Here is a 57,010-nt window from a genome sequence, read left to right as displayed (position 1 = left end):
GCTGCAACAAAACACCACCGGCGCGATGAACAATGCATTTCGGGATGCCGGTCGTGCCGGAGGAAAACAGAATGTAGATCGGGTGATCGAAAGGCAGACGCGTGAATTCGACAGGCTTGGCCGTAACCGCGTTCAGCACGTCATCGAGCGCAATGCCCTTCTCGGCTTTCTGCGCAACGGCTTCCGCCTCGCCCAGATAAGACACGATCACCGACCGTTGCAGCTCCGGCAGTCTTGCCGTCACTTCCGCCACCTTGTCGGTCACCTCGATGCGCTTGCCATTGTACCAGTAGCCGTCGCAGGCGAAGAAAAGCTTCGGCTCGATCTGGCCGAAACGATCCAGCACGCCCTGCACACCGAAATCCGGCGAGCACGACGACCAGACGGCACCGATGGACGAAGCGGCCAGCATCAGGGCTACGGCCTCCGGCATGTTGGGCATCATGCCCGCCACGCGGTCGCCAGGCTGAACGCCTTCCGCCAGCATGAATTGCTGGAGTTTTGAGACCAGCGCGTGGAGATCGTCCCAGGTCAGACGGCGCTCGACCTTGTCTTCGCCACGAAAGACGATGGCTTCCTCGTCGCCGTGGTAGCGCAACAGGTTCTCGGCAAAATTGAGCCGCGCTTCGGGGAAGAACTTTGCCTCGCGCATATGCCCCTTGTCGACAAGGGCCGTGTTGCCACGCTCTCCGATGACCGCGCAGAAATCCCATACGAGTTGCCAGAACCCGGCGCGATCCTCGACAGACCAGCGATGCAGCGCGGCATAGTCCGGCAGGCTCTGGCCTGTGCGTTGTTCTGCACGAATGCGGAATTGCTCCAGATTGCTGGCCGCGATGCGCCCCGCATCCGGTTGCCACAGCGGACGGTCATGCGAAAACTGCGTGGGGACTGCGTTGGTGCTCATCATTCCTCCCGGTAACGGCCAGTAACGGTGTGAAGCCCGCCCCTCTCCCGATGGGCTTCGTCACGAGTTTCTACAGCATCGGCCCAAAAATCGGAATCGATTTTTGGAAAGTACAATGCGTAGATTCAATCATTTAGAGCGACCTTTGTGTCCAAATGGACGCACGGCACTCTAAGAGCATAATCCGACGAGATGAAATGATGATCGACAGGATTGTCGTTTCAGCAGGAAATTTTTGGATGACGTTCTATTTATCAATTTCAAGGCATTGTTGAGCGCAATGTAGGCGTGGAAGGTGCCTGATACGAGAATTTCGATGCACGCGTCAGTCCGCGGCAGCGAAATGCTCCATCTGGTCGGTAAAGGCTTTCTGGAATGCGGGCCGTGTCGTGGCGCGCTCGACATAGGCACGGCAAACAGGATGCTGCGCCAGTCCGTCGAAGTGATCGACCAAACGCAACACGTCAGCCATCAGAATATCGGCAACCGAGAAACTGTCCGTCAGCCATTCACGGCCTGACAGTGCCTGTTCCATATGCCCCAGCCGACCGGCCAGGAAACTATCCATGAGCTGACGTCCCGGTGTCTGCTCTTCATCACCGGTGAATTTATAGAGGGCGAGTGGCAAGACGGCCATTTCGACCGAATTCAATGCAGCAAACAGCCATTGTATGACCTCGTTTCGTGCCCTCGCATCGCCCGGCAGGAGCGCGTCGCTCTTCTCGGCGATATGAAGCAGGATAGCGCCGCTTTCGAAGACCGACATATCGCCATCGATCAGCCATGGCACCTGCCCGAAGGGCTGATGGGTGAAATGTTCGGGCCCCCGATTCTTGAACGGAACGCCTTCGACGCGATAGGGCAGCCCGGCTTCCTCCAGCGCCCAACGCACCCGGAGATCACGCACAAAGCCGCGCGGCATTTTGGGAACCCAGTCAAACGTCGCCAAGATCATCTCTGTCATGGGAAACGACATAGCGCTCCAGCCGGTTTTGTCCAATGACAGTCATCGGCCTGGCGGAGCATGCAAGGAAAACGCAAAATATCGCTGACTTTCAGCGACAATCCTTAGAACTTTTTGGGAAGGAAATTTGGTGGAGCCAAGCGGGATCGAACCGCTGACCTCCTGCATGCCATGCAGGCGCTCTCCCAGCTGAGCTATGGCCCCATCAGACCTCTTTCGAGGCGCATCGGGCAGGACTTGCTGCCCGGTGTGGCGGCTTATTAAATGGCGTTCGTCAGAAGATCAAGAGCTAAATCGCAACTCTTTTCACATCTGCCAAAAATAATTCACAGATCGAGCTGAAGCACCATGCGGATGCGCTTCAAACGAAACGAGGCGCCCCGAAGGCCGCCTCGCAAAAAGCATCAGATCTTGATCCGCAGACGGATCAACCCTCTTCGTCGTCGCCGCCGACACCACCGCCGAGAATGCCCGACATGTCGTCGTCCTCGTCTTCCTCTTCTTCGAGGAAGGTGTCTTCATCGTCGTCGCCGAGATCAACATCGTCGTCGTCGTCGCCCAGATCCGGCAAATCGTCGCCGCTGCCTTTGGCTTCGTCGTCGGCATCCTCGAGCGAAACGAATTCCGGCTTTTCGAGTGCCGTATCGACTTCTTCCTCTTCGGTTTCCTCTTCGACAATGCGGCTTTCAAGCGTGGAGTCGAAGTACGAACGCGGATAGGAAATGCCGGTATAGGGCGAAACGATCGGATCGCGATTGAGATCGTAAAATTTCTTGCCCGTTTCCGGGTCGATACGCTTGGTACCTAGTTCAGCTTTTGTCACGTCTAGCCTCGTTAATTTGCACGGGGACACAAATTCATAAAATCGCGCCGAGATGATTGCCTTGAAGCATGTTGCCTAACACCATGCTGTTCACTCAAACATATGGCAAGAGGCAAGTCTTAAGCGCATTTATATTGTTGTCCGGTGCATAAACGCAATTTGGCGCGTTTGTCAAAGCCAAACGCAACGGGACATGCAGACTCTTGAAACACCGTGTCGCCTGCGCCGCGTATTCGCGGATGACCCCGGCTTTATCCTATGCTAGGGAAGCCCCGCTTATCTCTCAATCCCGGCGCGTGTCTGCGCCAAAAATGCGACAGTGAAAAATCCATGTCCCATTCCGCATCCCCCAAACCAGCAATCGCCCGCCGCTCGGAGGCTTTAAAGGGCGAAATCCGCATTCCGGGCGACAAGTCCATCTCGCATCGTTCCTTTATGTTTGGTGGCCTTGCATCGGGTGAAACCCGCATCACCGGCCTCTTGGAAGGTGAAGACGTCATCAATACGGGTCGCGCCATGCAGGCCATGGGCGCAAAAATCCGCAAGGATGGTGATGTCTGGATCATCAACGGCGTCGGCAATGGCTGCCTGTTGCAGCCCGAAGCTGCGCTCGATTTCGGTAATGCCGGAACCGGTGCGCGCCTCACCATGGGCCTTGTCGGCACTTATGATATGAAAACAGTCTTTATCGGCGACGCTTCGTTAACCTCGCGCCCTATGGGCCGCGTGCTGAATCCCTTGCGTGAAATGGGCGTTCAGGTGGAAGCAGCCGAAGGCGACCGCATGCCACTGACGCTGATCGGCCCCAGGACGGCCAATCCGATCACCTATCGCGTGCCAATGGCATCCGCGCAGGTGAAGTCCGCCGTGCTGCTCGCCGGTCTCAACGCGCCGGGCGTTACCACCGTGATCGAGCCGGTCATGACCCGCGACCATACCGAAAAGATGCTGCAGGGGTTTGGCGCCGATCTGTCGGTTGAAACCGACAAGGACGGCGTGCGCCATATCCGCATCACCGGACAGGGCAAGCTTACCGGCCAGACCATCGACGTGCCAGGCGACCCATCCTCGACGGCCTTCCCGCTCGTTGCCGCCCTTCTGGTCGAAGGTTCGGACGTTACCATCCGCAACGTGCTGATGAACCCGACCCGCACCGGCCTGATCCTGACGCTACAGGAAATGGGCGCCGATATCGAAGTGCTCAATGCCCGTCTTGCTGGCGGCGAGGACGTTGCCGATCTGCGCGTCAAGGCCTCGAAGCTCAAGGGCGTTGTCGTTCCGCCGGAACGTGCGCCGTCGATGATCGACGAATATCCGGTCCTGGCGATTGCCGCCTCTTTCGCGGAAGGCGAAACCGTCATGGACGGGCTCGATGAACTGCGCGTCAAGGAATCCGATCGTCTCGCAGCCGTTGCGCGCGGCCTTGAAGCCAATGGCGTCGATTGCACCGAGGGCGAGATGTCGCTGACGGTTCGCGGTCGTCCCGACGGCAAGGGGCTGGGCGGCGGCACGGTCGCAACCCATCTCGATCACCGCATCGCGATGAGCTTCCTCGTGATGGGTCTGGCATCGGAAAAGCCGGTGACGGTCGACGACAGCACCATGATCGCCACGTCCTTCCCCGAATTCATGGACATGATGCCGGGACTGGGCGCGAAGATCGAGCTGAGCGACGCGCAATGACGCCATTTGTCGTCGCCCCGTTCATCGTCGCCATTGACGGACCGGCTGCCTCGGGCAAGGGAACGCTTGCCCGGCGTATCGCCATTCACTACGGCATGCCGCATCTCGACACGGGACTGACCTATCGCGCCGTCGCCAAGGCGCTCATCGACAAGGGCCTTCCCCTCGACGATGAGGCGGTGGCGGCGGACGCCGCGCTGAACCTCGATCTGCGCGAGATGGACAAGGCGGTGCTTTCGGCTCACACGATCGGCGAAGCGGCATCGAAGGTTGCAATCATGCCCGCGGTCAGACGTGCGCTTGTCGAAGCGCAGCGCAATTTTGCCAATGCCCTGCCTTCAAGCGTGCTTGACGGACGCGATATCGGCACCGTCGTCTGTCCCGATGCAGCCATAAAGCTCTTTGTCACGGCTTCGCCGGAAGTACGCGCTGAGCGTCGCTATGAAGAGATTGTGGCGCGGGGCGAACAGGCGGATTTCGCGGAAATCCTCGCTGACCTCAAGAAGCGCGACGAACGCGACACGAACCGCATCGATTCTCCATTGAAGCCTGCAGAAGACGCGCACTTGCTTGATACGAGCGAAATGAGTATAGAAGCGGCATTTCTGGCCGCAAAAAAGCTGATCGATCATGCTTTGGCGCAGCATCGGGGATGATCCGGCAGGTTTAAGCTTCAGGTTTTAAGCTTTCCGGGCTTCATTGTGCCCTGAAAAGCTGGACAATCTTGAGTTCGGACCTATATAGGCTGCACTCATACTGAAAAGCCTGACTTCGCGTTCCACGCGCCGGTTGTCTGCAAAGACGGGGCCGAGGTCGGGCATAACGCAACACTAACCCCCGGCGCTGCATCCGATGAATTTTCCGGATGCACCAGGAGTATTCATGTCAGAATTCAATCCATCCCTCGCAGACTTCGAATCGCTGCTGGCGGAATCCTTTGCAACGAACGACCTTGCTGAAGGTTATGTCGTCAAGGGCCGCATCGTAGCCATTGAAAAGGACATGGCGATCATCGACGCCGGTCTGAAGGTCGAAGGCCGCGTGCCGCTGAAGGAATTCGGCGCAAAGGGCAAAGACGGCACGCTGAAGCCGGGCGACGAAGTGGAAGTTTACGTCGAGCGCATCGAAAACGCTCTGGGCGAAGCTGTCCTGTCGCGCGAAAAAGCACGCCGCGAAGAAAGCTGGGTCAAGCTCGAGCAGAAGTTCGCCAATGGCGAGCGCGTCGATGGCGTCATCTTCAATCAGGTCAAGGGTGGTTTCACCGTCGACCTCGACGGCGCTGTTGCCTTCCTGCCGCGTTCGCAGGTCGACATCCGCCCGATCCGCGACGTCACCCCGCTCATGCACGTCCCGCAGCCGTTCGAAATCCTCAAGATGGACAAGCGTCGCGGCAACATCGTTGTCTCGCGTCGTACCGTTCTCGAAGAGAGCCGTGCGGAACAGCGTTCGGAAATCGTCCAGAACCTTGAAGAAGGTCAGGTCGTTGAAGGCGTCGTCAAGAACATCACCGATTACGGTGCGTTCGTTGACCTCGGCGGCATCGATGGTCTCCTGCACGTGACCGACATGGCATGGCGCCGCGTCAACCATCCGTCGGAAATCCTCACCATCGGCCAGACGGTCAAGGTGCAGATCATCCGCATCAACCAGGAAACCCATCGTATCTCGCTCGGCATGAAGCAGCTCGAGAGCGATCCTTGGGATGGCATCGGCGCGAAGTACCCGATCGGCAAAAAGATCACCGGCACCGTCACGAACATCACCGACTACGGTGCGTTCGTCGAAATCGAGCCGGGCATCGAAGGCCTCATCCACGTTTCCGAAATGTCGTGGACCAAGAAGAATGTCCATCCGGGCAAGATTCTTTCCACCACGCAGGAAGTCGAAGTCGTTGTGCTCGAAGTTGATCCGGTCAAGCGCCGTATCTCTCTCGGCCTCAAGCAGACCCTCGACAATCCGTGGACGACCTTTGCCCAGAAGTACCCTGTCGGCACCGTTGTTGAAGGCGAAGTCAAGAACAAGACAGAATTCGGCCTGTTCATCGGCCTCGACGGCGACGTTGACGGCATGGTTCACCTCTCCGACCTCGACTGGAACCGTCCAGGCGAACAGGTCATCGAGGAGTACAACAAGGGTGAAGTCGTTAAGGCTGTCGTTCTCGATGTTGACATCGACAAGGAACGCATCTCGCTCGGCATCAAGCAGCTTTCCGGCGACAAGGTCGGCGAAGCAGCAGCTTCGGGTGAACTGCGCAAGAACGCCGTTGTAACCTGCGAAGTGACTGCCGTTACCGACGGTGGCCTCGAAGTCCGTCTCGTCGACCACGATCTCGACAGCTTCATCCGCCGCTCGGATCTTTCGCGTGATCGCGATGAACAGCGTCCGGAACGCTTCACGGTCGGTCAGAAGGTTGACGCTCGCGTCATCGCTTTCGACAAGAAGACCCGCAAGCTGCAGGTCTCGATCAAGGCGCTCGAAATCGCTGAAGAAAAAGAAGCAGTTGCTCAGTACGGTTCGTCCGACTCCGGCGCTTCGCTCGGCGACATTCTTGCTGCAGCCATGAAGAAGTCGGAAAAGAACTAATCTTTTCTTCTTCGATAGAACTTGGAAAAGCCCGCCTCTCGGCGGGCTTTTTCTTTATTAAATAAATTTTAGGTGTTTCGTTTGCCACGAAATGGTCACGAACCGGGTGAATTTTATGTATCGATTAGAGCATAATCCGACCGGAGTGAAACGCGATCCAATACCATTCCGATATCTATTTCTTTGATTTCATTTAAATATACAATAACTTTTAACTGCATAAATATTGGAGGAAAAAAGCGTCTATAAAGAATATTGACCTCAAATATATATAGATAATTATTTTGAAGGGATTGATACTATGATTTCCAAAACCACTTCTTTGACTACAATGTTGCTTTCAACCGCCCTGCTGAGCGCTTCTCTTGCAGCGCCCAGCTTCGCCGACGATGCGGCAAAGCCGAAGGCTGCTGCAGCACAGAGCACGAAAGCCGCACAGCAGGACGCCATCAAGAAGCTGGATGCGATTTCCGGTGACGGCCTTGCAGCGGTGCGCGGCGTCACACTGGCGCGACTGGCCATTTTTCAGGGAACGCCGGACCAGGCAAAGGTCATCCTGACGACCGTCAAGGACGATCTGGATAAGGCGCTGAAAGATACCCCTTCACTGCTCGACAAGATGAAAACGGCTGGCGCTTCGGCCGATGAAATCGCCGAGGTTCAATCAGGCACACTGCCGGTCGATATGGAAGTCGGCGTGGTCGACGATTACAAGCTGACGCCGGAAAAGGCAGCGCATCTCAAAAAGGCCAACGAGCATATCCAGCATGGCCGCAAGAAAGAGGCGCAGGAAGAACTGAAGCTCGCGGATATCGATCTGGTGATAACCGAAACGACGGCTAATCTGCCCGCCATCGACAAGGACGTCGATCTGGCTTTGGAGCAACTCGGCGACGCTAAATATTATGACGCCAACCTGACCCTCATCAAGGCGGAACATATGGTGACGATCCGCTCCAATATGTCGATGGACGACAATAAGGACGCTGGCAAAACGGCCAACGCGCCAGCGAACGCAAAGCCCGCTGACGGCGCAAAGCCTGCTGATACTGCCAAGAAAAGCTGAGAGTAACTTGCAGGATGAATGGCCGGGATGTGAACCATCCCGGCTTTTTATGCAACACTGAGCATATGGATCAGACCAAGGCTGATGGTGCAAAGGGCCACGAGCGAAAGTACGGCGGTCAACGTGACCCGACCGCCTGCCGATGCGACCGAACGGATGTCCACACCGAGGCCGAGAGCTGCCATCGAAATGATCGTGAGAAGGGTCGAGGCATATTGAATACCGGGCAGGATCGTTTCCGGGATCAGATGCAACGAATGCAGCGCCATCATGCCGAGAAAGCCGAGGATGAACCACGGCACCAGTTGGAAGAAACCTGGCTTGACCTCCGCATTCTTGTTACCGGCGAGAAGCGCCAGCGCGAGAATGACCGGCCCAAGCATCAGCACGCGCACAAGCTTCACCAATGTACCAAGCTGCACACTGATCGTCGCGACCGGAGCGGTCGCGGCCAGAACCTGTGGCACTGCGTAGACAGTCAGGCCCGCCAGCACGCCGTATTGCGTGTGCGACAGCCCCAGAAGCGGTACCAGCAGCGGCAGGAGCAGCACGACGACCACGCCGAGAATCGCGGTGAAGGCGATGGAGGCCGCCACGTCCTCGCTTCCAGCACCAATGACCGGTGCGGTAGCGGCAATGGCGGAATTGCCGCAAATGGAATTGCCGCATGCGACCAGAACAGCCATACGATGGGGAAGTTTCAGCAAGCGTCCGATCCCGTAGCTAAGCGTGATAGCGACCACCACGACGCCTGCAATGCCGAAGATGAGCCCGGAACCTGCAGCCACGACCGCGCTGGCGCTGATTGATGCACCGAGCATCACCACGGCAATTTCCAGAAGAAGCTTGGCGGAAAAGCCGATGCCCTTGTTGAATTGCTTGCCCGGACGCATGAACGTCCGCACGAGCGTACCAAGGAGAATGGCAATCACCAGCGCTTCAAGCCAGGCGCGCCCTGCATAATGTTCCTCGACTTTCTCAAGCCCGATCGCCGCTATTGCAACGGCGACGCTCAAGCCAAGTCCTGGGAGGATGTTCTGGATTTTGGAGTATGTCATTTTCGGCATTTCAAATCTGACTGGTTGCATTTTCCGCATTGTCCCACGCAAAACCGCGTCGCACTTTTGCTGGAAATGCTCGTATGAGAATTATTTTCTGATTAGATGCCTGATTTTCCCTGTTCATTCCATTTCATTATATGGCATATTTCATTCGATTAAATCGAACGGTTGCCGCTATGACGCTGGAACAGCTACGAATTTTCATTGAAGTTGCCGAGCGTGAGCACCTCACACGTGCTTCCGAAGCCTTGAATCTGACCCCTTCGGCGGTCAGTTCGGCGATCCGCACCATGGAGGACCGCTATGGCGCGACACTCTTCAACCGCATCGGGCGGCGGATAGAACTGACCGGTGACGGGCGCATGTTTCTGGATGAGGCGCGCGCCACACTTTCACGCGCCCACTCCGCCGAGCGCATGTTGTCGGAACTTGGCGGCGGCAAACGCGGCATTCTTGCCATCCATGCCAGCCAGACCATCGCCAGCTATTGGCTGCCGCCCTTTCTGGCACAGTTTCACGCGGCCTTTCCCAGGATCGATGTGCGGCTGACGCTCGGCAATACTGAAAGTGTCACCGAGGCGACTGAGGAAGGTGCCGCCGATATTGGCCTCGTGGAAGGCGCGGTGCAGGCGCCGTCGCTTTCTATCACCAGGGTCGCGACCGACCAGCTTATTCTGGTGGCACGCCCCGATCACGACTGGGCGAGGAGCGGCAAGCTCACCTGGGACCGGCTTTTCGAGGGAAAGTGGATTTTGCGCGAGCAGGGATCGGGAACACGCAGCGTTTTCGAGGATGCCATGCGCGCCTCCGGCTACAATCCCGCCCGACTGCATGTGGCCCTGGAGCTCCCCTCGAACGAAGCCATCTGTTCGGCGGTTCGCTCCGGTGACTATGTGACGGCCATATCGGAACTTGTCGCCGCCCCACATCTTGCAGCAGGAACACTGGTGAAGGCGGACTTTGCTCTCCCGCAACGCCAGTTTCTCATGCTCCAGCACAACGACCGCTACAGGACGAAAGCCCTGCAGGCTTTTGCCAGCCTGCTAAACGGCAGGGATCAGCGAATCTGACGCAACAATTCGGGCTGCGGGAAGCAGGTCGACGGTAAGCCGTTCTTGGCCTGCCACAGGCCGATCGAGCGGCGCGTCTTGAAGCCGGGCAGACCGTCGGGCTTGCCGACATCATAACCCAGCGCCTGCATGCGTTTCTGCATTGCGCCGATATCGGAGCGATACATGGAACCGACATCGCCCCATGCGCGACTGAACTCGCCCGCACCATAGGCGATGCGATCACCGACATGGCCGATAAAGAGCGCATAGAGATCGCTCATATTATAGTCTTTGAGCACGTAAAAATTCGGGCTCACGACGAAGGCCGGGCCATAGCGACCAGCGGGCATGAGCAAAAAGCCCTCGCCTTTCATTTCATTGGCCGGAAATGGCTTACCATTCACCCGCGTAATGCCGAGCTTGGCCCATTCGGCAATCGTCTTGCCCTGATCCGGCCCTTCCAGCGAGCAGGACACGTTCTGCGGAACATTCACTTCAAAGCCCCAGTCGCGCCCCTTCTGCCAGCCGTGAAGCTTCAGATAGTTGGCGATGGAGGCCAGTGTATCGGGCACCGAATTCCAGATATCGCGCTTGCCATCACCGTCGAAATCGACGGCGTGCTTCAGATAGGAAGTCGGCATGAATTGCGGCTGGCCGAGCGCGCCCGCCCACGAGCTTTTCATCCCGCTTTCATCGATGTAACCCTTCGAAGCAATTTCGAGCGCGGCGATCAGTTCCTTGCGGAACATGTCCTTGCGGGTCGCCAGATAAGCCTTGGTGCCGAGAACCTCATAGGCATTGTAGGGAATCTTCACCGTGCCGAAGCCGGATTCACGGCCCCATACGGCAAGCAGGACAGGCCCCGGAACACCGTATTTCTGTTCGATGCGCTTCAAGAGGTTGGCATATTGGCCATAGCGCGCCTTGCCGCCGCTCGTGAGCGACGCAATAGTCTTTGCGTTGAAATATTTGCCGGGTGCGCCGAATTCAGCTTGTTTCTGCTCTTTCGGAGTTGAAGGCTTTTCGCCGGGAATGACAAGGTCTGGCAGCTTCCAGTTGATCGAGACACCGGCAAAAGCCTGATCGAATACGGCGCGGGACACGCCGGCTGCCTTCGCTTCCGGCCAGAGATCCTTTTCGAGCCAGGTGCGATACTGGCTTTCAATCTGCGCCTTGGACGGTGCGGCAATGGCGGGAGAAATGGCAAGGCCGGCTACCAGTCCGAGAGCAATCTTCAGGCTACGCTTCCCATATCCCGCTGCCATGCATGTCTCCAAACCTAAAGGGTTGTTCTTGCCCGTAACGCAGCAGCAAGCGTGCCTTCATCCAGATAGTCGAGTTCGCCGCCGACCGGAACTCCATGGGCGAGCCGCGTGACGCGTATGTCGAAGCTCGATAGCTGGTCGGTGATGTAATGCGCCGTGGTCTGGCCTTCGACGGTGGCGTTGACCGCGAGAATCACTTCCTTGATCTCACCGCTGGCCACCCGTTCCACCAGGCCCTTGATGTTGAGATCGTCCGGACCGATGCCATCGAGCGGCGACAGGCGACCGCCGAGAACGTGATAGCGCACATTCATCGTGCCAGCCCGTTCCAGTGCCCAAAGATCGGAAACATCCTCCACCACGATGAGGGTGGCGGGATCGCGGCGATCATCGGTGCAGATCGTGCATGGATCGGACGTATCGACATTGCCGCAGCACGAACAGATGCGCACCTTTTCGGCAGCCTCCTGCATGGCGCCACCAAGCGGCACCAGAAGCGCTTCCTTCTTCTTGATAAGGTGCAGAGCCGCACGACGGGCCGAACGCGGTCCAAGCCCCGGCACGCGGGCCAGAAGCTGGATGAGACGTTCGATTTCAGGACCGGCTATTCGTTTGGACATCTTTTAAGGCAATACGGCAATAGGGCAGTAAGGCAATAGGGAAAGCGGAGGCAGCAGCGTTTCGGGCAGAAAAACATACTGCCCTAATGCCTTACTGCCCTACTCACTTAAAACGGTAACTTAAACCCCGGAGGGATCGGCAGACCGGCGGTGAGCGACTGCGTCTTCTCGGCCATGGCCGCTTCGAGCTTCGCCTTGGCGTCGTTATGCGCCGCGATGATAAGGTCTTCGAGGATTTCCACCTCTTCTTCCTTCATCAGCGACGGGTCGATCTTCAGTGCCGACAAGGTGCCCTTGCCGGAAAGCGTGATCGTCACGAGACCGCCGCCCGAAGAGGCCGAGGCTTCCATAGTGGCGATTTCATCCTGCATGGCCTTCATCTTGGCCTGCAATTCCTTCGCCTGCTTCATCATGCCCATCATGTCACGCATGGGTTCACTCCATCATTCCGTAAATCAGTCGTCTTCAGACGGGGCGTCTGGTGTTTCCACCACGGCGTCGAGGTCGATGTCCTCGTCGTCATTCTGTTCCGACACGGCAATGCGCACGTCGGTGATTTTCGCGCCCGGAAAGGCCGCGAGAATAGCGGCAACATCGGGATCGGCACGGGCATCGGTCACCAGATTGTCGCGACGCTCGGTTTCCGCCTCAGAAATGGTCTGCCCCGCCACGTCACGCGCAACGGTCACCACCCAGCGAATACCGGTCCAGTTCAGGAGGCGTTGCGAAATGTCGCTTGGCAGCGATTTCGGCGCATCGTCGGTAAGTCCGATTTCCAGCCGTCCAGGTGCAATGGATGCGAGCCGCACGCAGCTTTTGACCAGGATCTTGAACTGCATATCGCGATGTTTGTCGGCCAATGCGACGACATCATGCAAGCTGTTGACCGGCACCGAAGGCTGCGGCGTATTCTCGACGATTGGCTGCGGCGCGGCAGATGGCTGAACCGGCTGCGGCGGCGTTTCCACGATACGCATGGCCGTGGCCGGTCCACCGGAGACAGGAGCCATCGAAGACGAACCAACCGCATCGGTGGCAAAGCGCGCTTCAGGCTGACCACCACCGCCATTCGGCCGCGGATTGCCCGGCTGCGGACGCGGTGCCGAAACGGAGCCATTATCGAGACCGCGAATCGCTTCATCCAGCGTCGGCAGATCGGCGGCATGGGCAAGCCGGATCAACAGCATTTCTGCAGCCTGAACCGGTCTGGTCGCCGTATCGACTTCCACAATGCCCTTGAGCAACATCTGCCAGGTGCGCGACAGCCCACGGACAGAAAGTTTCTGCGCGAATTCCCGACCGCGCACACGCTCATCTTCCGACAGCGACACGTCTTCTGCCACGTCGGGCGTGAAGCGCAGGCGTGTCACCAGATGGTTGAAATCGGCAAGATCGGTCAGCACGACCGATGGGTCGGCACCGACATCATATTGCGCACGAAATTCTGTCAGTGCACCGGCTACATCGCCGCGCATCAGCATTTCGAACAGGTCGATGATACGGGCGCGGTCGGCAAGGCCCAGCATGGAGCGCACGGCTTCCGCGGTGACGGTGCCCGCACCATGCGCAATGGCCTGATCGAAGATCGACAGCGAATCGCGTGCCGAGCCTTCGCCTGCGCGTGCGATCATGGCGAGCGACGTGTCATCCACCGCGATCTGTTCCGCTTCCGCGATGCGACGCAGATGTTGCGCCAGCGTGCCCGATTCGATGCGGCGCAGGTCGAAGCGCTGACAGCGCGACAGGACCGTAATCGGAACTTTTCGGATTTCGGTGGTGGCAAAGATGAACTTGACGTGCGGCGGCGGCTCTTCCAGCGTCTTCAACAGGCCGTTGAAAGCCTGATTGGAGAGCATGTGCACTTCGTCGATGATATAGACTTTATAACGCGCAGAAACCGGGCGGTAGCGCACCTGCTCGATGATCTCGCGGATATCGTCGATGCCGGTATGCGAAGCGGCGTCCATCTCGATCACATCGACATGACGGCCTTCCATGATCGCCTGGCAGTTTTCACCCTGCACGGAAAGATCGATAGTCGGCTGGTCGATCGTATCGGTCTTGTAATTGAGCGCGCGCGCCAGAATGCGCGCCGTGGTGGTCTTGCCGACCCCGCGAACGCCGGTGAGCATCCAGGCCTGCGCAATGCGGCCCGTCTCGAACGCGTTCTTGAGCGTGCGAACCATCGGCTCCTGGCCGATCAGGTCGTTGAAATTCTGGGGGCGATATTTGCGGGCGAGAACGCGATAGGCGCCATCAGCGGATTTTGTGTCCATGAGCTGCCCTTCCGTTCTTCCTGTTCCGCTTTTTTCTCAGTCGCCAGTTTGGACCGGACGCATGAGCGGCGTCAACCAAAGAGGCAACCCATCAACAGTCGTCGGCGTCGTGAGAAAGGGTGGGAGGCTGGCACGATGACCCGTGCCGTGGCTCGTTAGGGCTGCTTCCTTCCGGACCTGACCCGGTTGGCGAGTGGCTCGTCCACCACCAACCTCCCGGCTTGCATATCGTCAATTGTGAAGCAAAAAGCAAGGTGGGCGCCACGCAAAAAGCAAGCGCTGGACGAAAAAAACTGGTAAATGTCGGCCTATGGAACAATTCGAACTCGACAAACGGCTTCATGCCGACACTTTTTCTGTCGCCAAGCTCGGCCTGTGCGAGCTTCGGCTGATGAATGACAGGCGCTGGCCATGGCTGATCCTGGTGCCGCGCCGTCCTGGTCTCACCGAAATTCACGACATGACCCCGCTCGACCAGACCATGCTGACCTTCGAGACCGGCATTGTGGCGCAGGCGCTCAAGACAGCGACAGCGTGCCAGAAGATCAACACAGGTGCGCTCGGCAATATCGTCCGGCAGCTCCACCTGCATGTGATCGCCCGCAATGAGGACGATGCGGGCTGGCCCGGCCCTGTGTGGGGTTTTGGTACCCGCGAAGCCTATGACGAAAAAGACGCCCACCAACTGATCGCCGACATTCGCACGGCGCTTTAGTTTGTTTTCACGCGCATCTTTTCCGGATGCGCTCTGTTTCCCCCAATCCTTTCCAGAGAGCATCATGGCTTTCCGTCTCTATAACCTGCCGGAAATCGAACCGAGCCGATCTGTCGGATTTTCCGGCAATCGAATCGACCGCCAATCCGAAAAGCGGCAGGACGATTCTGCCTTCACGGCGCTGGAACTTCCCGAAACGCGAATCATGCTGCTGGGCGGCAACAGGCTTCTTCTCGACTATACCGATGAGAAAGCGCCGCGCGCCTTGTTCCGCCTCGGCGAGACAAAGGAGTTTGCGCCCGATCTCAATGAACCCATTCTGCTCGGACTTCAGGACGGCGTGCCGCTTGTCGCGTTGACGACACCGCTCGACCCCGAGACGATGGAACCGCCTTTCCGCCTGCAGGATTATCGCAGCATCTATACGGAAGGGCTGGTATCCGCCGATATGCTCGGCGCGCTGGCGCAAGCCGCCGCACTCACCGCATGGCATGCCAATCACCGTTTCTGTGGACGTTGCGGCACGAAAACCGACATGCGTGCCGGTGGTGCCAAGCGGCAATGCCCGAACTGCGGTGCCGAACATTTCCCGCGCACCGATCCGGTCGCAATCATGCTGCCGGTGCGCGGCGAAAAATGCATTCTGGCACGCGGGCCCCATTTCGCGCCCGGCTCCTATTCCTGTCTCGCAGGCTTCATCGAGCATGGCGAAACGATCGAGGCTGCTGTGCGCCGCGAAAGCTTCGAGGAAATGAAACTGGCAATCGGTCGCGTCGCCTATCATGCGAGCCAGCCCTGGCCGTTTCCCTATTCGCTGATGATCGGCTGCCATGCGGAGGTTCTGAGCGACGACTTCACCATCGACCGCTCGGAGCTGGAAGACGGTCGCTGGTTCTCGAAGGCCGAAGTGCGAACCATGCTGGAAGGCACACATGAAAACGGGTTGCGGGTGCCGCCATCCGGCGCCATCGCAACCCATCTGATAAAGGCCTGGGCCTACGACGCAGGGCGATGTTGACTGAGATTCGGGTTATGGCGAGCCGAAAATGCTGATCTTCGAGAACCGGAGCGCAGTGTACTTAAAAGTACATGAGCACCGGAAGCGCAGAAGAGCACCATTTGCAGGCCGCTAGACCCCGAATATCACAACATCGATTATTCTGCGGCGAGTAGCTGCGTGCCGCGAATATCGCTACCCTGATAGACGCCGAGAATGCGCACTTCCTTGGTGAAGAAGCGCAATTCTTCCAGCGCAAGCTGCAGATTGGCGTCTTCGGGATGCCCTTCGACATCGGCATAGAACTGCGTGGCGATGAAACGCCCGCCGATCTGATAGCTTTCGAGCTTCGTCATGTTGACGCCATTGGTGGCAAAGCCACCCAGCGCTTTGTAAAGCGCAGCCGGAACGTTGCGCACACGGAAAACAAAAGTCGTCACGATGCGTTCGCCATTTTCGGGACGCGGCGCCCACTGCTTGTTTTTGGACAGGACCACGAAGCGGGTCACATTGTCTTCCGCATCCTCGACATTTTCTTCCAGAATATCGAGACCATAGAGATCGGCAGCAAGGCTTGGCGCCAATGCCGCCATGGAGCGATCCTTCATATCGGCGACGAGACGCGCGGCTCCCGCCGTATCGCCTGCAATGACGCCCTTCCAGCCGTTCTGACGGATGACGTTGCGGCATTGGCCGAGCGCATGGATATGGCTGTGAACGGTCCTGATTTCCTCGCGCTTGACGCCCGGAAGCACCATCAACTGAAAATGGATCGGCAGGAAATATTCGCCGATGATATGCATCTCGGCCAGCGGCAGCAGATAATGAATATCGGCGACGCGACCGGCCAGCGTGTTCTCGATCGGGATCATGGCCAGATCGGCGGCACCGGTTTCAACCGCGTTGAAGGCATCCTCAAAAGTCGGGCACGGCAAAGGCTCCATATCGGGAAACATGTTGCGGCACGCCGTATCGGAATTTGCGCCCGCTTCACCCTGAAAGGAAATCCTGTTGGTTTTCATCGTACCATGCTTTCTTAAATGCCACTCATTGGTGGCCCGTTAGATACCCTTTGCGACAAGAAGGCGCGCCCGGTCAAGATCGGCCTGTGTGTCGACGCCAAGCGGCACCGTCTTCACAAGCTCCACATCGATGCGCATTCCGGCTTCGAGAGCCCGCAATTGTTCGAGTTTTTCGCGCTTTTCCAAGGGCGACGGCCCAAGCTTCACAAAGCGCTCAAGTGCTGAGCGACGATAGGCGTAAAGGCCGATATGGTGATAGAGCGGACCCTCGCCATAAGGCGCTGTCGCGCGGGTGAAATAAAGCGCGCGCAGGCGGCTGTTGCCTGCAAGCGGGGAACCGACGATCTTCACCACGCTCGGATTGGTCTTTTCCGATTCCTCCTCGATTTCAACGCCAAGCGTCGCAATGTCGGCAGGCCCGTCTTCGAGCGGCAGAAGCGCACGACGGATGATATCGGGATCGATGGTCGGCAGGTCGCCCTGAACGTTCACCACGGCATCGACCTCACCTGCCGGATCGACCTTCATCAGTGCTTCATAGATTCGGTCGGAACCGGATTCATGATCCTCGCGCGTCATGATGGCTTCATGGCCATGCGCGGTAACAACTGAAAAAATCTCTTCGCTGTCGGTTGCGACCACGGTCCTGCCCAGCTTTGCAGCCGCTGCACGATCGGCCACATGAACGATCATCGGCTTGCCGCAAATATCGGCGAGCGGCTTGTTCGGCAGCCGCGTAGACGCCATTCGCGCCGGGATAAGAGTGAGTGTCTTTAATGTCTGAAGCATCATCGCCTCTTGAGATCGATAGGTCGCGGACGTCTTGTAACCCGCTTTGCCAATGCTGGAAATGCATCAAAAGTGTCAAAAAGTCACGGGTCTAGTCACCCTTATAGGTGTTGCATCGCCCTGGTAAAAGACCTAGTTTCCGCCCGATGCCGGGGAGAGAATTGTGACCTTTATTAAAGGTTTGCATGCCGGCTAGGAGAGCGTTCTCGGGGAGAGCGTTTTGGTAGAGGGAGCGCTGACCGGCGATGAATTCAACCCGGACTAACAAGTTTATCATGGCTTTTCTGGCAACGGTTTTCGTTGTCATGACGACAGGCATCCTGTCCGATTCGCTGTTTCACTCGCCTGCGCCTGAAAAGCCGGGCTTTATCATCGAAGCGGCGGAAGCCTCGACCGGTGAAGGGGGAGCTGCGCCGGCCAAGGAAGAAGTTTCCATTGCAACGTTGCTGCAGTCTGCCGATCCGGCACGCGGTGAAACCGTCTTCAAGCGTTGCGCTGCATGCCATACCGGTGAAAAGGGTGGCGCTAACAAGGTCGGTCCGCATCTGTGGGATGTCGTGAACCGTCCGGCTGCCTCCGTTGAAGGTTTCGGCTATTCGGCTGCCATGAAGGAATTCGGCGCTGGCGGCAACAAGTGGGATTTTGAACATCTCAACAAATTCCTGACCTCGCCGAAGGGCTTCATCAAGGGCACGGCCATGGGCTTTGCCGGCGACAAGAAGGACAATGAGCGTGCCGATCTGATCGCTTATCTGCGCACGCTGTCCGACAATCCGGCTCCGCTGCCAACCGCTGATGCGGCACCCGCAGCAGGCGGCGATGCGAAGCCAGCAGAAGGCGCACCGGCTGGCGGCGAACAGAAGCCAGCGGAACCAGCACCCGCCAACTAGGCCAACAAGATAGAAACACGATCAAAGCCCGGTTCACCGGGCTTTTTTCTTGCCCTCATGAATTTTCTTGCCCGCATGCCTTTCTTCCTCCGCAAAAACCCATAAGACTTCATCCGAATATATCCGAAACAGAAACGGAGAGGCTGGATGAAAGCTTTTTGGGCGGGTGCGTTCGCAGTGGCCATGCTTGCGAGCACGGTTTCAATGGGGCGAGCGAATGACACGGAACCCCAATGGCGATATTCCTCCAGCCTGCTTGGCGAGCCCAAATATCCAGCCGATTTCAAACATTATGACTATGTGAACCCCGATGCGCCGAAAGGCGGCACGCTGAACATGGTCGCTGTCGGCACCTTCGACAGTCTCAACCCGTTCGTGGTGCAAGGCGTTGCTGCCGCTGGTCTTTCCGATTTCGGCGGCGGGATGCTTTACGATACGCTGATGACGGATTCGCTCGATCAGGGATCGACCCAATACCCGCTCATTGCCGAAGCCCTGCAATATCCCGACGATTTCTCCTGGGTTAAATTCAAGCTCAATCCCGATGCGAAATGGCATGACGGCCAGCCGATCTCCGTCGATGACGTGATCTGGTCGTTCGATGTGCTGAAGAAACAGTCGCCGATGTACAACAAATATTATGGCGACGTGGAGAAGGCGGAAAAAACCGGCGAACATGAGGTGAAATTCACCTTCAGCCAAAAGGGCAACCGCGAATTGCCGCAGATTCTGGGGCAGCTTGCCGTTCTGCCCAAGCACTGGTGGGAGGGCAAGGATGCACAGGGCAAGCAGCGCGACATCACCCGCCCGACGCTTGAAATCCCGCTCGGTTCTTCCGCCTACAAGATCGACAGCATGACGCCCGGACGCTCCATCACCTGGGCGCGCGTCGATGATTATTGGGGCAAGGATTTGGGCGTAAACGTCGGACGCAATAATTTCGACCGCATCGCTTACGAATATTATTTCAACGAGGACGCGACCTGGGAAGCCTTCAAGAAGGGCGGCCAATACGATTATCGCAACGAAAACCGCGCCCAGCGCTGGGCCGAACAGTATAATTTCCCCGCCGTGCAGCGTGGCGATGTCGTGAAGGCTTCGTTTCCCTTCCATGCCGCCGGACGCATGCAGGGCTATTTCCTGAACACGCGCCGCGACAAGTTCAAGGACCCGAAGGTGCGTCAGGCGCTGACCTACGCCTTCGATTTCGAATCGATGAACCGTCTGCTGTTCTTCAACCAGTACAAGCGGATCAACAGCTATTTCGCAGGCAATGAACTGGAACTGAGCGGCCCGCCGACGCCCGAAGAACAGGCCATTCTGGAGACGGTGAAGGATTCGCTTCCTGCCGACGCGCTGACCAAGGAGTTCAAACTACCGGTCTATGACACGCCGCAGGCCACCCGCGAAAATCTGCGCACCGCGCTGAAACTTTTCTCGGAAGCAGGCTGGACACTGCAGGGCAACAAGCTGGTCGATGCCAAGGGCAATCCGTTCACCATCGAATTTCTCGGCAAGGACCCGACAGACGAGCGCATTTACAATCCGTTCGCGGCAAGCCTGCGCAAGATCGGCATCAACGCCACGGTCCGCATCGTGGACGCCGCGCAGTATCAGGCCCGCGTCAACGATTTCGACTATGATGTGGTCACCTCCGTCATTCCGCAGAGCAGTTCGCCGGGCAATGAACAGCGCGATATGTGGGGTTCCAAGGCTGCCGATTTCAAAGGCAGCCGCAACTATGCCGGTATCAAGAACCCGGCCATCGACAAGCTGGTAGACCGTGTCATCTATGCCAAGGATCGTGACGAGCTGGTCGCCTCGACCCATGCGCTCGACCGGGCGCTCTTGTGGAACTATTACGTCATTCCGCAATGGTATTCCGACCACATCAACGTGGCTTACTGGAATAAATTCGGAATGCCTGAAAAGCAGCCCGACTATCTTGGGATTGACCCGTTCTCCTGGTGGATAGACCCTGCGAAGGAAGCCAAGCTCAAGACCGGCAGTGAATGAGGGCCGAACGGGAATGACGATCCTTCGCATGAACCGCCGCTATTTTCTGGGGCTTTCGGGAAGTGCCGCCATAGCGGCTTTCCTGCCGCCGAAGGCCTTTGCCGATATCCCGACGGGCAAGGCGCTGCACGGGCTTTCGGCTTTCGGTGACCTGAAATACGGTCCCGATTTTCCGCATTTCGACTATGCCAGCCCCGACGCGCCGAAAGGCGGCACGTTCAACTTCGCCCCGTCGAGCTGGGTCTGGAACCAGAATACCGATACGTTCAACACGCTCAACAGCTTCACCTTCAAGGGTGATGCGCCGCCGCGCATGGAACTGACCTTTGATACGCTGATGGCTTCGGCGCTGGATGAGCCGGATTCTGTCTATGGCCTCATTGCGGAAAGTGCGACGCTTTCCAAAGACCGCCGCAGTTGCACCTTCAAGCTTCGCAAGGAAGCGCGTTTTCACGACGGCTCGCCGATCGAGGCGAAAGACGTGCTGTTCACCTACACGACCATCAAACAGAAAGGCCACCCGACCTTACGCCAGTCGCTGGCCGGAGTGGAAAAGGTGGAGGTAACCGGCAGCCAAGAAGTGCGTATGCGTTTCGTTGAGGGGCGCGGACCGAACGCCATTCTCGACGCCGTGATTGTACCGATCCTGTCGGAAAGCTGGTTCAAGGATCGCGATTTCGAAGCGACAACTATGGAGCCGGTACTGGGTTCCGGCGCCTACAAGGTCGGGAACTTCGCCGCCGGTCAGTTCATCGAATATGACCGTGTCGAGGATTATTGGGCGAAAGACCTGCCGGTGCAGAAGGGCTTCAACCATTTCGACCGCATCCGCATCGAGTTCTTCCGCGACCGCCAGCCGCAATTCGAAGCCTTCAAGAAAGGCAGCATCGATTACCGCGAGGAAAGCGTCTCCAAGAACTGGGCGACGGCCTATGATTTCCCAGCCATCCAGCAGGGAAAAGTCATCAAGCGCACCTTTCCAAAAGAAAAGCGCCCGCTGATGCAGGCTTGGGCGCTGAACCAGCGCCGCGAACGGTTTCGCGATCCGCGCGTGCGCGAAGCAATCGCGCTCTGCTTCGACTTCGAATGGACCAACGAGCATCTCTTCTACAATGTCTATGCCCGTTCACAATCCTGCTTCAACGGGTCCGACTTTCAGGCGAGTGGTCTGCCGACGCCCGATGAGCTGAAAGTGCTTGAACGCTATCGCGGAAAACTGCCGGACGCGGTTTTCCGCGAAGCTGTGCTCATGCCGGTATCGGATGGGACAGGCCGTGACCGCGCGCAGTTTGCGGAGGCCATCAAACTGCTGGAGGCTTCAGGTTTCGAGCGCAAGAACGGCCAGTTTCACGACAAGGACGGATCGAAATTCGCACTGGAGATTCTGAGTAACTCCGAAGGCTTCACCCGCGTCTATAATCCGTTCATTCAGAAATTGCGGGCCATAGGCATTGATGCGAGCCAGCGTCTGGTGGATGCGAGTCAGTATCAGGCGCGGATGCAGGATTTCCAGTTCGACATGGTGGGTATGGCGCTGCAGTTCAGCCCGACACCGACACAGGAATCACTTGCCGGCATGTTCGGCTCCGAATCGGCCAAGGTGCCAGGCAGCTATAATCTTCCCGGCACGGAGGACCCGTTGATCGATGCGCTGATTGCGGATATCGGCAAGGTTTCAACACGCGAAGAACTCGTCGCCACAATGCGGGTGCTCGATCGGTACTTGCGTATCCGGCGCGACTGGATTCCAAATTGGACGACAGCGAATCATCTTGCGGCCTATTGGGACCGGTTCGGTTTCAAGGAGCCGAAGCCCGATTACGGCTTTCCCGTCGAGACGCTGTGGTGGATCAAATCATTATCGTGAATAAAAGAGGCAAGAGCTGTTGCTGAGTCCCAAGTGTCTGAATCAAAAAACGCCAGGCTGCGGCGAAAATGGTGATTTCGAGAACCGGAGCGCAGCGTACTTAAAGGTACGTGAGCACCGGAAGCACAGAAATTGTCATTTGCAGCCCGGCATGGCGGCTTTTGGATCAGACACGAAGAGAAAGCCGAGCTGATGGGCGCTTACATTCTCCGCCGTCTGCTCCTGATGATCCCGACGATTCTCGGCATCATGGCTATTTCCTTCGCTGTGGTTCAGTTCGCCCCCGGCGGTCCGGTTGAGCGCGTGATCGCGCAGCTTTCCGGCCAGGGCGGCGACGCTCTCGACCGCCTGTCCGGCGGTGGCGGCGATTTCGGCCAAAGTGCTGTCGACAGCGGCTCGGTCAATTCCAAATATCGCGGCGCGCAAGGGTTGGACCCGCAATTCATCGCCGATCTGGAAAAGCAGTTCGGCTTCGACAAGCCGCCGCTGGAACGGTTCGGCCAGATGTTGTGGAACTATATGCGCTTCGATTTCGGACGCAGCTATTTCCGCGACATCAGCGTGATCGACCTCATCAAGGAAAAAATGCCGGTTTCGATCTCGCTCGGCCTGTGGCTGACTTTCCTATCCTATCTGATCTCGATTCCGCTCGGCATTCGTAAGGCGATCAAGGAAGGCACCCGCTTCGATACATGGACCAGCGCCGTCATCATCGTCGGTTACGCCATTCCGAGCTTCCTGTTCGCGATCCTGCTGATCGTGCTGTTCGCAGGTGGATCGTTTCTCGACTGGTTCCCGTTGCGTGGCCTCACCTCGCCCGATTTCGCGCAGATGTCGTTCTGGGGCAAGATCGGCGACTATCTGTGGCATATGGTGCTGCCGGTCACAGCACTCGTTCTTTCCGCCTTTGCCACAACAACGCTGCTGACCAAGAATTCGTTTCTGGAAGAAATCCGCAAGCAATATGTGACGACCGCCCGCGCCAAGGGGCTGACCGAGAATCAGGTTCTCTATCGTCACGTCTTCCGCAATGCGATGCTGATTGTGATCGCCGGTTTTCCTGGCGCTTTCATATCGGCCTTCTTCACCGGTTCGCTTCTGATCGAGACCATCTTCTCCCTCGACGGGCTTGGCCTCCTTGGCTACCAGTCGGTCATCAACCGCGATTATCCCGTGGTCTTCGCCAATCTCTTCATCTTCTCGCTGATCGGCCTTCTGGTCGGCCTCCTGTCCGATCTCACCTATACGTGGATCGATCCGCGCATCGACTTCGACCGGAGGGACGTGTGATGACCGACACCACCCTCGCCCCCGCCATAAAGCCCGTAAAACGTCCGTTTCTGTCGCCGCTCAACAAGCGCCGCTGGCAGAACTTCAAGGCCAACAAGCGCGGTTACTGGTCGCTGTGGATTTTCCTGTTTCTGCTCGTCGCGGCACTTTGCGCCGAATTCATCGCAAATGACCGGCCCATACTCGTTTCCTACAAGGGCGAGTTGCTGATGCCGGTTTTTGTCGATTACCCGGAAGAGAAATTCGGCGGTTTTTATGCCGTCACCGATTATCGCGACCCGGTGATACAGGAAGAGATCGCCAATAATGGCTGGGCCATCTGGCCACCGGTCCGCTATTCCTACAACACGGTCAACAACGAGATACCGGAAGCAGCACCATCAAAACCGTTCTGGCTTTATTCGGCGGAGGAACGTTGCCAGCGTTATCCGCAGGGCGTGAGCGATTCCAATTGCCGCTTCGGCAATTTCAATCTGCTCGGCACCGACGATCAGGCACGCGATGTCTTTGCACGTGCACTCTACGGCTTCCGCATTTCGGTACTGTTCGGCCTGATCCTCACCTTCTTCTCGGCCATCATCGGCGTGACGGCAGGAGCGGTTCAGGGCTATTTCGGCGGCTGGGTCGATCTGATCTTCCAGCGCGTCATCGAAATCTGGTCCTCGATCCCGGTTCTCTACCTGTTGCTGATCATCGCGGCGATATTACCGCCGGGCTTCTGGGTGCTTCTGGGCATCATGCTTTTGTTCTCATGGGTGGCGTTCGTCGGCGTCGTCCGCGCTGAATTCCTGCGCGCCCGAAACTTCGAATATGTGAATGCGGCGCGCGCGCTCGGCGTGAAGAACGGCACGATTATGTGGCGGCATCTGTTGCCCAATGCCATGGTCGCGACGCTGACTTTCCTGCCCTTCATCCTGAACGGCTCTATCACCACGCTCACCTCGCTCGACTTCCTCGGTTTCGGCCTGCCGCCCGGCTCGGCTTCGCTTGGCGAACTTCTCGCCCAGGGCAAGAACAACCTGCAGGCACCGTGGCTCGGCATTACCGGCTTCGTGGTCATCTCGCTGATGCTGTCGCTTCTGATCTTCATCGGTGAGGCAACACGCGACGCCTTCGATCCGCGAAAGGCATTTCAATGAGTAGCGGCTCGATGAATGAAGCTCTGCTGTCCGTCCGCGATCTGTCCGTCGCATTCCGCCAGAATGGTGAGGAACGCATCTCGGTCGATCGCGTTTCCTTCGACATTGCTGAAGGTGAAACGGTGGCGCTTGTCGGCGAATCGGGATCGGGTAAATCGGTTTCGGCACTCTCTATACTGAAGCTGCTGCCCTATCCGTCTGCCAGCCATCCTTCCGGGGAAGTTCTTTTCAACGGCAAGGATTTGATGAAGGCCTCGGAACCGGAGCTGCGCCGTGTGCGCGGCAACGACATCACGATGATCTTTCAGGAGCCCATGACATCGCTCAATCCGCTGCACAGTGTGGAGCGGCAGATCGGCGAAATCCTGAAAATGCATCAGGGGATGGGCGTTGAGGCAGCGCGGACACGAACGCTGGAACTTCTGAATGAAGTCGGCATTCGCGACCCGGAAAAGCGCCTGTCAGCTTTCCCCCACCAGCTTTCCGGTGGACAGCGCCAGCGCGTCATGATCGCCATGGCGCTTGCCAACAAACCAAAACTGCTGATTGCCGACGAGCCGACCACAGCGCTAGACGTCACCGTGCAGGCGCAAATCCTGAAGCTGCTCGCCGAGTTGAAAGCCGCGCAGGGCATGTCGATGCTCTTCATCACCCATGATCTCGGCATTGTGCGCAAGATAGCCGACAAGGTCTGCGTGATGAGCAAGGGCAAGATCGTCGAGGCTGGCCCGACCAAAGAGATTTTCGAAAACCCGCAGCATCCTTACACCAAGCACCTGCTTGCAGCCGAACCGAAGGGCGAACCGCCCGCAGCCGATCCGGCAGCAAAAACGGTGATGGAAGGCAAGGACATTCGCGTCTGGTTCCCGATCAAGAAGGGGTTCATGCGGAAAACCGTCGACCATGTGAAGGCGGTGGACGGCATTGACGTAAACTTACGCGCCGGGCAGACGCTCGGCGTCGTCGGCGAATCGGGTTCCGGCAAGACGACGCTTGGCCTGGCACTTTCGCGCATGATTTCATCCAAAGGCGAGATCCGGTTCGACGGGCGCGACATCGCCAAGTTCAGCTTCAAAGACATGCGCCCGCTTCGACGTGAGATGCAGATCGTGTTTCAGGACCCGTTCGGCTCGCTCTCGCCCCGCATGACCATCGCGGACATCATCGCCGAAGGGCTGCTGGTGCATGAGCCGAAACTGTCGGCAGACGATCGCGATGCGCGCGTCGTTGCCGCGCTCAACGAGGTCAATCTCGATCCGGAAACCCGCTTCCGCTATCCGCACGAATTTTCCGGCGGCCAGCGCCAGCGCATAGCCATTGCACGCGCCATGGTGCTGAACCCGAAATTCGTCATGCTGGACGAACCGACCTCCGCGCTCGACATGAGCGTGCAGGCGCAAGTAGTCGATCTATTACGCGCATTGCAGAAGAAGCATGATCTCGCCTATCTTTTCATAAGCCACGATCTGAAAGTGGTGCGGGCACTGGCCAATGATGTGCTGGTGATGCGCAACGGCAAGGCGGTCGAATATGGTGCGGCGAAGGATGTCTTCGCCCATCCGCAGACCGACTATACCAAGGCGTTGATGGCGGCTGCTTTCCATATGGAAGCGACCGAGGGAGGAGTACAACAATGACGAACAACGATAAAGGCAATATCCTTCTGGCGATCACCGACTGGGATCCGGAAATCTGGCTGAAGACGTTTCGGGATCACGCGCCGGATCGTCCGGTGGTGACGGATCGCACGGAAAACGACCCCTCCGTCAAATATGCGCTCGTATGGAAGCAGAAGCCGGGTTCGCTTGAGAACCTGCCCAATCTGAAGGTTATCTTCTCGCTGGGCGCAGGCGTCGATCATGTCTTCCGCGATGACCGGATTCCCGATGTGCCACTGGTGCGCATCATCTCCGACGATCTCACCATGCGCATGACGGAATATGTCGTCTGGCAGGTGCTGGACCATCACCGCCTCGGGCAGCGCTATCGCAAGCAGCAGCAGAATCATGTCTGGCATGAAGACCGCCGCCAGCCTGCCGCACATGAGGTGACGGTCGGCATTATGGGCCTCGGCGTGCTGGGCCGCGATGCAGCGGAAAAGCTGAAGGTGCTCGGCTTCAACATAACCGGCTGGAGCCGTCGCCCGCAGGAGATTGAGGGCGTGCAGACCTATCATGGCAAGGACGGCTTCGGGAAATTCCTCAAGACGGCCGACATATTCGTCTGCCTGCTGCCGCTGACGCCCGACACAAAGGGCATCCTCTCCATGTCGATGTTCGCGCAACTGAAGAGCGACGGACCGCTCGGTGCGCCGGTGCTGATCAATGCCGGACGCGGCGGTCTGCAGAACGAAGCGGATATTCTGGCCGCGCTTGATCGCGGGCTTCTTTCGGCAGCTTCGCTCGACGTGTTCACGCAGGAACCGCTACCGACCAACAGTCCCCTCTGGGATCATCCGCGGGTGACCATCACCCCCCATGCAGCGGCAAGCTCATCCGCGACCGCCCTTGTGCCGCAGATTATCCGCCAGATCGAAGCTTTTGAGCGCGACGGGACGCTGGAACACATCGTCGACCGCAACACACAATATTAGAGCCGCGCATGCAGCCTCTTTTCCCTCATCCTGAGGAGCCCTCCTGAGCTTGTCGAAAGGAGGCGTCTCGAAGGACGAGGGAAAACGCACAACGCCTACCCTCGTCCTTCGACAGGCTCAGGATGAGGGGGGAAGCGTGGTGAGGGCACAAGGCGGGGTCGAGAACATCAATCGATTTGGTCAGAAACCTTCGCTCTCTAGAGCATTTCCTGTTTCGATTGAATCATTGGAAATGCTCTATCTGTTTGTTTTTACGCATGTCTTTCTCCCGAAACCGGTTTCCACTTTCGGGAGACATGCTCTAAGCAGTGATCCCAATCGCTCCATCCTCGCCGACCATCACCCGATGGCCGGCGAGTTGCTTTTGCACTTCACGGTCGAGTTCAACGGCGATAGGCACGTCATGCCCCATTTCACGGGCCACGATGAGACCAAGGAGCAGGATCGCATCCGGCTCATGCAAGACAATGGCTGCAGGGGCATGACCGCTGTGGACCAGCTCTAGAAGCACGGCAGCGGCTGATGACGACCCGATGGTTCCGGGCAGGCACAGCACACGCCCGGCAATGCTCAATCCATGCTCCGGGTGACGCACATCGGCAATGCGCCCGCTCTTTGGATCGACACCACCCCAGAAGCTGATTGGAGCGGAAAGAACCAGCGCGTCCGCATTTGCGCCCCTGCCTGCAACGAGTACGGAACTTTTCCCAATGCTCATGCTGCCTGCCTCCCGAAAACCGGTCTGCCAGCGACAGCACTTTCCACGCATTCTTCCAGCGAACCGTAAAGCACGCCATAGCCGGTATTGCCGGGTGCATAATGGGCGAACTTGCCGGAATTGGTCATCAGAACCGCATCATCCTTGAGCGGCAAAATAGGCGTTACGACCACGCATGTATCGGCAACAATGACGACGCCTGCTTTTTCAAGCGCCTGCCTGCGTCCGTCTTTCTCCAGTTCGACCAGCGCATGACGGCCCGTACAAGCATAAAGCGGCACTGCCAGCTTGCGTTCCGCTATCGCGCGCTCCAGACGGTCGAATTCCATTATCGAAAGATGCGGACTGCCAATGGCAACAGCGTCGATATGATCCACCCGCTCGACCGTCGAAAGCCGCTTGCGCGTCGCCTCGATCATGCCTCGCGTGACGCGGATGACACCTTCCGGCTTCTGATGCTGCAAGGCCGTTTCGAGGTCGGGAGCTTCCGGCGTCACGCCTGCGACGTGAAACAGACCGACAGCGCCAACCGATGCGGATGCCGCGCCGAAAGCCTTCAGATCGTCCTCAGCGGGATGAACAGGACTACCCGCAACGACACCGATATTCGTGCCCACGCTGCGACCAAACAGATTGCCGAGAATAGGCCAGGCAACCTCCGAAGACAGGAACGCCGGATCGAGTGCCGAAATATCGATCACCACCGTAGCGCGACGGTTTTCGTTGCGATGAAGGCCGTAATCGGGCGCGCAGCCTGCAATGGCGCAGGCGATATCGAGAAAGTCGCCATAGCGGTTGGTCCGCGCACCGAGAACCGAATTACAGAACACGACCGCATTGGATTCGCCCCAGGCGACATCGGTGCCCTTTGCAGGCCTGTGCCCGGCCTGATAGGGCGCACAGGTCCAGGTCGGCTCACAGGCGAGTTTGATATAAGCGCGCATCATGCGCTTGGCCATGTCGGCCTCGTGAGCCGGCAAAAGATTGCGCGAGCAGCCCGTCAGATCGATGGAACCGACATTGAGCGTCGAACGCACCTTGACCGTTGCACCACCCTCGACCAGCTTTTCAGCAAAAAGCGTTCCACTGTCGCCGTGATAAAGCGCACCATCAATATGCGCGGATGCAATCGGAATGAGACGCGGCGCGCCCATCAATCTCGCCGTATCGGCCACGATGCGCATGGCCATCGCGGCGCCTTCTCCTCGTTCCCCGGCGGCTATAGACCGCTCTTCATGGGTTAATGTCAGTGCCACGCGTGATCTCCTTGCGCATGGTTATGGATGTGGGGCGACTATAGCCCGGATGCGCGGTCTCGGCGATCTTGCTGTAACCGAGTTTTTCAAATACCGCCCTGTTGCGCGTAAGCTCGATGCGCACCTGCAACTCAATCGATGGCTTGCCTTTTGCAATCGCAACATCTTCCGCCTTTTGTATCAGCAACCGCCCGATACCTCTTCCTTCAAAGGCGGGTACGACGGCAAGCTTGCCGAGATAAAAGCCGTCGGTCTTTTCCCGTATGAAGACACAGCCTATCAGTTCATTGCCAATGAATGCGGCAAAACCGGTTTCCTCCTGCGCCTTCTGCCTCAGATTTTCCACCGTCAACAGAATTGCTGATGAAGGCGGATCGATCACGCCGTCCATATAGGCGAAGCTGTCGCGGATGAGGTGAAGTAGTTCCTCCCATTGCCGGAAATTCTCGCCAATCGCTTCAACCCGCAGAGCTGTCATTTGGGTTTGCGCGCCTTGTAGCGAATGGTCTCAAAACGGACATTAAGCGCATTATAGAGCAGCAAACGACCAACCAGCGGTTCACCGATGCCGGTGATGAGCTTGATGACTTCCATCGCCTGCAGGCTGCCGATCACACCTGGCAAGACGCCAAGCACACCGGCTTCCGCACAGGTTGGCACCGTTCCAGGCGGCGGCGCTTCGGGAAAGAGATCGCGATAAGACGGATTCTGTGCGCCATCTGGACCAATCGCATAGGGCATCAGGACAGTCACCGTCCCATCGAAACGGCCCATCGCACCAGTCACCAATGGGCGCCCAACTTTCGCGGCAGCATCGGCCAGAGTATAGCGCGTTGCGAAATTGTCCGAACCATCCACCAGAACGTCATAATTGCCGATCAACGCTTCGACGTTGTCGGCATCGAGGCGAAGCTGGTGCCCCTCGACCATCACATGCGGGTTGATGCGGGCAATGGTGGCAAGCGCGCTTTCCACCTTTGGCTGGCCGACGCTTGCCGTATCATGAATGACCTGCCGCTGCAGGTTCGACAGCGAAACCGTATCGTCATCGACGATGCCGAGCGTGCCGACACCCGCAGCCGCCAGATATTGCAGCACAGGCGCGCCAAGACCGCCTGCGCCGACGATCAGCACACGGGCGGCCTTCAGCTTTTGCTGGCCTGGCCCGCCGATTTCCGGCAGCACGATATGGCGCGCATAGCGTTCAAGTTCTTCGGACGAAAATGGTCTGGATGGTGCATTCATACCTCTAAACATATGCCTCTCCCAAGGCGCTGTCAGCGGATATTTTGCCTCACGGCACGATCCCCAAATGGAACCGGCTTTTGGATCAGGATTATGTGTCAGATAGCCTGGTGAGATGACCGGAAGAGACGTTGAAGAATTGTGCTTCCCCTTCAAGCGCTTCAAAAAGCGCGCGATCGGTGCCAGTCATGAAAGCCTGCCCGCCCAGTTCATCAAGGATGCCGAATAATGCCGCGCGGCGACCGGTATCGAGATGCGCGGCGATCTCATCGAGCAGGAGTATGGGAGCCATGCCGGAAAGCTCTGCCGTCAGTCGCGCATGGGCAAGCACCAGACCGATCAGCAACGCCTTTTGTTCACCCGTGGAACAGAGCGCGGCGGGCATGGCCTTGGGGCGATGCTGGACAATCAGATCGGTGCGATGCGGGCCATCGAGCGTGCGGCCTGCCGCCCGGTCACGTGTGCGGCCATCGCGCAGGGTACGGCGGAAATCTTCTTCGAGATCAAGTGCCGCCTCGACATTGATTCTCTGCTCCAGTGTCCCCTCCAGAAAGCAATCGGCTTTTGGAAAAGGCCCCTCGGCAGGCAGCCGTTCGATCATGGCCGCGATCAGCCGCATGGCTTCAGCGCGGGCGGCGGCAATAGCCGTGCCCAGTTCCGCCATCTGGCTTTCAATCGCATCAAGCCATTGGTCGTCATTATTGCCGTCGTTCAGCAACCGGTTTCGGCTGCGCATCGCTTTTTCATAATCGAGCACACGCTTGCCGTGGGCAGTATCGATGGCAAGCACCATGCGATCAAGAAAACGTCGGCGATCAGAAGCGCCTCCGGTGAAAAGTCCATCCATCGATGGCACTACCCAGAGGATGCGCGCGTAATCGAGCATATCATCGCCGGAGGCCGCAATACCGTTGATACGAACCTTGCGACCGCCCTCGCCACCGCCTGCCGTACCGGTCCCGATTTCAGCCTCTCCATAGATCATGCAGTCGAGTGCCGCATGAATGGCAAAGCCGTCGAACGAGTTGGTGCGTGCGACATCGTCATAAGCGGCGCGGCGCAGACCACGCCCCGGCGACAGAAAGGAAAGTGCTTCGATCAGATTGGTCTTGCCGGAACCATTTTCACCGGTCAGCACCACATGGCCGGGACCAAGCGGCAGCGACAATTCTGCATAGTTGCGGAAATTGGCAAGCTTAAGCCGCCGGATCGAAACACGGTCCGGGCGGCTTTGATCAGGTTCAGACATATTCACGTTTGAGTACTTTAGACGCGCATCGGCATGAGAACATACAGCACATCTTCATCGCCGGTATCGCGCACCAGCGTCGGCGAGCCGGCATCAGCCAGCATGAAGACGGCATCCGAACCCGAAAGCTGGCTGGTAATGTCCAGCAGATATTTGGAATTGAAGCCAATATCCAACGGATCGGAATCATAATCTGCAGCCAGCTCATCGGTCGCGCTGCCCGAATCGGGATTGTTGACCGTCAGCGTTAGCTGGCCATCGGCAATCGAAAGCTTGACCGCCCGGCCACGTTCGCTCGAAATGGTTGAGACGCGATCCACAGAGGCCGCAAATTCCTGGCGACCGATGGTGAGTTTCTTGTCGTTGCCGGAGGGAATCACACGCTGGTAATCCGGGAAGGTGCCGTCGATCAGCTTCGAGGTGAGAACCACTGATCCAACCGTAAAGCGGATCTTGGCATCAGACAGTTCGACCGTGACGACCATATCCGGCACATCAACCAGTTTCTGTAGTTCGGCAACCGTCTTGCGCGGGATGATGATGCCCGGCATGCCTTCCGTGCCGGACGGCGCTTCCAGTTCGGCACGCGCCAGACGGTGACCATCGGTCGCGACAGCGCGCAGCTTCAGGGCGCCGTCGCTTTCGATGGCGTGGAAGAAAATGCCGTTGAGGTAATAACGGGTCTCTTCCGTCGAAATAGCAAACTGCGTGCGGTCGATGAGACGCTTCAGCGCCTGTGCCTCGATCCGGAAGGAGTGGGTGAACGCTCCTGCAGTCAGCTCCGGGAAATCGGACTGCGGCAGGCACTGTAGGCGGAAGGACGATTTGCCGGAAATGACCGACATGGAACCGCCATCCGGGTTGGTCGACAGCATGACTTCAGCACCGTCCGGCAGCTTGCGGACGATATCATAGAGTAGATGCGCCGGAACCGTCGTGGCGCCAGCCTGTTCCACCATAGCAGCCGTTGCTTCGTTGACCTCGAGATCAAGGTCGGTTGCCTTGAGTGCGAGGCTTGCGCCCTCAGCCTGCAAAAGCACGTTCGACAGAATCGGTATCGTGTTGCGGCGCTCCACGACGCGATGGACGTGGTTGAGAGATTTGAGAAGGTTCGATCGCTCTAGGGTAACACGCATGTTCAAACGCACTCGCTCGCTGGGACAGGGCAACTGCATCTGACGGGCAGGCAGGCGGCCCCTGTCGATAAGGCGCCGGGGCGCCAGAAGGTCCGTTAAAGTGGCAGATTTTTAAGGAGAAAAGCAAGCCCGCGCCGTGTCGGAAAGCGACAGGGCCCGGGCTTTTTGTTGATAACCGCCGTTGATAGAGCGGTTCCAGTTAAAACGGAATCAGTAGAACCGCTCTATCCTTTTGTTTTTACGCATTATCCTACGCAAAACCGCTTCGCACTTTTGCTGGAAATGCTCTAGCGGCGAAGCTTTACCCATCAGGCAGCCTGATCGTTGATGAGGCGCTTCAGAAGCTCAAGTTCCTGTGCCAGCTTGGTGTCGGCACCGACCAGATCCTCGATCTTGCGCACGGCATGAAGAACCGTGGTGTGATCGCGCCCACCGAAGCGGCGGCCGATTTCCGGCAGAGAGCGCGGCGTCATCATCTTGGCGAGATACATCGCGACCTGACGCGGCTTGACGATGGTGCGCGTGCGGCGGTTGGACAGCAGGTCCTGCTTCGAGACATTGTAATGACGTGCCACAATGCGCTGGATTTCCTCAATGCGGATACGCTTTGGCTCGCCAACGCGGGTCAGATGGCCCAGTAGTTCATCGACGCGATCGATGGAAATATTCGGCTCGAAAGACTGTCGGAACAAGAGCTGGTTGAAAGCGCCTTCCAGTTCGCGGCCCGATCCGGTGACGGTGCGGGCAACGTGAGAGAGAATCTCTTCGCTAATGGTAAGGCTCGAATCTTCTGCCTGTGCAGCAGCCAGACGGCGGCGCAGCATCTCGACCCGCATATCGTAGTCAGGAGCCGCCACCTCGAGCGCAACACCACCCTGAAGACGCGAACGAACGCGGACATCGAGCGATTCCAGTTCGGAAGGCGCGCGGTCGGCAGCAACCACGACCTGCTTGGCGCTGTCGAGCAACGTGTTCAGGAGATGGCAGAACTCGTGCTGGATCGACTTGCCCTGCAGGAACTGCATGTCGTCAATGACGAGAAGGTCGATATCGCGGAGCTGTTCCTTGAAGGACAGCGCATTGTTGTCGCGGATTGCGGTTGCGAAGCGCCACATGAAATATTCAGCCGTCAGATAGACAACGCGAGCCTTTTCCTGACGCTGGAGCGCAGCGGCGGCAATTGCCTGCAGAAGGTGCGTCTTGCCGAGACCGACCGAAGCATGGATGAAAAGCGGATTGAAACGCACGGCGCTGGAACCGGCTTCCGCGATGGTGCGGGCTGCAGCAAGCGCCACGCGATTCGATGCGCCGTCGACAAAGCTGTCGAACGTATAGCGTGGGTCGAGCGGCGACCCCAGAACCGAGCCCGAAGCCGATTCTGCAACCACTGCGGAGCCGCGCTTTTCGCCGAAAGCCTGCCCGCCAAAAGACTGCCCAAGAGGAAACACCATCTTTTCGCGCGGAGCGACGGCGGGCTTGCTGTCTGCCGCATCGCAGGTTTCCACCGGAGCTGCACTGCGCACCACCCGGCTCACACCGCGAACGACAACTTCAACCTTGAGAATCTGGGCGTTTTCTTCCTGCCACAGCTCAGTCAGAAGTTCGGAATAATGATTGTTGATCCAGGAGCGCAAAAAAGCCGTCGGAACCGACAGGCGAACAATGCTCTTGGAGATGTCGTCGAGCTTCAGACGACCGAACCAACTGGAATAGATCTCGGTTCCGACGCGGGCTTTCAGCTTTGCCGTAAGGCGCTCGAAAACCTCGTCACCGGCATTGCCGCTCAACTCGACCAGGCTCTTGTCATTTCCGGTAGCAGAAGATCCGCGGACGCGGTTCGCATGTGCATCATCACCCGTCGTTGCCGTCGATTTGCCGGTCATCATTGCCATCGTCTCGCCTGCCTTCACATTCGTACGCGCCCTTTTTCGGCGCTTGTCATTTTTTCCTGTCTGAACTGCGGATTATTATCCGTCCTGTCCGACAGGTACTCACTCACAAAGCCCGGCTCTACAGCTCTGGGCCAAACACAAACTCAAACGGTCCCATCAGGACCAACACCCGGATACTCCTTCCCGGCGACCTTTTTACGACTCACAACACTTTTACCGGAGGCTGATTGCCCGGAACGAAATCCGCCACAACCATTCAATTGTCGGGGACATGCCTAAAACGGCATTCCGGTTAATGAACGGTAAGCAAACAACCATGAGGAACAGGACCTTACGACCAGAATATAACACCCGCGGGCCGTGACGCCCACGCCGACAAACTCTCTATTTGATGCTAACTCCGAGCCGGTGGCTCACCCCTCTTATGCCCTGACTTTAGCGAAGCCTCGCCGCAAAGGGCAAGCCTAGGAAAGCCACATTTTTTTGCTGAAAGCCCTTGCAGGGGGTCTTGGCAAATCGAGGGAATCGGATGCCAGCGAAATAACACCTTTGGATTCAATGCGTTTTCAGAGGGCAATTTTTAGGTGGTCCTGATATGTTCTGCCTGAAAATAAATTTAAAAATTTCCCTTGACTCAACCCCCCTTCCGAGTCCCTAAACCAGCCTGTGGATAACAGTGGATAAGAATCTACAACCTTTTGAAAACACTGGCTAAATCCTTGGGCACGAGATTGGCCGCCCTCTGAAATATTCCAGCTAGGCATTGAAATATCTCTACAATTCAAGGTGGAGCGAAAGAACACAAGTTCTCCGAAAATCGCTCAAAAAAGAAAACCCGGCTAACAATGAGCCGGGTTTCGAAACTGATCCATAAGAATGGATGAATGTTTAGGCGTTCAGAGCCTTAACGCGCTGGGCAAGGCGAGACACCTTACGCGAAGCGGTATTCTTGTGCATCACGCCCTTGGAAGCAGCGCGCATCAGTTCAGGCTCAGCAGCCTTGAAAGCGACTTCCGCAGCCTGCTTGTCGCCGCTCAGCAGAGCGTCTTCCAGCTTGCGCACGAAGGTGCGAACGCGCGAACGGCGGGACTTGTTGATTTCGGTGCGGGCAGCGATCTTGCGCACTGCCTTCTTGGCCGAAGGAGTATTGGCCATAAATGCCTCTCTTTTTTCTGTCAGCTAGCCAGGGGCATAAACCGCCGGGCACAAAACCTCTAGGGCAGCCGAGAAAATCCCTTGAAGATCCCTGGGGGCCGCCGATCCGTGGCGGGCTTATAGATCAGCTTTGGCGCGGCGTCAACGTGGATTCTGCCCCATGGGGCGATCAAGAACCCGCAAACCCGGCCCGAAAGCCCGCCAAAAGCAACTTGGAGGCTCCCGGATAGCGGTCATCGGGGCGGCCTTTCGACCGCCGGCCGACCAATCAGCGATTCTTGAACGCTGGTGTGCGCTTGTCGATGAAGGCTGTCATGCCTTCCTTCTGGTCTTCCGTCGCGAAGAGCGAATGGAACTGGCGACGCTCGAAGCGAAGTCCTTCACTCAACGTCATTTCATAGGTGCGGTTGACCGCTTCCTTGACCATCAGCACGGACGGGCGTGAGAAGGATGCGATGCGTTCGGCGGCCTTCAATGCCTCGTCCAGAAGCTCTTCTGGCGCAACAACCCGCGAGACGAGACCGCTGCGTTCTGCTTCCGCCGCGTCCATCATGCGCCCCGTCAGGCACATATCCATCGCCTTGGACTTGCCGACATAGCGCGTGAGACGCTGCGAGCCGCCCATGCCAGGCATCACGCCGAGCGTGATTTCCGGCTGGCCGAACTTGGCATTGCTGCCCGCGATGATGAAATCGCACATCATGGCCAGCTCGCAGCCGCCACCGAGCGCATAGCCGGAGACCGCCGCGATGATCGGCTTGCGGACCCGATCCACCTTCTGCCAGTCGGAGAACATATCCTGAAGATAGGCGTCCACAAAATCGATCGGCTGCATTTCCTTGATGTCCGCGCCGGCGGCAAAAGCCTTTTCGGAGCCCGTCAGGACGATTGCGCCGATCTTGCCATCCGTATCGAAAGCGCCGAGAGCTTCCGTCAGGTCGTCGAGCACTTTGCGATTGAGGGCATTGAGCGCCTGCGGGCGGTTGAGGCGGATGAGGCCGACGCCGCCACGTGTCTCGACGATGATCGTTTCATAGGCCATGAATTTGAACTCCTCCTTCAACGGCAAGCTTATTGGCGGGCAAAGTGGACCGGCGCAGCTTCTTTTTCAAGGCCTCATTGCTGGCAGGAAGCGCAGAAAAAAGTCGACCGCCCCGACTGAACTGCCCGTTCCACAATGCCGTTGCAGGCGGGATTTCTGCACGGTTCGCCCTCGCGCCCATAGACAGAAAAGGAATGCTGGAAATAACCGAGCGCGCCGTCTGCCTGAATATAGTCCTTGAGGGTCGAGCCGCCAGCAGCAATGGCATCAGCGATCACAGAGCGTATGTCGGAAGCCAGCCGCTCAACGGCTTCGGGATCCTGCGCGATGGACCCGGCGGCGCGCATGGGTGACAGGTGACTGCGCCAGAGCGCTTCACAGACGTAAATATTACCAAGACCGGCGATCAGCCGCTGATCGAGAAGAGCAGCCTTGAGCGGCGCTTTGCGCCCCGAGAAGAGTTCCGCAAGCACAGTGCCGGAAAGCAGATTGCCTGTCGGCTCGATGCCGAGGCTTGCCAGAAACGGATGACTGTCGAGCGTGCCTTCCTCGGCAAAGAGCATGAAGCCAAAGCGGCGTGGATCGTTGTAGACCACACGGGCAGGAGCGCCATCGGCGCGCAGAAGGTGAAACACCACATGATCATGCGCGCTCAGCTTGGAACGTTCGTGCTGAAACGCACCCGGCGTGCTGCCATCGTCATCCGTCTCGATGCGGAACGAACCCGACATGCCGAGATGGCTGATGACAGAGAGGCCGTCATCAAGATGGATCGTCAGATATTTCGCTCGGCGACCAAGTGCTGAAATGCGACGACCAGAAAGCCGTTCGACAAATCGGTCGGGAAAAGGAAAACGCAGATCCGGGCGCCGCTGTTCGACTTGACTGACGGTCGCCCCTTCCATGACGGGCTGCAGACCACGGCGAACCGTTTCGACCTCTGGCAATTCGGGCATTGAAAACTGATCCTGGACAAGTGCCGTATATCGGCTCTGCCCTTATATGTTCAGTTTTGCTCACAATGCTAAGATGTTCAGCATTTGGTGCAGGGAATTGTGTGGGTATAGCGCGGTGCCAGATAATAGGTTTCGCTCATGGGAATGCTCGTGGAGATCCATGCATTGAGCGGCTTGTAGTCGAGTTCGACATCGACTTTGATGAAGTACGCCCCTTCTCCCACGAGGCTTGACGGAAGATCGCCGACAGTACCCTTTTTTGCGACAAAGTCCGCGACATTGGCATAGGACCAGTCGACCTTCGGCATCAGACTGTTGGCGGTTGCCGTCCCTTCAACCTTGATTGCCGTGATCCTTATCTTCGGACTGCTCCGGCCATAGGGCAGAAGGGACGCGCGGCCGATATTGAACATATCGTTCAAATCATCCGGCGTTACCGACAATTGTCGGGCGACCAGATCGGCAAGACTGCTCGCCGAGCGAGACACTTTCTTGTTCGTGTCCATCCCATCGGCAAGATCGACGGAGCCTAGATAAATCAGAAGCAGGAGGGGTACGATGAGCGCGAATTCAACCGCTCCCACCCCGCGCCGATCGTGCAGAAATTTCCGAAGGCAGTTACGCATGACCATCGATCGCTCCAGAGCGCATTCCGAAAAGGGTAAAACGGTGTTAGGGATGCGCATCGGTTGTTTCAGTTTGGGAAGGGCTCGTTCTGCCAGGTGAGGGTAGCAAAAAGCGGCATGGTGCCGCCTGCCGCATGTGGGCTTTCGATCAGATAGAGGATGTTCGTCAATACGGGCCAGGCATAAACCACGTTGAGCTGGTTGATCGTGGACGTCCCGCTCGTCCCGGTAATGCCTGTCCGCGTCAGCTTGCCCTCGCCATCGAGAATCTGGTCCGTCGGAACCTTGTCGAACCCCTCATAGGTTCCCAGATTGAACGAAAGATTGGGGCAGTCTTGTGCAACCATGAACTGCATCTGCTGGCACAGTTCGGTGCGGAGAGTTTCTTCTCTGATCCCAGCCCCTCTGATCTGGCCTGTCTGCAATCTGCGCGCCACGGTCTCCGTTGCATTGGATACGACCTGACGTGCCGCAAAACTCACGCCGACCTCGATCGTCGCAAAGACGATGATCAGGAACGGAACGATGAGCAGCGCGAACTCCACCGCCGCTACACCGGTTTGCGCACGGGCGAAACGGCGCAAATTCACGCGCACGCCTGCAAGGTGACGCGCCAAAATCCCGGAAGTCATAACCCCACCCAATTCCACATGAATTCAGTTGGGCGTATCGTTACAACAGGACAACCTGAAAGAGTATTAACGGAAGCAGGAACTCATACACGATTATTGCTATTTGTCGTCAAAGCCGTTCTTCGTCGAGGCTTTTTCACAATAGGGTGTGCAGGAAAGCGTTTGTACTTCTGCCTGACGGTAAATCCGTGTCGTTCCGCGTGCATTGCGGGAAACCACCAGTTCCCGGTCGAGGATCGGTTCGCCTTGCTTGTCCATGACGACGATATTGGTGACGCCGAAATCCTTGCCGGTCAGAACGATGGTCTGCGCATCCTGAACAACCGCGTCGGCAATCGACGGATTTCCGATCACAATGCTGTCGGCCGGACGCGCCAGTCGCAAAATGCGGGCCTGGCTTGTTTCGAGGGCAATATAGTCTTCTGCAGACGCCGGTGCGGCGACAAAGACGGCCATAAACGCAACGCCCATGGCAGATACCACGCCTAAGCCGCCCAAAGAAAATAAACGACGCGTCACGCGACATTCCCCGCTGATAGAACGGGGCCCGCTGATATATTGAGCCCCACCAATATAATGAGCAAAGAATGAACGGGATTGGTGAAGGAATAATTAAGTCACTACCCTTCCGTGCAGGCCGTATCCGCAATTCGCCAAACATTAACCAATCACGCAATGGTCGCGGCTTTCCAAGCCCCGAAACACTTCATTAACCCTGATTGTTAAGGGGGCCACAATTCCTCTCTCCTATGCTTGAGCGCATCCGAATTTAAAGCGCATTTCAAAAAACCAGCGCGATCGGAACAGCGAGGAGCATGTGATGCCGACATTGATGACGCGTTTCATGAAGAACAGGGCCGGTTCGACAGCGATCGAATATGCGCTGATCGGCACGCTCGTCTCTATTGCGATCATCAGCGGCGTAGCGCTCATGGCCGGAAATGTCGGCGAAAAATTCAACGACACGGCCACACGGTTCGAACAGGCTGCAAACCGCTAATGACTATAGCGTAATTCCGTGCAAACGGTGGCCAAATGATGGGATGACGTGCGACGCGGGGGCATCGGCAATGACAGCAGCAGCCATGACGGCAATCTTCGCTCTGGCAATGGTGACCGCCATGATCACCGACCTGACCTCGATGACCATCCGCAACCGCGTTTCGATCGGACTGACACTCGGCTTTATCCTGCTCGCACCACTCCTGGGGCTTCCTCTTTCCGATTATGCCTGGCATCTCGGTGTCGGTGGTATCGCGCTGATCATCACCTTTTCGCTCTTCTGCCTTCGCGCCATGGGCGGCGGCGATGCCAAGCTCATCGCGGCAACGGCCTTGTGGTTCGGCCCCACGATCAGCCTCCTGGATTATCTTGTGATGGTCTCGATCCTCGGCGGTATTCTTACGCTCACACTCATTCTCTACAGAATGATCCCGCGCCCGCTTCTGGCCGATCGCTATGCCTTCATGGGAACGCTCGCCCGCAAGGATGTGGGCATTCCCTACGGTATTGCTCTCGGCGCTGCCGGTCTCTGGACGTTTCCGCTGTCGCCGGTTGGGGAATCGGTGAAGGCCTATTTGGCGGGAGCCTTTTGAGCGCATTTATACGCAACGCTTACGTGTACTCCCAATCTTTCTTTATTCGAATAAGATTATATTAACCATAATTACACGATTGCCAGTGCAATTTTGGAACACGTCATTGAGACGTGGGGATTTGCGCGGGGCACATCATGAAATCAGCTCGACTGCTCATTTTAGGAGTGGCCGTTCTTGCGGCTGGTGGAGCTGGCTATATTGCCATGAACCTAGCCGCACCGCCGCCCGCACCCATTGTCGCCGCGCCTGAAACACCGCAGATGAAACTGGAAGACGTACTCGTCGCCACCGAAAACCTTGGTGTCGGCGCAGAACTGACATCGCAGATGCGCTGGCAGCCCTGGCCTGTGGATGCAGTCAGCGACGGCTATATCACCCGCACAAGCGAACCCGACGCCATCAATCAGCTAAGCGGTGCAACCGTAAGGCTGCAGTTCTTCACCGGCGAGCCGATCCGCAAGACCAAGCTCATCGGCCCGGGGCAGAGCTTCATGTCGTCGATCCTGCCGCCCGGCATGCGCGCCGTCGCGACACAGATCAATGCCGAGAGTTCGGCTGGTGGCTTCATTCTTCCCAACGATTTCGTCGATGTCATCATGACCCGCCGCAAACCGGACAACGGCGAAAAATCCCTGAGTCCCTTCACAACGGAAACGGTACTGCAGAACGTCCGCGTTCTGGCCATCGATCAGGCCATTCAGGAAGATGAACAGGGCCGCAAGGTCATGGTCGGCCAGACCGCAACGCTCGAAGTCACGCCGGAACAAGCTGAAATCATTACCGTCGCCCAACAGATGGCTGACCGTCTGACGCTGGCGCTTCGCTCGACACAGGACGTTGAGGACAAGGATATCAAGCAGGCTGATTATCTGGTTTCCTCGCCGACCCGCAGCGGGACGGTCAAGGTCATCAAGTCCGGCAGCGTTACAGAAATAGGACCGCGCTCATGAGAAAGATAAAACGCGTGCGCCCGCATTCGGCAAAAATCGCGCTTTTTGCCAGCGCGCTTGCTGCCTTTTCATTGCCGCTTACCGATATGTCCGCCGTGGCGGCAGCTGGCATCGTCAAGGTCGGAGGCCAGCAGCGTTCGCAGACGATCAAGCTCGGCCTCAACAAATCGGTCGTGCTCGATCTTCCGCAGGATGCCTATGACGTTCTCGTCTCCAACCCGACAATCGCCGATGCGGTGACACGCACGTCGCGGCGCATCTATCTTTTCGGCAAACAGATCGGGCAGACCAATATTTTCGTTTTCGGTCCGAACGGCGAGCAGGTCGCATCCATCGATGTCGAAATCGAGCGCGATGTGAGCGGGATTTCGTCCCAGCTCAAGCGTCTGATTCCCGGTTCAGATATTCGCGTCGAACTGATCAACGACAATGTGGTTCTGACCGGAACCGTCCAGACCCCACAGGATTCGGCAAAGGCCGCAAAGCTCGCCGGTCTTTTCGTTTCCGGCGGTGAGGCGACAACAGGTCAATATTCCACCACGGCCTCGGCTCCAACCGATGGCGGCGGCGTTGCGATCAACAATCCGGATGAAGATCGCCGTAAAAGCGCTATCGTCAACATGCTCACCATTATCGGCGAGGATCAGGTGACATTGAAAGTCACCGTCGCCGAAGTCAGCCGTTCGGTCATGAAGCAGCTTGGTGTCAATATGAGCGGCGGTGGCGTTTCGAATGGTATCTCCTATGGCGGAATTTCCGAGAGTATTGCCGGAGCCATTGGCAACAACCTGTCCGATACCGGGTTCGGCCTCGCGACAAGCAACTTTTCCGCCTATCTGCGGGCGATGGAAACGGCTGGCGTGATGAAGACGCTCGCCGAGCCGACGCTGACCGCGATCTCAGGCGAAAAAGCGGCTTTCAATGTCGGCGGCGAGTATAACGTCATCAACAGCGTGAAATATGATGACGATGGGAAGCGCACCAATGAGCTGGCCAAGATCAACTACGGGATCGGCCTCGAATTCATGCCGACCGTGCTGGGACCGGGACGCATCAGCCTGAAGATCAGAACCTCCGTCTCCGAACCGACGACCGAAGGCGCAGGCACGACCAACAAGATGGATGGCGTCGGCGCAAGCATTCTGTCGCTGCGCAAGCGTGTGGCCGACACGACGGTCGAACTCCCGTCCGGCGGCTCCATGATGATCGGCGGCCTGATCCGCGATGAAGTGCGCCAGTCGGTTTCCGGATTTCCGGGCCTCACCAAGATTCCAGTCCTCGGTGCGCTGTTCCGCAGCAAGGATTTCATCCGCAACGAATCGGAACTGGTGGTGATCGTGACGCCTTATCTGGCGCGCCCCGTGGCCCGCCAGCAGCTTGCGCGACCTGACGACAATCTCAACCCGGCCAGCGATGGCGCAGGATACATCCTTGGCAAGGTCAATCGCGTTTACGGCACGATGGAAACCAAACTGCCGCCCGGTCGCTACAACGGCGTCGTCGGTTATATCTACAAGTGAGCGGGGGACAGATCATGACCTATTCAGTCAGAGGCTTTTGCAGGATTTCCGCAAGACCAGCGCTCCTCGCCTTGTCGGTGGCCCTTCTCGCGGGCTGCGCGAATCGCCAGCACGTCACCGTCGGTGCCCTGCCGGATGATTATCGCACCAATCATCCCATCACGATTGCCGAGCGGGACCAGGTCACAGATATTCCGGTCGCACAGGCCGACCAGAAACTCAGCCCGATGCAGCGCGGTATCATTCAGGGAGCCATCGCCAATTATCGGCGCAGCGGTTCTGGCATGCTCTATGTTCTGGTGCCTTCAGGTGCATCCAATCAGGCTGCGGCCTACCGGCTGAGCACCGAAGTCTCGGCCATGCTGCGGCGCAGCGGCATCAAGGCGAACAATATTGCCATTGAGAATTATCCGGTTGAAAGCCCGGATGCGGCGGCGCCCATCCGCATCAGCTATTACGCGATGACGGCGGGCACGACACCGTGCGGTCGTTGGCCGGACGATCTCGCCAGCACGCCCGAAAACAAGCACTACGCCAATTTCGGCTGCGCCTCGCAGAACAATCTTGCCGCACAGGTCGCCAATCCGGCTGATCTTCTGGGACCACGCGCCATGTCGCCTATCGATTCGGACCGCACCACGGAACGTCTCAACGGCGATCAGGGCTATGTGAAGATGTCGCCGGCGCGGACGGACAATTGGCGCGAATCTCGCAGTGAACAGGCCAATTATTAAGAGGACGCTATGAGCAATTTCGCGTTCGAACCGACGGAAGAAGAACAGGACCTGGAGACGGGCCGCGCACCGATCATGCTTGAAAATGTGCGCCCCATTCCGCGCATTTCGATCCAGGCCTTCTGCGTCAACGAAAGCGTCGCCATCCCGATTGAGCGCGCAGGCGGTGACCGGCGCATGGCAAAAACGCATCTCAAGGTTATGATGGGTGGTGTTGCGGCTGCAATCGAGTTTTATCAGACTGCCTCCACGCCCAATCTGATCATCGTCGAATCGGCCTCCGAGCCTAATGTGCTGCTTGAAGAACTGCAGCAATTGTCGGAGGTCTGTGATCCCGGCTCGAAAGTCATGGTCATCGGTCATTCCAACGAGGTCTGGCTTTATCGCGAACTGCTGCGCCGGGGCGTTTCGGAATATATCGTGGCGCCGGTCGCGCTCGCAGACATTCTGGCCATCGTTTCCTCGATCTTTCTCGATCCCGGCGCGGAGCCGCTGGGCCGTTCCATCGCCTTTATCGGCGCAAAAGGCGGTGTCGGCGCTTCGACCATCGCACACAATGTCGCCTGGTCGATTTCGGATCTGTTCCGGCACGATGTCGTGCTTGCAGATATGGATCTGCCTTTCGGCACGGCGAATATCAATTTCGATCAGGACCCGACGCTCGGCATCGCCGATGCCGTCTTCTCGCCGGAACGGATTGACGAGGTTTATCTCGACCGGCTGCTTGTGCAGTATGGCGACCATCTTTCGATCCTCGCTGCCCCTTCCAGCCTGGAGCGCACGTTCGATTTCGGCGACGACGCCTTTGCCGAGCTGATCGATGTTGCACAGCGCAATTCTCCGCTGATCGTGCTGGACGTGGCACACGGCTGGAGCGGGTGGACCCGCACCACATTGATGCGTGCCGATGAGGTCGTGATTGTCGCAACGCCCGATCTTGCCAATCTGCGCAACACGAAAAACCTTCTCGACACGCTGGCGCAACTGCGCCCGAACGATGTGAAGCCGCATCTCGTCCTGAATCAGATGGGTATGCCCAAACGGCCGGAAATCGCGCTCGCCGATTTTTCCGAGCCGCTCGGCATCGATCCCATCGCAACCATCGACTTCGATCCGCAACTTTTCGGCAACGCAGCCAACAATGGCCGGATGATCGCCGAAACCAATCCAGAAAGCCCGGTTGCGGGAGCCATCAGCCATATTGCGCATGTTGTGACCGGCAGGGCCGATGTGCAGCCGCGCAAGAAGACCGGCATTTCGAGCCTTCTCGGCAAGTTTGCACGCAAGACCAAGTAACGGCAGGAAATCATGTTCGGCAGAAGAGGCAACGATACGGGAAACAAGCCGGAAAGCGGAATGCGACCGGCTGTGCTGAAACCTGCCAACTCCGCTGCAATGCCCGCTTCGACCCAGCCGGCAGTCCAACCGTCCCGTATGCAGGCAGCCGTCCCCACGACACAGGCCCGATCTCCCGCCCAGCCAGGCACACAGGGGCGCGAAAAGACCGAAAGTTACTACGACACCAAATCGCAGGTCTTCTCGGCGTTGATCGATACGATCGATCTGTCGCAACTCTCCCGCATGGCACCGGACGCCGCGCGTGAGGAAATCCGCGACATCGTCAACGACATCATCGCCATCAAGAATTTCGTCATGTCGATTGCCGAGCAGGAAGAGCTGCTTGATGACATCTGCAACGACGTATTGGGCTACGGCCCGCTGGAACCGCTTCTTTCCCGTGACGACATCGCCGATATCATGGTCAATGGTTCGCGCCGGACCTATATCGAGGTGGACGGTTTGTTGCAGGAAACCGGCATCCGCTTCCGCGATAACCAGCAGCTCCTTAACATCTGTCAGCGTATCGTCAGTCAGGTCGGACGTCGTGTCGACGAATCGAGCCCTATCTGCGATGCCCGCCTGCCTGACGGTTCGCGCGTCAACGTCATCGCGCCGCCGCTGTCGCTCGACGGCCCAACCCTGACCATTCGTAAATTCCGCAAGGACAAGCTGACGCTCGACCAGTTGGTGCGATTCGGCGCTATATCGAATGCCGGAGCAGAGCTGCTGCAGATCATCAGCCGTGTGCGCTGCAATGTGATCATTTCGGGCGGCACCGGTTCGGGCAAGACCACGCTTCTCAACTGCCTGACACGTTATATCGACACGCACGAACGCATCATCACCTGCGAAGACTCGGCTGAACTGCAATTGCAGCAGCCGCATGTGGTGCGTCTGGAAACTCGCCCGCCCAATCTGGAAGGCGAAGGCGAAGTCACCATGCGCGATCTGGTGAAGAACTGCCTGCGTATGCGTCCCGAACGCATCATCGTCGGCGAAGTGCGCGGCCCCGAGGTTTTCGACCTCTTGCAGGCCATGAACACAGGCCATGACGGTTCAATGGGGACGATCCATTCCAATAGTCCGCGTGAATGCCTCAACCGTATGGAAGCCATGATCGCCATGGGCGGCTATGTGCTGCCGCAAAAAACCGTGCGTGAGATCATCGTTGGCTCGGTCGATATCATTATTCAGGCCGCGCGCCTGCGCGACGGCACACGCCGTATCACTCACATTACCGAAGTGGTGGGACTGGAAGGCGACGTCATCATCACCCAGGATCTGGTTCTGTACGATATCAAGGGTGAAGACACTTCCGGCCGCATTCTCGGCAGTCATAGCTCGACCGGCATCGGACGTCCTGCCTTCTGGGAACGCGCCCGCTATTACAATGAGGACAGCCGCCTTGCTTCCGTGCTCGACAGCATGGAAAGGACAAATGCATGACCGGTTCCGGCGCCAGCATTTTGATGTTCATCGTGCTTGCCGTCATCGCCTGCGCGGCTTTGTTCTATGCGCTTTTCTATGAAAAGCTCGGCAAGAAGGATCACGCGGCACGGCGCTTCGAAACCGTGCGCAACAGCGGTTCGGAACGGGCGATAACGCGCAGCGAGCGCGACAGAAACGCCGACATATTGAAGCGCCGCAGACAGTTGCAGGACAATATCAAGGACCTGGAAGCGCGGCAGAAGCAACGCGAGAAAAACCAGAAATATCCGCCCCTGCGCATTCTGCTGACACAGGCGGGCTTAAATCTGACCTTGCAGAAATTCTACATCTATTCCGGTGTGACCGCGTTCCTTGTTACATTCATCGCGCTGATCTTCGGCGCGCCGCTGCTTTTCCTGCCGGGCATCGCCATTGCCGGTTTTTTCGGCCTGCCGCGCTGGTTCGTGCTGCAGAAACGCAAGCGACGGCTGAAGAAATTCCTCGAAGAATTTCCCAACGCCCTTGATGTCATCGTGCGTGCAACCCGTGCCGGGCTTCCGCTTAATGACGGCCTGAGACTCATTGCGAGCGAGGCGGTGGAGCCGGTCAAGGGAGAGTTCAAGAAGGTTGTCGAAGCACAGCAGATCGGACTTTCGATCCCTGAAGCGGTTGGCAAGATGCCTGATTCCATGCCGTGCCCGGAAACCAACTTCTTCGCCATCGTCATCCAGATTCAGTCCCAGGCAGGTGGTAATCTTTCCGAAGCGCTCAACAATCTTTCGAAGGTTTTGCGCGATCGAAAGAAGATGAAAGCCAAGGTCAACGCGCTATCCATGGAAGCCAAGGCTTCTGCCGCGATCATCGGCGCCCTGCCCTTCATCGTTACGTTTCTCGTCTACCTGACCAGCCCGCTGTATATGACCCTGCTCTTCACCTCTTCGACCGGCCACATGCTCCTGGGCATTGCAGCCGTTCTGATGCTAACCGGCATCTTCATCATGAAGAACATGATCAATTTCGATATGTGAGGTACCGGACATGTTTTCTCTCCTCACACAAAAACTGACCGACCCGCAGTTTCTGATCGGCGCTTTGATTACCGTCGCGGTTTTTGCAACCGTGGTGACGATTCTCATGCCGGTCCTCAGCGGCAATGCGCTCAAGTCGCGGATGAAATCAGTTGCCACCGAACGTGAAGCCATTCGCTCGCGCGAGCGTGCCCGACTTGCTGCGGAAAGCGACCGTCGCAACAGCCTGCGCCATCAGCAAAAGCAGGGCATCCGCGAATTTGTCGAAAAGCTTGACCTCAAGCGTGCGCTTGCGGACGAAAAGACGATCGCTTCGCTCAGGCAGGCAGGCTTCCGGGGGCAGAACCCGCTCAACATCTTTCTGTTCCTGCGCTTTGTTCTGCCTTTCGGCGCGATAATAGTCGCCGCCATCTACATTTTCATGCTCGGCGTGCTTGCCGATCAATCGTTCTTCGTTCGCCTCCTCGTTTGCATTCTTGCTGGCTATGCCGGTTTCTATGCGCCTAACCTCTACGTCTCAAACCGGGCGACCAAACGCAAGCAATCCATCCGACGCGCATGGCCGGACGCGCTTGATCTGATGCTGATCTGCGTCGAATCGGGCATGTCCACGGAAGCTGCGTTTCGCCGGGTGGCCGATGAAATCGGCATCCAGTCCGTCGAGCTTGCCGAAGAATTAATGCTGACCAATGCTGAGCTTTCATTCCTGCCGGAGCGCCGTCAGGCTTATGAAAATCTCGCCAATCGCACGGGTCTGGAGCCAGTGAAATCCGTAACGCAGGCGCTGATTCAAGCCGAGCGTTACGGCACGCCGGTCGCACAGGCGCTGCGCACGCTTTCTCAGGAAAGCCGCGATCTGCGTCTGCTTGAAGCTGAAAAGAAGGCCGCAGCCCTGCCGCCAAAGCTGACCGTGCCGATGATTGTTTTCTTCCTGCCCGTCCTCTTTATCGTTATTCTCGGACCGGCCTTCATCCAGATTTCGGCGCAAGGCGGATTGTTCGGCGGTAACTAGAGCATAATCCGACCGGAGTGAAACGAGGATCGATAAGATTATGCTTAAAATAAAAGAGGTTAGAGCGCCGATCTGATCGAAGAATCAGCCCTTCGGCTTGTCCTTGAGCATGTTCCAGGAGTTCTGCTGCGCCAGCATGGAGCGGAGATAATCCGTATTGGCCTTGGCCTGTTGCGGAGAAATTTCACGCGCGGCAATCGCTTCGGCCTCCTGAAAGCGGCCCTGCAGACCGACCGACAGGGCAAGGTTTTGACGCACACGACTGTCCGCACCAGGGGCTGCAGCGGCCTGTTTGAAATAGGTCTCAGCCGTTCGTGCATCACCGGCCAGAAGATAGGACATCCCCATATTGGAGATAATCGACGGTTCATTCGGCTGAAGCTGCAACGCCTTCTGATACGTCGCGCGCGCTTCTTCCTTCCGGCCCATCTGGTCGAGAACAGCACCTTCTGCGGAAACCAGTTTCCAATCGGGATAGGCCGGGTTCTGTGCACGGCGAACGGCATCAAGCGCGCCGTCGAACTGGCCAGCGCTTGCAAGCGCCTTGCCATAAGCCGCAAGAACGGCCTGATCCGTCGGATAGACAATAGCCAGCGCCCGCATGACGGCCAGCGCCTGATCGTTACGGCCAAGACGCGTCAGCACATTGGCATAGTTGAGCGCCGTCTGGCGATCCTTCGGATTGCGTTCATATTGCGCGCCGAGCCGCCCGGCCATGGCGGCGAGCTGTGCGTCGTTCATGTGGTCGAAAGTGGCAACTGTTGCCGCGCGGCGCACCGAACCGGTCGTGGTCCGGTCAACCGATGTGCAGCCGGAAAGTACAAGCATTGAAAGAATGCAGGCGAAGCCAAGACGTATTGCGATAGCGTCTTTTCGAGCGATGTTCAGCATCCCGCCTCTCCTGCCAAAGCGTGTCGCGCATTCAACATGCTTTAGTCTCTTGTTTTCACGCATGTCTCCCCAAACCGGTTCCCACTTTCGGGAGACATGCTGTAAGGCCGGACGATGCGCCCAGACCCCCTCAAGCCCAATTCCTGTTAAATCAATAATCCGTTAACCCTAATGATTGGTTAATAAAGCGATTGTGGTTTTTTTCCCGCACGGCAATAATCGCGCTATCTGTTTGTTTTTATAAACTTCCGACAAAACCCCAGCGCTTTTGCCGGACACGCTTATTGGTCAGAAAGAGCATCATGTCTGTCGAACTTCTTTCCCGAAAATCCGAACAAAGCCGCCCGATCTGGTTTACGCCGAAAGGCGGGCTGGAAGCCTCCAGCCTTTCCGCCGATGCAATTGCATGGGCCAAGGCCAATGGCTTTGACGGCGAAGCTGGTCGTGTCCTCGTGGTTCCCGGTGCTGGCGGATCGGTATCGGGTGCGTTTTTTGGAACGGGAGATGAAAAAAAGGGCGGTCAGTCGCAGCTTCTGGCCGGAAAGCTTGCGCGCGGTCTTCCGGACGGAGACTGGCATATTGACGGCGCGATCGATGACGCAGCGCTTGCAGTTCTGGGCTTCTTGATGGGTGGCTACAGTTTTACGCGCTATCGCAAGGCAAATGGCAAGGCGATCCGCCTCGCCTTGCCGGATGGCGTGGATGAGGCCGAAATCAGCCGCATCGCTACTGCGGTAACGCTGGTGCGCGATCTCATCAACACACCGACCAACGATATGGGGCCGGATGCCCTCGAAAATGCCGCCCATGAACTGGCGAAGAGATACAAGGCCGACATTGCCATCACCGAAGGTGATGCGCTTTTGGAGAAGAATTTCCCCATGATCCATGCGGTCGGTCGTGCTGGCGCAATTGTGCCACGCCTGATCGATCTTACGTGGGGCAAGGCAAGCGACCCGAAAATCACGCTGGTCGGCAAGGGTGTCTGCTTCGATACCGGCGGTCTCGACATCAAACCGGCAAGCGGCATGCTCCTGATGAAGAAGGACATGGGCGGAGCCGCCAATGTGCTGGGCCTCGCCTCCATGATTATGGACGCGCAATTGCCGGTGCGGCTGCGCGTGCTGATCCCGGCAGTGGAGAATTCGATTGCCGGAAATGCCTTTCGGCCGGGTGACGTGCTGCAAAGCCGCAAGGGTCTGACTGTCGAGATTGGCAATACCGATGCGGAAGGCCGTCTGGTTCTTGCCGACGCTCTCGCACTTGCCGATGAAGAAGAACCTGCACTTCTGATCGACATGGCGACGCTGACAGGGGCTGCGCGTGTTGCGCTTGGCCCCGATCTGCCGCCATTCTATACGCATGATGACGAACTCGCCGCTTCGATTGCGCAAAGTGCGGATGCCACCGCAGACCCGCTATGGCGCATGCCGCTTTGGAAGCCTTATGCGCAAAAATTGTCCTCACGGATCGCCGACATCAACAATGTCACCACCGATGGATTTGCCGGATCGGTGACGGCAGCGCTCTTCCTCAGCAAATTTGTCGAAAAGGCTCAAAGCTGGGCGCATTTCGACATTTTCGGCTGGGTGCCGGTCGAAAAACCCGCCTCGCCAGTCGGTGGAGAGGCGCAAGCCATTCGCGCTCTTTACCAGTTTTTGAAGGAACGCTACCCGGCGCAATGAATCGACTTGCCTGAAACACCGAAAGCGGGTTGAATAAAACGGTTCCGAAACAATCCCCGTTTTGGTGGAACCGGATGCCAATTGAGCTGAAGCCGTTGCAGGCGCTGACATTGCTGAGAACCCTGTCGCTGGAACAGGTGCGTGACGAGATGCCCGATCTCACCACGCGACAGGCAGCCATTCTCCTGACCATCTATCTGGAGCCCCCGCCACATACCGTGCGGGGACTTGCAGCAAAACTGAACGTCACCAAGCCGGTGATTACCCGTGCGCTCGACACGATGGGCGCACTTGAGTTCGTCTCCCGGCATCGTGATGAAAAAGACCGGCGAAATGTGCTAGTGAAGAGGACGGTCGCCGGAGCACTTTATGTTGAAAGACTGGGCGATCTGGTGATCGCCAAAGCCAGGGAGTTACCACTTTGACCATGCTCGACCGCCGCCTCAACGCCTATCGCCCCGACCTCGCCGATGAACGGCTGACCGGTCAGGTGGAAGCGGCGCGTTTCACCACCGGAACACTGATGCAGGTTTCCGCGTCCGTTGTCGATCTGCGCTCCGAACCGCGTATGGATAGCGGACCGCAGACACAGATGATCTTTGGCGATCGTGTTCGCGTCTTCGAGGAGATGGACGGCTGGTCGTGGATGCAGGCGGAACGCGACGGCTATACCGGTTACGTCTCCGCTGCCGCGCTGGAACAACTCGCTGGAACCGAAACGCATCTGGTCATCGTGCCGCGCACCTTCGTTTATCCCGGTGCTGATCTTCGCTTCCCACACACCATGGCGCTGTCGCTGGGTTCACGCGTGCGTATCGTCGGCGCGGCCGAGACGCGCGGTACAAAATATGCCATTCTGGAAAGCGGCGAGGCGCTGATCGCCAGCCACCTAGCGCCAGTCGGTGAACATGCCGCAGACTATGTGGCCGTCGCAGAAACCCTTCTTCACACGCCTTATCTGTGGGGCGGCACGTCGGGATTCGGCATCGATTGCTCCGGCCTCGTGCAACTTTCCATGTGGGTGGCAGGCCGCGAGGTTCTGCGCGATTCGGACATGCAGCAGAATACGCTTGGCGAAATCGTCGAACCCGATGCGTCCTATTCGAACCTGAAGCGCGGTGATCTCGTCTTCTGGAAGGGCCATGTCGCCATCTGCGCTTCCCCCGACATGCTGATCCATGCGAGCGGTCATACGATGACGGTCACGCTGGAGCCGCTACAGGATGCAATCAAGCGAATTGCCTATCTATACGATCTGCCGACGCTTATCCGCAGACCCTGAAAATGAGATCGGGAATCCATGAAGGGAAAGACGACACTGACGATAGCCGCTTTGCTGATCGGCTTTGCTTTGTCTTTTCCTTCCCCCGTTTCGACTGAGAGAATTGCGCGCATGACCATTCCCGCGTCCCCTGCCGCCTTTGCCGAAGTCAATGGCATCCAGATGTATTACCGGATTGTTGGCAAGGGCTCGCCGATCCTGCTCATTCCGGGCGGCCTTTCCGACCAGCATGTCTGGGATGCGCAGCTTCCTATCCTTGCGCGTCACCACACCGTAATCGTTGCCGACAGTCGCGGCCAGGGACGCTCGACCCGCACCGAAGACCCCATCACCTATGGATTGATGGCCGATGATTATGTGGCACTGCTCGATTTTCTCCATATCGACAAGGTCGATCTTGTCGGCTGGAGCGATGGCGGCATTATCGGCCTCGATATCGCCATGCGTTATCCAGAACGGCTGAAAAGCCTGTTTGCGCAGGCCGCCAATGTCACGCCCGATGGCAATACCGGCTATACCGAGGCCCGCGCCGAAGGAAAGCCGATACCGGAACTGCGCCACTATGAGAGCATCGACAAGGAAATTCATGCGCTCTGGGCAAATGAGCCGAACTACACCGATGAAGACCTGTCGGATATCCGTGTGCGCACCGCGATTGTTATCGGCGACCGCGATACGGCCATCACGCGCGACCATACGGAATTCATCGCCAGCCAGATACCAGGCGCCCAACTGATCATCCTGCCCGATGCCGGACATGGCGTCCCTGTCGAGAATCCGCGCCTTTACGCACATACAGTGCTGCGTTTCATCGACGGGAAAAGCACCGATGAAACGAAAACCGCGAGCCGGAAAAGCTAGAGCGGCTCCTGTTTAGCAATAATCGTCGGAACCGCTGTAGCTATTTTTTATAGGCATTAGCCTTCGCATCGAAGCGGGGTAAGAAATCAGTCCAGTGAACTGATTTCCCCGCGCGGACGCTTCGCACTTTTGGCTCGAAAATGCTCTAAACCCTGTTTGGCAATACGCGGTCGGGCGGGCGATGCCCGTCGACAAAAGCCTTGATATTGATGATGACCTTGTCGCCCATGTCGATGCGGCCTTCCATTGTGGCCGAGCCCATATGCGGCAGCAGGACGACCTTGCCTTTTTCGGCAAGCGCCAGCAGGCGCGGATTAACCGCCGGTTCGTTCTCGAACACGTCCAACCCTGCTCCGGCAAGCTTGCCCTGCTCAATCAACTCTATCAGGGCATTCTCGTCGATGATCTGGCCGCGCGCCGTGTTGACCATATAGGCGGTCGGCTGCATCAGCGCGATGCGGCGCGCGGACAGCAAATGGAATGTAGCGGGCGTGGATGGGCAGTTGACCGAGATGATATCCATCCGGGCCAGCATCTGGTCGAGGCTATCCCAGTAGGTCGCTTCCAGCTCTTCCTCGACCTGCGGATTGACGCGCTTGCGGTTGTGATAGTGAATGGAAAGCCCGAAAGCCTTGGCGCGACGGGCAACGGCTGTACCGATACGTCCCATGCCCACAATGCCGAGGCGTTTGCCCCAGATGCGCCGTCCGAGCATCCAGGTCGGCGACCAACCCGGCCATTGTCCATGGCGCTCGCCCAGCACATTGGCGCCTTCCACCAGACGTCTTGGCACCGATAGCAGCAGCGCCAGGGTCATGTCGGCAGTATCCTCGGTGAGGACATTCGGCGTATTGGTGACGGTGATGCCACGCTTTGCAGCGGCGGCGACATCGATGTTGTCTACGCCATTGCCGAAATTCGCGATCAGCTTGAGATTGGGGCCGGCCTGTTCAATGGCCGCAGCGTCGATAACGTCGGTGATGCAAGGCACCAGAACGTCCGCTTCCTTCATCGCAGCAATGATTTCCGGCTGATTCATGCGGTGGTCGTCTATGTTCAGACGCGCATCAAACAGTTCCCGCATCCGGGTTTCCACTGGGTCCGGCAATTTTCGCGTAAGAACGACCAGCGGTTTCTTCTTGTTCGACATCTCCACCCCATCGTTGAGCAAAGCCCCTGGAACAGCCCGTATTGTAACCAACTGATCGGTTGCGCTCCAAGAAATTTCCTGCACATTTCCGGCGGAAAACCGACTCCCACTTTTCCGGGAAATGCGTTAACCGAAGCTTCATGTTGAGACCTCCTTAACCAAGGCGGTGCAATATGGGATATTGCTTCGGCTGAACATCTCTATCAAGGCGAAGCGGTAAAGACAAAGAAAAACCGGAATCTTCAGGTGCCTCTTGGAAAATCAACAATGTTTTTCTGAAAAGATGCATTTAAAATCAAACAATTAGGTCGCATTTCGATCTGTTGCACACAGATGGATGAACGATCTGGAAACAGGACGGCAACGTCGCCTCGCAGCCCCCTTAAACTGCCGAAGCTACTACCGTTCTGTCGTGACAGGACGGCGAGAGGTCGCAGTTTGTACAGAGTACTTTCGCAACGCTTTTTGATAGCCACACTTGGCTTTCTGGCATTTTTTCTCATTCTGGCGCCGCTTGGCGCTTCGAACAGACATGCCGCACAGGCTGTAGAGCCTGCAGGCACCACTGTCGGCGCAAGCGGGCTTCCCGTGCCGCGTTTCGTCAGCCTTAAACCCGCGCGCGTCAATCTGCGCATCGGACCGGGACGTGATTATGCGGTTTCATGGCTCTTCATGAAGGCAGGACTGCCGGTCGAGATCATCCAGGAATATGATAACTGGCGTCGTATCCGCGATGCGGACGGCACGGAAGGCTGGGTCTATCAGTCGCTTCTTTCCGGCAAGCGAACCGCCATCACTGCGCCCTGGCTCAAGAACGATCAAGGGGCGATGATCAATATGCGTCGCGACGCCAGCGACACATCGGGACTTGCCGCCGAGATTGAGCCGGGGGTAGTCGGCACGGTGCGTGAGTGCACCGGCCAATGGTGCCGGTTGGATATGGGCGGCGTCCGAGGCTGGATCAAGCAGTCTGATCTCTGGGGTGTTTACCCGGGTGAGGTTTTCGACTGACGAATAAATGGCTCCGGCCTCTACGGATAAAATCCGGAGCCTGCAGTTATTTTACCAGGCAGGGATCACCGATCCCTTGAACGTCGTGGCGATGAAATCCTTCACTTCATCGCTGTGATAGGAGGAGATCAGGGTTTTCACCCAATCGGCATCCTTGTCGGCGGTGCGAACGACGAGAATATTGACGTAAGGCGCTTTCTCGCCTTCCCGCACCAGTGGATCGGTCGCCGGGTTCAGTCCTGCTTCCATGGCATAATTGGTGTTGATGACGGCGGCATCGACATCCTCCATCGAACGCGGAAGCTGCGCAGCATCGAGTTCAACGAATTTGAGGTTCTTCGAATTCTCGATGATGTCGAGGGCGCTGACCTTCAATCCCTTGGCAGGATCGAGCTTGATGATGCCGTTTTCAGCAAGAACGAGCAGAGCACGACCGCCATTGGTCGGATCGTTCGGGATCGCAATCGTCGCGCCGTCAGCCAGCTCCGAAATATTTTTCAGCTTCTTCGAATACAAGCCCATTGGAAAGTTGACGGTTTCGGCAACGCTCACAATGTCGAAGCCGCGATCGGCGACCTGATTGTCGAGATACGGCTTGTGCTGGAAAGAATTGGCTTCCAGCGCGCCATCCGCGAGCGCCATGTTCGGGATGACATAGTCGGAAAATTCCTGAATATCGATTTCAAGGCCGTTCTTTTCAGCAACTTCCTTCACTTTTTCCATGATCTGGGCGTGCGGACCAGGGGTAACTGCGACCCGGACTGTTTTTGCAAAGGCGCTGCCGGCAGTAAAAACGGCGAGAACGGTCGCGGCGATGAATAGCTTACGCATGATATCTCCTTGGAATGTGCCCGGCTGAAACTTGGGAGGCGATTCAGCCTGGACCGCAGAACTTTCTCCCTTTTCAGCCTCACGCAATCCAATACGCAACAAAAAAAGCGGCTGTAGCCGCTTTCTTTTCAATCCGGTGCGCGGTGTCGTTCGTTACTGGCCC

Annotated in this window: 55 protein-coding genes, 1 tRNA gene and 1 other RNA gene (2 of these 57 running past the window's edge); 28 read left to right on the top strand and 29 right to left on the bottom strand. The window is 57.5% G+C overall.

Going from position 1 to position 57,010, the window contains the following annotated elements; all coding sequences use genetic code 11:
• The 4 genes from FIB18_RS10620 to FIB18_RS10605 all read right to left on the bottom strand — a co-directional run.
• On the bottom strand, nt 1–907 hold the beginning of the coding sequence (locus tag FIB18_RS10620) for an acetoacetate--CoA ligase (protein ID WP_140020669.1). 1,082 nt of this gene lie to the left of the window's left edge; only the first 907 of its 1,989 coding nucleotides appear in the window; the start codon lies at nt 905–907; the stop codon falls past the left edge of the window.
• Nucleotides 908–1,232: 325 nt separating this feature from the next.
• Nucleotides 1,233–1,871, bottom strand: coding sequence for a glutathione S-transferase family protein (locus FIB18_RS10615; RefSeq protein WP_140020668.1), 639 nt, complete (start codon nt 1,869–1,871; stop codon nt 1,233–1,235).
• Between the two features lie 128 nt (nt 1,872–1,999).
• Nucleotides 2,000–2,075: transfer RNA gene (locus FIB18_RS10610), tRNA-Ala, on the bottom strand.
• 223 nt (nt 2,076–2,298) lie between these two features.
• Complete coding sequence (locus FIB18_RS10605; protein ID WP_140020667.1) at nt 2,299–2,694, bottom strand: TIGR02300 family protein; 396 nt, start codon at nt 2,692–2,694, stop codon at nt 2,299–2,301.
• Between the two features lie 330 nt (nt 2,695–3,024).
• Here FIB18_RS10605 and aroA point away from each other — a divergent pair, with 330 nt between their 5' ends.
• The 4 genes from aroA to FIB18_RS10585 all read left to right on the top strand — a co-directional run bounded on the left by aroA (nt 3,025) and on the right by FIB18_RS10585 (nt 8,026).
• A complete protein-coding gene (aroA, locus tag FIB18_RS10600) occupies nt 3,025–4,377 on the top strand; it encodes a 3-phosphoshikimate 1-carboxyvinyltransferase (RefSeq protein ID WP_140020666.1) in 1,353 nt (450 codons plus the stop codon).
• Nucleotides 4,374–5,033, top strand: a complete 660-nt coding sequence (cmk, locus tag FIB18_RS10595) for a (d)CMP kinase (RefSeq protein WP_140020665.1) — start codon at nt 4,374–4,376, stop codon at nt 5,031–5,033. Before aroA ends, cmk begins: the two co-directional genes overlap by 4 nt.
• A 226-nt stretch (nt 5,034–5,259) precedes the next feature.
• Complete coding sequence (gene rpsA, locus FIB18_RS10590; protein ID WP_140020664.1) at nt 5,260–6,960, top strand: 30S ribosomal protein S1; 1,701 nt, start codon at nt 5,260–5,262, stop codon at nt 6,958–6,960.
• A 301-nt stretch (nt 6,961–7,261) separates the two neighbouring features.
• Nucleotides 7,262–8,026, top strand: coding sequence for a YfdX family protein (locus tag FIB18_RS10585; RefSeq protein WP_140020663.1), 765 nt, complete (start codon nt 7,262–7,264; stop codon nt 8,024–8,026).
• 47 nt (nt 8,027–8,073) lie between these two features.
• Here the strand turns inward: FIB18_RS10585 and FIB18_RS10580 are convergent, their stop codons facing one another.
• Complete coding sequence (locus tag FIB18_RS10580; RefSeq protein WP_174977413.1) at nt 8,074–9,093, bottom strand: YeiH family protein; 1,020 nt, start codon at nt 9,091–9,093, stop codon at nt 8,074–8,076.
• 170 nt (nt 9,094–9,263) lie between these two features.
• Between FIB18_RS10580 and FIB18_RS10575 the strand changes: the two genes are divergently transcribed.
• Nucleotides 9,264–10,157 (top strand): LysR family transcriptional regulator, encoded by an 894-nt coding sequence (locus FIB18_RS10575; protein WP_140020661.1) that lies wholly within the window; start codon nt 9,264–9,266, stop codon nt 10,155–10,157.
• Here the strand turns inward: FIB18_RS10575 and FIB18_RS10570 are convergent.
• From FIB18_RS10570 to ffs, 5 genes are all read right to left on the bottom strand, one after another.
• Complete coding sequence (locus FIB18_RS10570) at nt 10,145–11,404, bottom strand: lytic murein transglycosylase (RefSeq protein WP_140020660.1); 1,260 nt, start codon at nt 11,402–11,404, stop codon at nt 10,145–10,147. The two genes, FIB18_RS10575 and FIB18_RS10570, sit on opposite strands and share 13 nt — an antisense overlap.
• A 14-nt stretch (nt 11,405–11,418) precedes the next feature.
• Nucleotides 11,419–12,024: a recombination mediator RecR gene (recR, locus tag FIB18_RS10565; protein ID WP_140020659.1), complete on the bottom strand. Its 606-nt coding sequence runs from the start codon at nt 12,022–12,024 to the stop codon at nt 11,419–11,421.
• Between the two features lie 107 nt (nt 12,025–12,131).
• The gene (locus FIB18_RS10560; protein ID WP_010657829.1) at nt 12,132–12,455 is read right to left on the bottom strand and encodes a YbaB/EbfC family nucleoid-associated protein; all 324 of its coding nucleotides are present in this window, start codon (nt 12,453–12,455) and stop codon (nt 12,132–12,134) included.
• Nucleotides 12,456–12,479: 24 nt separating this feature from the next.
• The gene (locus FIB18_RS10555) at nt 12,480–14,300 is read right to left on the bottom strand and encodes a DNA polymerase III subunit gamma/tau (RefSeq protein ID WP_140020658.1); all 1,821 of its coding nucleotides are present in this window, start codon (nt 14,298–14,300) and stop codon (nt 12,480–12,482) included.
• Between the two features lie 119 nt (nt 14,301–14,419).
• Nucleotides 14,420–14,517, bottom strand: an RNA gene (gene ffs, locus FIB18_RS10550) — signal recognition particle sRNA small type.
• Nucleotides 14,518–14,610: 93 nt separating this feature from the next.
• Here ffs and FIB18_RS10545 point away from each other — a divergent pair.
• Entirely contained in the window at nt 14,611–15,015 is a 405-nt protein-coding gene (locus FIB18_RS10545; RefSeq protein WP_140020657.1) for an HIT domain-containing protein, read from the top strand.
• Nucleotides 15,016–15,079: 64 nt separating this feature from the next.
• A complete protein-coding gene (nudC, locus tag FIB18_RS10540) occupies nt 15,080–16,033 on the top strand; it encodes an NAD(+) diphosphatase (RefSeq protein ID WP_140020656.1) in 954 nt (317 codons plus the stop codon).
• Between the two features lie 137 nt (nt 16,034–16,170).
• On the opposite strand, the gene FIB18_RS10535 is transcribed toward nudC, so the two are convergent.
• Nucleotides 16,171–17,034, bottom strand: coding sequence for a prephenate dehydratase (locus FIB18_RS10535; protein WP_140020655.1), 864 nt, complete (start codon nt 17,032–17,034; stop codon nt 16,171–16,173).
• 39 nt (nt 17,035–17,073) lie between these two features.
• Nucleotides 17,074–17,823 (bottom strand): 3-deoxy-manno-octulosonate cytidylyltransferase, encoded by a 750-nt coding sequence (locus FIB18_RS10530; RefSeq protein WP_140020654.1) that lies wholly within the window; start codon nt 17,821–17,823, stop codon nt 17,074–17,076.
• 245 nt (nt 17,824–18,068) lie between these two features.
• On the opposite strand from FIB18_RS10530, the gene FIB18_RS10525 reads away from it, so the two are divergent.
• The 7 genes from FIB18_RS10525 (at nt 18,069) to FIB18_RS10495 (ending at nt 27,618) form a co-directional block, all read left to right on the top strand.
• On the top strand, nt 18,069–18,713 hold the full coding sequence (locus tag FIB18_RS10525; RefSeq protein WP_140020653.1) for a c-type cytochrome: 645 nt from the start codon (nt 18,069–18,071) through the stop codon (nt 18,711–18,713).
• Between the two features lie 147 nt (nt 18,714–18,860).
• The gene (locus FIB18_RS10520; protein WP_140020652.1) at nt 18,861–20,729 is read left to right on the top strand and encodes an extracellular solute-binding protein; all 1,869 of its coding nucleotides are present in this window, start codon (nt 18,861–18,863) and stop codon (nt 20,727–20,729) included.
• A 13-nt stretch (nt 20,730–20,742) separates the two neighbouring features.
• Complete coding sequence (locus FIB18_RS10515) at nt 20,743–22,596, top strand: extracellular solute-binding protein (protein WP_140020651.1); 1,854 nt, start codon at nt 20,743–20,745, stop codon at nt 22,594–22,596.
• A gap of 192 nt (nt 22,597–22,788) precedes the next feature.
• Nucleotides 22,789–23,886 (top strand): microcin C ABC transporter permease YejB, encoded by a 1,098-nt coding sequence (locus FIB18_RS10510; RefSeq protein WP_140020772.1) that lies wholly within the window; start codon nt 22,789–22,791, stop codon nt 23,884–23,886.
• Nucleotides 23,886–25,025: an ABC transporter permease gene (locus FIB18_RS10505; protein ID WP_140020650.1), complete on the top strand. Its 1,140-nt coding sequence runs from the start codon at nt 23,886–23,888 to the stop codon at nt 25,023–25,025. Before FIB18_RS10510 ends, FIB18_RS10505 begins: the two co-directional genes overlap by 1 nt.
• 11 nt (nt 25,026–25,036) lie before the next feature.
• Nucleotides 25,037–26,662, top strand: a complete 1,626-nt coding sequence (locus FIB18_RS10500; RefSeq protein WP_140020649.1) for an ABC transporter ATP-binding protein — start codon at nt 25,037–25,039, stop codon at nt 26,660–26,662.
• Nucleotides 26,659–27,618, top strand: a complete 960-nt coding sequence (locus FIB18_RS10495; RefSeq protein ID WP_140020648.1) for a 2-hydroxyacid dehydrogenase — start codon at nt 26,659–26,661, stop codon at nt 27,616–27,618. Before FIB18_RS10500 ends, FIB18_RS10495 begins: the two co-directional genes overlap by 4 nt.
• A 301-nt stretch (nt 27,619–27,919) precedes the next feature.
• On the opposite strand, the gene FIB18_RS10490 is transcribed toward FIB18_RS10495, so the two are convergent.
• The 13 genes from FIB18_RS10490 to FIB18_RS10430 form a co-directional block, all read right to left on the bottom strand.
• Nucleotides 27,920–28,336: an aconitase X swivel domain-containing protein gene (locus FIB18_RS10490; protein WP_140020647.1), complete on the bottom strand. Its 417-nt coding sequence runs from the start codon at nt 28,334–28,336 to the stop codon at nt 27,920–27,922.
• On the bottom strand, nt 28,333–29,592 hold the full coding sequence (locus FIB18_RS10485) for an aconitase X (RefSeq protein ID WP_174977412.1): 1,260 nt from the start codon (nt 29,590–29,592) through the stop codon (nt 28,333–28,335). The genes FIB18_RS10490 and FIB18_RS10485 overlap by 4 nt, the downstream gene beginning before the upstream one ends.
• Nucleotides 29,570–30,070, bottom strand: a complete 501-nt coding sequence (locus FIB18_RS10480; RefSeq protein ID WP_140020646.1) for a GNAT family N-acetyltransferase — start codon at nt 30,068–30,070, stop codon at nt 29,570–29,572. The genes FIB18_RS10485 and FIB18_RS10480 overlap by 23 nt, the downstream gene beginning before the upstream one ends.
• The gene (locus tag FIB18_RS10475; protein ID WP_174977411.1) at nt 30,067–30,849 is read right to left on the bottom strand and encodes a molybdopterin-synthase adenylyltransferase MoeB; all 783 of its coding nucleotides are present in this window, start codon (nt 30,847–30,849) and stop codon (nt 30,067–30,069) included. Before FIB18_RS10475 ends, FIB18_RS10480 begins: the two co-directional genes overlap by 4 nt.
• Nucleotides 30,850–30,928: 79 nt before the next feature.
• Nucleotides 30,929–32,086, bottom strand: a complete 1,158-nt coding sequence (gene recF / locus FIB18_RS10470) for a DNA replication/repair protein RecF (protein WP_140020645.1) — start codon at nt 32,084–32,086, stop codon at nt 30,929–30,931.
• Between the two features lie 17 nt (nt 32,087–32,103).
• The gene (gene dnaN, locus FIB18_RS10465) at nt 32,104–33,222 is read right to left on the bottom strand and encodes a DNA polymerase III subunit beta (RefSeq protein WP_140020644.1); all 1,119 of its coding nucleotides are present in this window, start codon (nt 33,220–33,222) and stop codon (nt 32,104–32,106) included.
• A gap of 308 nt (nt 33,223–33,530) precedes the next feature.
• Nucleotides 33,531–35,108: a chromosomal replication initiator protein DnaA gene (gene dnaA, locus FIB18_RS10460; RefSeq protein ID WP_140020769.1), complete on the bottom strand. Its 1,578-nt coding sequence runs from the start codon at nt 35,106–35,108 to the stop codon at nt 33,531–33,533.
• A gap of 894 nt (nt 35,109–36,002) precedes the next feature.
• Complete coding sequence (rpsT, locus tag FIB18_RS10455; RefSeq protein ID WP_010657809.1) at nt 36,003–36,269, bottom strand: 30S ribosomal protein S20; 267 nt, start codon at nt 36,267–36,269, stop codon at nt 36,003–36,005.
• 268 nt (nt 36,270–36,537) lie between these two features.
• Complete coding sequence (locus tag FIB18_RS10450; protein WP_140020643.1) at nt 36,538–37,311, bottom strand: enoyl-CoA hydratase; 774 nt, start codon at nt 37,309–37,311, stop codon at nt 36,538–36,540.
• Nucleotides 37,312–37,385: 74 nt separating this feature from the next.
• Nucleotides 37,386–38,267 (bottom strand): bifunctional DNA-formamidopyrimidine glycosylase/DNA-(apurinic or apyrimidinic site) lyase, encoded by an 882-nt coding sequence (mutM, locus tag FIB18_RS10445; protein WP_140020642.1) that lies wholly within the window; start codon nt 38,265–38,267, stop codon nt 37,386–37,388.
• Between the two features lie 77 nt (nt 38,268–38,344).
• A complete protein-coding gene (locus FIB18_RS10440; protein ID WP_235894868.1) occupies nt 38,345–38,899 on the bottom strand; it encodes a TadE/TadG family type IV pilus assembly protein in 555 nt (184 codons plus the stop codon).
• 62 nt (nt 38,900–38,961) lie between these two features.
• Nucleotides 38,962–39,525: a TadE/TadG family type IV pilus assembly protein gene (locus FIB18_RS10435; RefSeq protein ID WP_140020641.1), complete on the bottom strand. Its 564-nt coding sequence runs from the start codon at nt 39,523–39,525 to the stop codon at nt 38,962–38,964.
• Nucleotides 39,526–39,624: 99 nt separating this feature from the next.
• A complete protein-coding gene (locus FIB18_RS10430; protein WP_140020640.1) occupies nt 39,625–40,044 on the bottom strand; it encodes a pilus assembly protein N-terminal domain-containing protein in 420 nt (139 codons plus the stop codon).
• Between the two features lie 301 nt (nt 40,045–40,345).
• Between FIB18_RS10430 and FIB18_RS10425 the strand changes: the two genes are divergently transcribed.
• The 9 genes from FIB18_RS10425 to FIB18_RS10385 all read left to right on the top strand — a co-directional run bounded on the left by FIB18_RS10425 (nt 40,346) and on the right by FIB18_RS10385 (nt 49,136).
• A complete protein-coding gene (locus tag FIB18_RS10425) occupies nt 40,346–40,525 on the top strand; it encodes a Flp family type IVb pilin (protein WP_140020639.1) in 180 nt (59 codons plus the stop codon).
• A 70-nt stretch (nt 40,526–40,595) separates the two neighbouring features.
• The gene (locus FIB18_RS10420; protein WP_235894867.1) at nt 40,596–41,120 is read left to right on the top strand and encodes an A24 family peptidase; all 525 of its coding nucleotides are present in this window, start codon (nt 40,596–40,598) and stop codon (nt 41,118–41,120) included.
• A 137-nt stretch (nt 41,121–41,257) separates the two neighbouring features.
• Nucleotides 41,258–42,073, top strand: coding sequence for a Flp pilus assembly protein CpaB (gene cpaB / locus FIB18_RS10415; protein WP_140020637.1), 816 nt, complete (start codon nt 41,258–41,260; stop codon nt 42,071–42,073).
• Nucleotides 42,070–43,593, top strand: coding sequence for a type II and III secretion system protein family protein (locus FIB18_RS10410; RefSeq protein ID WP_140020636.1), 1,524 nt, complete (start codon nt 42,070–42,072; stop codon nt 43,591–43,593). The genes cpaB and FIB18_RS10410 overlap by 4 nt, the downstream gene beginning before the upstream one ends.
• Nucleotides 43,594–43,607: 14 nt before the next feature.
• The gene (locus tag FIB18_RS10405) at nt 43,608–44,327 is read left to right on the top strand and encodes a CpaD family pilus assembly protein (RefSeq protein WP_140020635.1); all 720 of its coding nucleotides are present in this window, start codon (nt 43,608–43,610) and stop codon (nt 44,325–44,327) included.
• Between the two features lie 9 nt (nt 44,328–44,336).
• Nucleotides 44,337–45,623: an AAA family ATPase gene (locus FIB18_RS10400; protein WP_140020634.1), complete on the top strand. Its 1,287-nt coding sequence runs from the start codon at nt 44,337–44,339 to the stop codon at nt 45,621–45,623.
• Nucleotides 45,624–45,635: 12 nt separating this feature from the next.
• Nucleotides 45,636–47,114 (top strand): CpaF family protein, encoded by a 1,479-nt coding sequence (locus FIB18_RS10395; RefSeq protein ID WP_140020633.1) that lies wholly within the window; start codon nt 45,636–45,638, stop codon nt 47,112–47,114.
• Nucleotides 47,111–48,124, top strand: coding sequence for a type II secretion system F family protein (locus tag FIB18_RS10390; protein WP_140020632.1), 1,014 nt, complete (start codon nt 47,111–47,113; stop codon nt 48,122–48,124). The genes FIB18_RS10395 and FIB18_RS10390 overlap by 4 nt, the downstream gene beginning before the upstream one ends.
• Before the next feature lie 10 nt (nt 48,125–48,134).
• Nucleotides 48,135–49,136, top strand: a complete 1,002-nt coding sequence (locus tag FIB18_RS10385; RefSeq protein WP_140020631.1) for a type II secretion system F family protein — start codon at nt 48,135–48,137, stop codon at nt 49,134–49,136.
• A gap of 84 nt (nt 49,137–49,220) precedes the next feature.
• Here FIB18_RS10385 and FIB18_RS10380 read toward each other — a convergent pair whose 3' ends face one another.
• On the bottom strand, nt 49,221–50,027 hold the full coding sequence (locus FIB18_RS10380) for a tetratricopeptide repeat protein (RefSeq protein WP_140020630.1): 807 nt from the start codon (nt 50,025–50,027) through the stop codon (nt 49,221–49,223).
• Between the two features lie 302 nt (nt 50,028–50,329).
• Between FIB18_RS10380 and FIB18_RS10375 the strand changes: the two genes are divergently transcribed.
• From FIB18_RS10375 to FIB18_RS10360, 4 genes are all read left to right on the top strand, one after another.
• Entirely contained in the window at nt 50,330–51,712 is a 1,383-nt protein-coding gene (locus FIB18_RS10375) for a leucyl aminopeptidase family protein (RefSeq protein WP_140020629.1), read from the top strand.
• Between the two features lie 74 nt (nt 51,713–51,786).
• Nucleotides 51,787–52,137: a MarR family transcriptional regulator gene (locus FIB18_RS10370; protein WP_109987099.1), complete on the top strand. Its 351-nt coding sequence runs from the start codon at nt 51,787–51,789 to the stop codon at nt 52,135–52,137.
• Nucleotides 52,138–52,139: 2 nt separating this feature from the next.
• Nucleotides 52,140–52,994 carry a C40 family peptidase gene (locus tag FIB18_RS10365; protein ID WP_174977418.1) on the top strand — a complete coding sequence of 285 codons (855 nt, stop codon included), beginning with the start codon at nt 52,140–52,142 and terminating at the stop codon, nt 52,992–52,994.
• Nucleotides 52,995–53,012: 18 nt separating this feature from the next.
• Complete coding sequence (locus tag FIB18_RS10360) at nt 53,013–53,855, top strand: alpha/beta fold hydrolase (RefSeq protein WP_140020627.1); 843 nt, start codon at nt 53,013–53,015, stop codon at nt 53,853–53,855.
• Between the two features lie 145 nt (nt 53,856–54,000).
• Here FIB18_RS10360 and FIB18_RS10355 read toward each other — a convergent pair whose 3' ends face one another.
• Entirely contained in the window at nt 54,001–55,005 is a 1,005-nt protein-coding gene (locus FIB18_RS10355; protein WP_061344689.1) for a 2-hydroxyacid dehydrogenase, read from the bottom strand.
• A 438-nt stretch (nt 55,006–55,443) separates the two neighbouring features.
• Here FIB18_RS10355 and FIB18_RS10345 point away from each other — a divergent pair, with 438 nt between their 5' ends.
• Nucleotides 55,444–56,016, top strand: coding sequence for an SH3 domain-containing protein (locus FIB18_RS10345; RefSeq protein WP_140020625.1), 573 nt, complete (start codon nt 55,444–55,446; stop codon nt 56,014–56,016).
• 51 nt (nt 56,017–56,067) lie between these two features.
• Here the strand turns inward: FIB18_RS10345 and FIB18_RS10340 are convergent, their stop codons facing one another.
• Entirely contained in the window at nt 56,068–56,847 is a 780-nt protein-coding gene (locus FIB18_RS10340; RefSeq protein ID WP_140020624.1) for a MetQ/NlpA family ABC transporter substrate-binding protein, read from the bottom strand.
• A 153-nt stretch (nt 56,848–57,000) separates the two neighbouring features.
• Nucleotides 57,001–57,010 carry the 3' portion of an iron response transcriptional regulator IrrA gene (gene irrA / locus FIB18_RS10335; protein ID WP_140020623.1) on the bottom strand. The gene runs 428 nt beyond the window's last position, so the window shows 10 of its 438 coding nt (coding positions 429–438); its start codon lies off the right edge, out of view; the stop codon is at nt 57,001–57,003.

The organism is Brucella pecoris (assembly GCF_006376675.1).
In the GTDB taxonomy this organism is placed as follows: domain Bacteria; phylum Pseudomonadota; class Alphaproteobacteria; order Rhizobiales; family Rhizobiaceae; genus Brucella; species Brucella pecoris.
The sequence above is the reverse complement of the archived record's forward strand: the minus strand, read 5'-3'. Positions and strand labels throughout refer to the sequence as shown.

Excerpts from the sequence above, each read along its gene's own strand:
- FIB18_RS10510 (WP_140020772.1), top strand. The coding sequence starts at position 22,789 with ATGGGCGCTTACATTCTCCGCCGTCTGCTCCTGATGATCCCGACGATT.
- FIB18_RS10365 (WP_174977418.1), top strand. The coding sequence starts at position 52,140 with ATGCTCGACCGCCGCCTCAACGCCTATCGCCCCGACCTCGCCGATGAA.
- FIB18_RS10400 (WP_140020634.1), top strand. The coding sequence starts at position 44,337 with ATGAGCAATTTCGCGTTCGAACCGACGGAAGAAGAACAGGACCTGGAG.
- FIB18_RS10570 (WP_140020660.1), bottom strand. The coding sequence starts at position 11,404 with ATGGCAGCGGGATATGGGAAGCGTAGCCTGAAGATTGCTCTCGGACTG.
- FIB18_RS10505 (WP_140020650.1), top strand. The coding sequence starts at position 23,886 with ATGACCGACACCACCCTCGCCCCCGCCATAAAGCCCGTAAAACGTCCG.
- rpsT (WP_010657809.1), bottom strand. The coding sequence starts at position 36,269 with ATGGCCAATACTCCTTCGGCCAAGAAGGCAGTGCGCAAGATCGCTGCC.
- FIB18_RS10390 (WP_140020632.1), top strand. The coding sequence starts at position 47,111 with ATGACCGGTTCCGGCGCCAGCATTTTGATGTTCATCGTGCTTGCCGTC.
- FIB18_RS10515 (WP_140020651.1), top strand. The coding sequence starts at position 20,743 with ATGACGATCCTTCGCATGAACCGCCGCTATTTTCTGGGGCTTTCGGGA.
- FIB18_RS10410 (WP_140020636.1), top strand. The coding sequence starts at position 42,070 with ATGAGAAAGATAAAACGCGTGCGCCCGCATTCGGCAAAAATCGCGCTT.
- dnaN (WP_140020644.1), bottom strand. The coding sequence starts at position 33,222 with ATGCGTGTTACCCTAGAGCGATCGAACCTTCTCAAATCTCTCAACCAC.
- mutM (WP_140020642.1), bottom strand. The coding sequence starts at position 38,267 with ATGCCCGAATTGCCAGAGGTCGAAACGGTTCGCCGTGGTCTGCAGCCC.
- FIB18_RS10380 (WP_140020630.1), bottom strand. The coding sequence starts at position 50,027 with ATGCTGAACATCGCTCGAAAAGACGCTATCGCAATACGTCTTGGCTTC.
- aroA (WP_140020666.1), top strand. The coding sequence starts at position 3,025 with ATGTCCCATTCCGCATCCCCCAAACCAGCAATCGCCCGCCGCTCGGAG.
- FIB18_RS10615 (WP_140020668.1), bottom strand. The coding sequence starts at position 1,871 with ATGACAGAGATGATCTTGGCGACGTTTGACTGGGTTCCCAAAATGCCG.
- cpaB (WP_140020637.1), top strand. The coding sequence starts at position 41,258 with ATGAAATCAGCTCGACTGCTCATTTTAGGAGTGGCCGTTCTTGCGGCT.
- recR (WP_140020659.1), bottom strand. The coding sequence starts at position 12,024 with ATGTCCAAACGAATAGCCGGTCCTGAAATCGAACGTCTCATCCAGCTT.
- FIB18_RS10355 (WP_061344689.1), bottom strand. The coding sequence starts at position 55,005 with ATGTCGAACAAGAAGAAACCGCTGGTCGTTCTTACGCGAAAATTGCCG.
- FIB18_RS10545 (WP_140020657.1), top strand. The coding sequence starts at position 14,611 with ATGGAACAATTCGAACTCGACAAACGGCTTCATGCCGACACTTTTTCT.
- rpsA (WP_140020664.1), top strand. The coding sequence starts at position 5,260 with ATGTCAGAATTCAATCCATCCCTCGCAGACTTCGAATCGCTGCTGGCG.
- cmk (WP_140020665.1), top strand. The coding sequence starts at position 4,374 with ATGACGCCATTTGTCGTCGCCCCGTTCATCGTCGCCATTGACGGACCG.
- FIB18_RS10450 (WP_140020643.1), bottom strand. The coding sequence starts at position 37,311 with ATGGCCTATGAAACGATCATCGTCGAGACACGTGGCGGCGTCGGCCTC.
- FIB18_RS10395 (WP_140020633.1), top strand. The coding sequence starts at position 45,636 with ATGTTCGGCAGAAGAGGCAACGATACGGGAAACAAGCCGGAAAGCGGA.
- FIB18_RS10585 (WP_140020663.1), top strand. The coding sequence starts at position 7,262 with ATGATTTCCAAAACCACTTCTTTGACTACAATGTTGCTTTCAACCGCC.
- recF (WP_140020645.1), bottom strand. The coding sequence starts at position 32,086 with ATGTCTGAACCTGATCAAAGCCGCCCGGACCGTGTTTCGATCCGGCGG.
- FIB18_RS10340 (WP_140020624.1), bottom strand. The coding sequence starts at position 56,847 with ATGCGTAAGCTATTCATCGCCGCGACCGTTCTCGCCGTTTTTACTGCC.
- FIB18_RS10525 (WP_140020653.1), top strand. The coding sequence starts at position 18,069 with ATGAATTCAACCCGGACTAACAAGTTTATCATGGCTTTTCTGGCAACG.
- FIB18_RS10580 (WP_174977413.1), bottom strand. The coding sequence starts at position 9,093 with ATGCCGAAAATGACATACTCCAAAATCCAGAACATCCTCCCAGGACTT.
- FIB18_RS10370 (WP_109987099.1), top strand. The coding sequence starts at position 51,787 with ATGCCAATTGAGCTGAAGCCGTTGCAGGCGCTGACATTGCTGAGAACC.
- FIB18_RS10480 (WP_140020646.1), bottom strand. The coding sequence starts at position 30,070 with ATGACAGCTCTGCGGGTTGAAGCGATTGGCGAGAATTTCCGGCAATGG.
- FIB18_RS10560 (WP_010657829.1), bottom strand. The coding sequence starts at position 12,455 with ATGCGTGACATGATGGGCATGATGAAGCAGGCGAAGGAATTGCAGGCC.
- FIB18_RS10385 (WP_140020631.1), top strand. The coding sequence starts at position 48,135 with ATGTTTTCTCTCCTCACACAAAAACTGACCGACCCGCAGTTTCTGATC.
- FIB18_RS10375 (WP_140020629.1), top strand. The coding sequence starts at position 50,330 with ATGTCTGTCGAACTTCTTTCCCGAAAATCCGAACAAAGCCGCCCGATC.
- FIB18_RS10530 (WP_140020654.1), bottom strand. The coding sequence starts at position 17,823 with ATGCTTCAGACATTAAAGACACTCACTCTTATCCCGGCGCGAATGGCG.
- FIB18_RS10420 (WP_235894867.1), top strand. The coding sequence starts at position 40,596 with ATGACAGCAGCAGCCATGACGGCAATCTTCGCTCTGGCAATGGTGACC.
- FIB18_RS10435 (WP_140020641.1), bottom strand. The coding sequence starts at position 39,525 with ATGACTTCCGGGATTTTGGCGCGTCACCTTGCAGGCGTGCGCGTGAAT.
- dnaA (WP_140020769.1), bottom strand. The coding sequence starts at position 35,108 with ATGATGACCGGCAAATCGACGGCAACGACGGGTGATGATGCACATGCG.
- FIB18_RS10495 (WP_140020648.1), top strand. The coding sequence starts at position 26,659 with ATGACGAACAACGATAAAGGCAATATCCTTCTGGCGATCACCGACTGG.
- FIB18_RS10490 (WP_140020647.1), bottom strand. The coding sequence starts at position 28,336 with ATGAGCATTGGGAAAAGTTCCGTACTCGTTGCAGGCAGGGGCGCAAAT.
- FIB18_RS10405 (WP_140020635.1), top strand. The coding sequence starts at position 43,608 with ATGACCTATTCAGTCAGAGGCTTTTGCAGGATTTCCGCAAGACCAGCG.
- FIB18_RS10535 (WP_140020655.1), bottom strand. The coding sequence starts at position 17,034 with ATGAAAACCAACAGGATTTCCTTTCAGGGTGAAGCGGGCGCAAATTCC.
- FIB18_RS10555 (WP_140020658.1), bottom strand. The coding sequence starts at position 14,300 with ATGGACACAAAATCCGCTGATGGCGCCTATCGCGTTCTCGCCCGCAAA.
- FIB18_RS10500 (WP_140020649.1), top strand. The coding sequence starts at position 25,037 with ATGAATGAAGCTCTGCTGTCCGTCCGCGATCTGTCCGTCGCATTCCGC.
- FIB18_RS10425 (WP_140020639.1), top strand. The coding sequence starts at position 40,346 with ATGCCGACATTGATGACGCGTTTCATGAAGAACAGGGCCGGTTCGACA.
- FIB18_RS10520 (WP_140020652.1), top strand. The coding sequence starts at position 18,861 with ATGAAAGCTTTTTGGGCGGGTGCGTTCGCAGTGGCCATGCTTGCGAGC.
- nudC (WP_140020656.1), top strand. The coding sequence starts at position 15,080 with ATGGCTTTCCGTCTCTATAACCTGCCGGAAATCGAACCGAGCCGATCT.
- FIB18_RS10575 (WP_140020661.1), top strand. The coding sequence starts at position 9,264 with ATGACGCTGGAACAGCTACGAATTTTCATTGAAGTTGCCGAGCGTGAG.
- FIB18_RS10440 (WP_235894868.1), bottom strand. The coding sequence starts at position 38,899 with ATGGTCATGCGTAACTGCCTTCGGAAATTTCTGCACGATCGGCGCGGG.
- FIB18_RS10475 (WP_174977411.1), bottom strand. The coding sequence starts at position 30,849 with ATGTTTAGAGGTATGAATGCACCATCCAGACCATTTTCGTCCGAAGAA.
- FIB18_RS10360 (WP_140020627.1), top strand. The coding sequence starts at position 53,013 with ATGAAGGGAAAGACGACACTGACGATAGCCGCTTTGCTGATCGGCTTT.